Here is a 47020-nt window from a genome sequence, read left to right as displayed (position 1 = left end):
GAGACAATGTTTCGCGGGAGATGCGGTTTGTAAGTGGGTGGTGGTGGCGAGACAAGCGCTAGGGCTGCACTCTCACAGAGTAGCGAGGGATGAGGTAAAGCATCTTTAATTCGGATTCGTTGTGGGCGATAGGTTTCATATAAAGTATCTTTGAGTCCATCATTTGCAGACCACTCGACGACTTCGTATTCCAACACTACTATGTCGTCTGGAAGAGAGGAAACTGTTTCTGGTTGTGCAACTGTAGTACGTTTTGGCAATTGAACAACAATTGCCTTCGCAGCAGCTTTGATTTTTTCTGAGCGTTCCCACGGAGAACGCTCAGGTAATTGCTCAATCAACGCCAGCAGTTCGGGTAAGTCCAAGGTTTCTGAAATACAAGGGATTTCGCTGGAGTCAGCCGGAACTTTGTCGATCACTGTAATCCGAGTGTCGATAGTTGTCCCATGTTTTGAGTAAACCTTGCCGTTAACCCCGACCGACATTAAAACTCGTGCTTCCGAGTGCCACCTAACAAAAGTCTCTCGCCAGCTTGGGTTAGCCGGAGAAAACCAGTTAGCAGTAATTGTTACCAGCCGTCCACCGTCAGCCAGTCTTTGCAATGCCGAGTTGATGTGGCGAGGAGTTGCGTCGGGGTTGCGACTGTTGATTTTGGGAGATGCAGAGAAAGGTGGATTCATCAGCACAACTGAGGGCTGAGTCTTGCCAACCAGATAGTCGTTAATTTGTTCCGCGTTTACTGAGAATAATGGTGTACCAGGGAATAATCGCCGCAGAATCTTCGTTCTATCGGGTGCAAGCTCGTTGAGCATCAGACTTGCACTGTGCAATTTAGCCATTTGTGCCAATAGACCAGTTCCGGCACTTGGCTCCAAAATCAAATCATCAGCCTTTATAAATCCTGCTTTGGCTACTAGATAAGCAAGCGGCAGAGGGGTGGAGAATTGCTGAAGCTGTACTGACTCTTCACTACGCCGTGTTTGGGTTGGGCAGAGGGCTGTTAATTCTTCTAATTGTTGCACAACCACTTGAGGTTGTTGTGATAAAATCCTAATTCCCAGATTACGCAGATATAAGATTTGCGCTACTTCCACTGCTTCGTAAGCGTCTTTCCACTGCCACGCACCGGACGCAGCAGTGCCTAGAAAATAGCGATTCATCTGGGCTTGGATTGTCCTGATGGAGATAGTCCGTTGCTCAATCAGTGATTTGGTGAGTTCTTGAGCAACGTTGAGGATTGATTGCCCATAATCCAGAACTGTTTCTAGGTCAAACAGAGTTCCTTGCGTGGCTATAAGGCTGACCATATCTATTATATGAATACATCACTTTCGCTTTGGCGTAGCCGTTTGACCGAGAAGATTGGAGATTGGAGATTGAATGTTTTTGGTACAAGCCCAGCAGTCAAGTGGGTGGAATAAATCTAAAAGACGCTACGCACAGTCGCTTTCCGCGTCGCTATCGTCAATTCTCTTATCTTCTCGGCAATCTACAATTGTTTGAGCTAAGGACGGGTTAACTATAATTTTTTTGGTACTTTCCAGTTATCTTGCGTTGCTTGGTGGACTGGTGCTTAGTACTAGTTGAGGCGAATTTCTTAGACGTGGAGGATTTTGCTTTAGTCCGCTTGGGTTTGGTCGGTTGTACTTTGGCAGGTGGGAGTAGTCGGAGTCTGGGCAAAGGGATTATAGCTGCTGGCGTGGGAACAGGATGGTCAGGGGATTGTAGTTCTAAAGTCCAAGGGTCGGAAATATTCTCAAATGCGATCGCCCTTGGAGTAGGTTGTGATGCTGTTGCGGAAACTGTGGGCTGTTCAATAACTGGTGGTTGCCATCCGAATGGCGGTAAGGGTACAACCCACAAACTATCCATGAAATCGAAAACGATCAGCGCAACAAAGCTGATAACGACTGCTTGGATCGTCAGCGTGAGAGTAGCTTGGATATCCATGATTAACTCCAAATGTTTGTGATTTTTCAATGTAGTGAGGCGTTGCAGTTGGGTTTGGTCGTTGCAACTCTCACTCTGGCTTTGGCGTAGCCATATTCCCATTCACAAAACGGGTGATTATGTTTACCCAGAGCATTGAAATCTTCTTAGCAAAGGCTAAGATCCAAAAAGTTACTAATTGCAATAAGCAATGGCAAGCAAAGAAATCCAAGTCCGAGAGTACACTGTCAGAGCGCACAAGCGGGAAATTCATACTCGCGTTTTTAACTTCGTATGTAAGCAGTGTGAACAACCCACACAACGAGAAACCTTTGGAGTTAGACCTCTATATTGCGAGAAATGTCGTCCGCCTCAACCTCCCAAGCAATCGAAAGTAGTCCCTATAGGCAAGAGGAAACCCAGAGCGATGAACTACTTGAGTGGCAAAGGTATTGCTGGGTAAATTTATTTACCTAGCGTCTAAGCATAATCTGGACAGCCAAAACTACATAGTTAACTTTTTGGTTAACTCCATTGCTTTTGGATAAAAATTTGTATTTCCCTACCTTGATAAAGGTTGGCTACTTTTTGTAAATCGGCTATAGCCCTTTGTTTGCCACCTAATGTAAAGTGGGTATCTCCCCGATTGTTGTAGACAGCATCATTTGGATTAAGGCTAACTGCTTGTGTGTAATTAATGATCGCGCTTTAGCAGATCAAGGTGATACCTTTAAAACTTCTTGATTACCAATTTGGCGGATATCGACCTGTTTCCCGCTTTATTGTTAGCAACAGAATATCATCGTCGCTGGGAAATCGAAAATACTATTGATAGATTAGAAATCCACCTTTTAAGGCGTAAAACTCATGATTCCAACCAATGTGTTCTTTCAAAGTATAGACAGTTATCAGTACTGAGGTTATAACTCAAGGGAAATGGACTTTCACAGTAGGGAAGCCAAAACTAAACCTCAAAAATTGGCAACCACAATTAAATGAAGCGACTTGTTGACTTCAGCCTACCTCATAACTACTTCATCCAGCAGTTAGCTAAGTATCCCTCTCTTAAGGTAATTACCCCAACTTCACTTGCAGCACGAGCATTAAAAGTACCACACCACAGCTTAGAAACTCTGGCAAGGCCAAGTCTGATAGAAGCAGGTACTCGAGTTGCACCAATACTAATAGCATTACGCTTGTTGCGTACATCAGTAAGTACAGTTATTCAAACATCTGATATTGAAGGAACTACACGCGCTGTGTCCTCTGCTGTCAAAGCTATATTGCGTGCCGGAATTAATCTAAAATCACTGGCTGCTGCTAATAGTAACCGTACTAAACAACTAGCTCTTTTAACTCAAAAATACGTAAGTTTGCTGAGAGAAGAGGGCATGATAGATCCTGCTGAAGTTCTGTGGAAGGCTAGTGATTTTATTACCAAACGTCAACCAGTTTTAATTTATGGCTACTTTCATCCGCGCATTGACCAACTTAACTTTTTAAATGCGATCGCAGATGATGACAGTGTGATGGTATTGCCTTGTCCAGAGTCTAGCAACTTTGTAGATCCTAAAAAAGCTGTGGAATGGTTACAGCAGAAGGGCTGGGAAGTACAAGCTTTGGAAGAAACTACTCTTTCATTAGGTGAGCAATTGCAAAATTGTTTCCTTAATACAACAATAGTTCCTCCTGATGTCAAAGCCTACATTTATCCACACTTGGAATCAGAGGTACGCGGCACGTTAGCCCAGGTAAAAAATCTTCTCAGCCAAGGAACGCCAGCAAATGAAATTGTACTTATAGCTAGAGATGATACACTTTATGGCCCGTCAGTGTTAGATGTAGCATACGAGTACAAATTACCAGTACGCGCTCTTTATGGAGTACCGTTGAACGCCACTAGGCTGGGAGCTTGGGTGCAGTTACTATTGGAAGTTATCCAAGAAAAATTTTCCTTTGAGTTAACTGCCAGATTGCTTAGGCATCCCTTGTGTTCTTTTTTGTCTGCCCAAGTTTGGCAAGAAGCTCGTAAACATCATCCATCTGACCTTTTGGCATGGCAAAGTTTAGGCATTAACCTTTCCCTGCTCGATTGGCAGTACGAAGATACTCGCGCTAATTGGGTAGAACGGATGCAAGATGTATTGAAGAAGTTTAACTTGCGTCAAGGTGCAGGACGTTGGGCTAGGGAGATTGTTGCTTATTATGAATTTCAGGAAGTGCTGGTGGACTTGTCGAAACCAGAAGAGGAAGCGATCACTTTCGGAGAATTTGCTGCGGATGTTATGGGCAGTTTAGCACTGGTGACTGTGCCTGCCCAACCTGGTAGAGGAGGTGTGGAATTACATACACCCTTTTCCTTATTTGGAGCAAAATTTCAGCACGTTTTTGTCTTGGGTGCAGTAGAAGGCATTTTACCAGCGCCAGTACAAGATGACCCAATATTGGATTTTTATGAACGTAAATTACTGCGCCAACAAGGGTTTGAGTTTGAGGATGCGGCACAAGCGGCGCGAAGAGAAGTAATTTCATTCTATGCTTTACTACAAACTCCTACTCAAAGCTTGACTTTTTCTTACCCGCAGATGATTGGTAAAGAAGCCACTTTACCCAGCCCTTACTTGTCCCGATTGAGATTGGAAATTTTGCAACCTCCACCTTTACCTGTTGCCAGCTTAGAAGAGGCACGACAAATTTATCTTCGACGTGAGACTTTACCAGACGATGATGTTTTACCACAGGCAGTTCATGCTTGGAATGTGGAAAAACGAAGAGAAGGAGCAGACCCTTATGATGAGTACGATGGAGTAATTGGTCTGCCATTAGACCCGGATAGACGAGTATTTAGTGCATCTCAACTAACTGCTTTGGGTCAATGTGCCTTTAAATGGTTTGCTAATAAAGTTTTAAAATTGGCAGAGTTGGAAGAAGCTGAAGAAGAATTAAGTGCAGGATTAAGAGGTTCTCTCTATCACCGTAGCTTGGAACTAGCTTTATTAAATACTTCAGATTTAAGCAGAATTACAGAGAATTTACAATCTGCTTTTGTGCAAGCAGAACAAGACTTACAGTTACCTGTCTTGTCAGCCTGGGAAGCTCGAAGAATAGAACATTTAAAAGTTTTAGAGCGTGCCTGTGTACAACCTGATTTTCGTCAATCAGAGGCAGAGTTTTTCCATGTAGAGAAAGAGTTTAGTGGAGAATGGCATGGCTTAAATATTAAAGGTGTAATTGATAGAATAGACCGCACTCCCCAAGGCTTAGTTTTATTAGATTACAAAACTAGTTCTCAAGTGCCAAAGGGTATCAAAGATGAATCTGGTAAAGCCAATGTAGATATTCAACTACCTCTATATATTCATTTCGCTAGTACAAGCTTATTTCCTGGGGAAACAGTACATGAAGCTTATTATTATTCTGTGACTAAGGGCAAAAAGCTTCCTAAGAAACAACCAAGCCAAGAAACACTAGAAGCGATCGCTCAAAAAATCAAAACTTTCTTGCACACAGGATATTACGCAGTTGAACCGGATGTCGATCAAAATGCCTGTCAATATTGTCCTTACGACTTAGTTTGTCGTAAGGGTTCTCGCCAAAGCCGCAAAGGAATTAACCTATGAGTTTGACTGAACAACAACAAAGAGCAGCCTATGCCAATGGTAATGTTGCAGTCATAGCAGGTGCGGGAACTGGTAAAACCTATATGCTTGCGGAACGCTACTTGTATCATCTGCGGGTGCGTGAGTTTTCACCTTTAGAGATTGTTGCCGTTACATATACAGAAAAAGCAGCTGCGGAGTTGCGATCGCGCATTCGTCTTTTGGTCAGCCAGGAATTACCAGAACGTTCTGACTTATTGGCAGAACTTGAGGCGGCTCAAATTAGTACTATCCACGCTTTAGCAATGCGAATCTGTCGGGAACATCCCCAAGCTGCGGATGTGCCACCTGATTTTACAGTTTTAGATAAACTGGAGGGAATTCTTTGGGTTAGCCAGTGGTTAGATGAAGCATTGGATTCTTTACCTGTAGAGCTTTACGAAAAAATTCCTTATTCTTTGATGTCCCAAAGTTTGCAGGCATTGCTGAAAGACCCAATTGCTGCTGAGAAAGCTCTAGTACAGGGTACTGGAAAATGGCAGCAATTGGCACAGGAGTTACAAACAAAAGCTTTGAATGAGTTATTGCAGCATCTTACTTGGCAACAAGTTCGCATGACTCTACAAACTTATGTGGGACAAGCAAGCGATCGCTTGGAAGTAGAAACCCGTCAACCAGCTTTGCAAGCAATGAATGCTGTAGAGTCGGGAGAAAATATTATAGAATCGCTATTGGTGATAGCTGGACTCAAAATTAATTTTGGTAGTAAAAAGAATTGGGCAGAGGGAGCTTTAGAAATTGTTAAGAAAACTATCAATGAACTGCGAGAATTAGTCCAAAAAGCTTTTAAAGATGGTTTAGTAACTCTAGAATTTGGTGTGACTGATGAGCAGTTAAAGACTATGCTACCAGCACTGCAAGAAGCGTTTAGTTTAGTACAAAAACATATTAATCAAGAGAAACACCGTTCTCGTGTTTTGGACTTTGCAGATTTGGAAGTTGGCGCACTGCGAGCTTTACAGGATGAGCAAGTACAGTTTTATTATGCTCAACGGTGGCAAGCTTTCTTAGTCGATGAATTTCAAGATACTAACCCTGTTCAGTCGGAGATATTACAATTACTCACGCAAAATACTTTACTGACTATAGTTGGGGATGCTAAACAATCAATTTATGGGTTTCGCCGTGCTGATGTTGAAGTATTTCAGAGTTGGCGCGATCGCATTACCAGTTGTGGTGGAAATGAAGAGATTTTAACCACTAGCTTTCGCACTCACAAACTACTGGTGGATGATATTAACAATATATTTGCTCCATTGCTAGGTAATATACACCAAAATTTAGATGCTCATCGCGCAGACTGCCCTAATTCTTACCCACCAGTACAAGTTTATACAGTACAAGCCGAGTCAGACATCAATAAACCTCAGCGTTTAAGAGTAGAAGCTTGTCATATAGCGGAACTACTCAAACAAATGCTAGATGATCAAACTCCGGTTTACGATAAAAAAACTCAGATGCTGCGTCCAATGCTGCCTAGAGATATTGCAATATTGTCTCGCACATGGGAACCGTTGGAAGTTTACGGCGAAGCTTTGGAAAGTGTGGGAATTCCTGTCGCTTTGGCTGGCGGTGGTAATTTACTGGCCACAAGAGAAGCTAAAGATGGTTGGGCATTGTTGCGTTTTTTGGCTGATCCCAGTGACGATTTAGCTTTAGTGGCAGTGCTGCGTAGTCCGTTTTTTGCAGTTAGTGATAGAGTTCTGTTTACTTTCATTCAAAGCCAAGAGCAAAATAAGACCACAGAAAAAGACGAAGAATCGAAAACTAACTGGTGGCAAAAACTAAAATTATCTGATATTCCTGAATTGCAGCGACCAATACTTGTATTGGGTCAACTCTTGCGCGATCGCAATTTAGAACCCCCAACTCGCCTTCTGCAACTAGCAAATCATCTAACTGGTTACACTGCTGTTATTACTAACTTACCGGGTGCAGCACGGCGAGAAGCTGACTGGCGAGGTTTTGTAGAATTAGTACAGCAGTTAGAACATGGCAGTAGTGATGTGTTTGCCGCAGTCCGTCGTCTTAAGCGGTTAGCAGCAGCAGAAATAAAAATACCCCGTTTACCTTTATCAGCTAATGATGCAGTGGCTTTAATGAGTATCCATGCTGCTAAAGGCTTGGAGTGGTCAGTAGTAGTTATTCCTGATTTAGCTCGTTCCCAACCTTATTTCAACGAAACAGTTTACTTTGACCCTACATACGGTGTTGCTTTGAAGCTAGAGGACGAGCAAGGTGAAACTCAAAAGCCTGTGCTATACGTTTGTTTGGAGCATTTGCAAAAACAGAGGGAAGAAGCAGAGGCTTTGCGGTTACTGTATGTAGCTTTAACCCGTGCGCGAGATCAACTAATTCTGACTGCAACCCATGAATCTAGAGGTAGTTTAAATAAGCTAGAACTTGGTTTAGCTGCTGCGGGAATTTCTATAAATACTATTCCTTTTGATTTAGAATTAGCACAACCTCCAGTGCCACCAGAACCACCTTTACCACCAGAACCTCATAGTTTACTAATCAATTCTGTCGGAGCAGGTTTATGTGAATTACCTGTCACTGCTTTAAGTGAGTATGCCCTATGTCCTAAACGGTTTGCTTATCGGTTTATACAAGGTCATCCAGGGATTGGCTCAGGTGTTGGAAGGGCAAGGCGAGTCGGAACTTTGGCACACTTGGCTTTGGAACGGGATATCCGCGACTTAGAAACACTAGCAGGATTTGACATTAGTTTGCCAAAAGAATATGTTGATGAGGCTTTGCAGCTAGCACAGCGATTTGATGAGGTGGCAGATTTTGCCTTGTTTCAAAAAGGGCAGTGGGAGTTGCCTGTAAATTTGAATGTTGGACGCTTGACCTTTAACGGTATTGTTGATTTGTTGGGAGAAGACTGGGTTCTAGATTTCAAAACTGACCAAGAAATAGACCCACAACATCACCGCTTTCAGCTTTGGGCTTATGCACAAGCAACAGGAAGCACTAATGCTCACATAGCTTACCTGCGGCATGATTATTTGCATTCATTTAGCATTGAAGAATTGCAAAACACTGGTCAAGAGGCAGAAATTTTAGTTCAACAGATTTTGGATGGAAATTTCCTGGCTAATTCTTCCCACGCTAATTGCGGCTTTTGTGCATATCAGGAAATTTGCGACGAACGTTATCAAGCAACAGATGACGCAGCAGAGTCAACTGCCTTTCAAATGGCAGACACAGAAACTCAGGATCAGGAAGACAGGGAAACAAATGAAAATTCTTCTTCATCCGCAAAGTTATCGTCTGAGGTGAACACCCAGCCTGAACAACCAAATATTGCTGAATATGAATTAATATCCACAAAAATTAGCAGCTATTTTCCCCAAGCCGCAGAACTGTACTATCGGCTGATTATAGTTCCATGTGATGCCTGCGGCAGGCAAAGCGATCGCACTCAAGAAATCAACTTTGAAAAAATTGCCGAATTCGGTAATAATATATACATAAATGTCAACCTAAAATTGAGTCGAAAGTTACTAGAGTTGACACAACGGCAGCGTTCTTTAAAAGCAGAAGAGTTATTAAGAAAAATAATTGGGAATCCTGATAATAGGGTAATTTTTTTAGAACACTTGGAGATTCTGTTTGATACTTCTCTCAACCTTGACCCATTACAGTGTCTCCAGAAATTAGCCCGCAATCGTACTATTGTGGCTAGATGGCACGGTAATATTGAGAACAATAACTTAATTTATGCTGAATTAGGACATCCTGAGTACCGTCGTTATCCTGTAAAGGATTTTTTAATTGTTAACCTGGAACAGATGGAAGCCAGCTAAAGCTAATAACTAGAGTAAAAATGGTGCTATGAAATACGGTGAGTTAATTCAATTTGAGCCTATTGAGACTGTAATTCAATTACAGGATGCTAGTGAATTAGCTGAGGCAAAGCGACTGGTTTCCACTTATGTAATTTCTCAAGAAATGGCAGATCGTTTAGCATCTGTGGTTTTCCCAAATTTGCAATTTGAGCAGCCTGCTGATAATAAAGGTATTCTGGTTGTAGGAAATTACGGTACTGGTAAGTCGCATTTAATGTCAGTGATAAGTGCGATCGCAGAACATCAAGAACTGTCCAACTATCTGCAAAATCCTCAAGTTGCTGAAAGTACGCGTCCCATTGCTGGTAAGTTCAAGGTGATTCGCATAGAACTGGGTTCGACAACAATGGATTTGCGAGAAGTTGTCTGTTCCCAGCTAGAAGAAGCACTCTTAACTTGGGGGATTGGATTTCAGTTTCCCGCAAGGGATACAATCCCTAATCACAAGGGTGTACTTGAAGATATGATGGCACTTTTTCACACACAGTTTCCTGAGCAAGGTTTGCTGTTTGTGGTGGATGAACTGCTGGACTATTTACGCAGTCGCAAAGACCAAGCGTTAATTCTCGACCTCGCTTTTTTGCGAGAATTGGGCGAAGTTTGCAAAGACTTGAGGTTTCGCATTATTGCAGGTTTGCAAGAAACTTTATTTGATAATCCTCGTTTTGCATTTGTAGCTGATGCAATTCGCCGAGTTAAAGACCGTTTTGAGCAAATATTAATTGCTCGTAGAGATATTAAATATGTAGTTTCAGAACGTCTGTTAAAGAAAACCGCAGATCAACTGACAAAAGTTCGAGAACATTTAACTCCCTTCGCTAAGTTTTACGGCAGCATGAACGAGCGAATGGATGAATTTGTTAGTTTTTTTCCTATACATCCAGATTATATTGATACATTTGAGCGGATTACCGTTGCTGAGAGGCGCGAAGTACTCAAAACTTTGTCTCTAGCAATGCGGAAATTGATTAGCCAGAATGTGCCGCAAGATGCACCAGGTTTAATTGCCTATGATACCTACTGGGACACCCTTAAAGAAAACCCTTCCTTCCGCGCAGTTCCAGATATTCGCGCAGTGATTGATTGTTCTCAGATACTAGAAGGACGCATTCAGCAAGCTTTGACTCGTCCTATTTATAAGCCAATGGCATTGCGAATCATCGCAGCGCTATCAGTACATCGTTTGACAGTGGGGGATATTTACTCGCCTTTAGGTGCAACACCGGATGAACTACGAGATAGTTTATGTCTCTATGATCCAGTAATAGCAGAGTTAGGAGGTGAGCCTGCCGATGATTTACTCTCGCAGATTGAAACGGTGCTGCGAGAAATTCATAAAACGGTTAGTGGCCAGTTTATTTCCTCGAACACTGATAACCGTCAATACTATATTGATTTAAAGAAAACAGATGATTACGATGCTTTAATTGATAAGCGAGCAGAGAGCCTGGATAGTTCACAGCTGGATAAATACTACTATGAGGCTCTCAAACAAATAGTGCCAGAACATCCTGAACAAACTTACAAAACAGGTTCTCGTATTTGGGAACACAAACTGGAGTGGCTCAACAAAAAAGTAATGAGGCAAGGCTATTTATTCTTTGGTACACCTAATGAACGCCCTACAACTACTCCACCACGAGATTTTTATCTATATTTTATTCAGCCTGATGAACCGCCAGACTACACAGATAAAAAGCTTCCTGATGAGGTGTTCTTCAAACTTACTAAGCCAGATAACACCTTCCGGCAAAATTTAGAAAAATATGCTGCTGCATTGGAATTAGCTTTGACTTCATCAGGACAGGCAAAGAGAAGTTACGAGAACAAAGCAAGCGATTATCTCCGAAAAGTGGTCAATTGGCTGCAAGAATATATGAAAACAGCCTTTGAAGTTACTCACCAAGGAAAAACTAAACCTTTCTTGGAGTGGATAAAAGGTACTAGGGTAGCGAGTGGTGCGGGTGCCAATGTACGTGATATTCTTAACACAATTAGTTCTGGCTGTTTAGCTAGCCATTTTGCCGACCAAGCACCAGAGTATCCCACTTTTAGTCAGTTGATGACTAAGGAAAACAGACCTTTGGCAGCACAGGAAGCACTGCGTTATTTCAAGGGTACTAGTAAAACAAAGCAAGCGATCGCAGTTCTGGATGCTTTAGAATTACTTGATGGCGATAAACTTGATGTTCATCGCTCTAAATACGCTAACTATATTTTGTCTCTTCTACAGCAAAAGGGTGCTGGCCAAGTTCTCAACCGTGTAGAAATTATTCAGGATGTGTTGGGTGTGGAGTATATGGCTCCTGGTCAATATCGCCTAGAACCTGAGTGGGTAGTGGTTTTGTTGGCGGCATTAGTTTACAACGGGGATATAGTATTAGCAGTTCCAGGTAACAAGTTTGATGCTAATAATTTGGATATTTTGGTAACTACTTCTGTTGAGGAATTAATTGACTTTAAGCACCTTGAACAACCGAAAGATTGGAATTTACCTGCACTGAGAGCATTATTTGAGCTATTAGGATTGACACCAGGAATGGCTCAGTTGATAACTCAGGGTAAAGATGAAGCAGTTCAAGAATTGCAGAAAGCTGTTACTGAAACAGTTAATCAAATTGTATTAGCACGGCAGAAATTACAAACTGGGTTAATTTTCTGGGGACGGAATCTTTTAACTGATGTATTACAGAATGAATATCGCTCTAATTTAGACCGAACTAAAACTTTTCTGGAGTCACAGCAATCTTTTACTACTCCAGGTAAGCTGAAAAACTTCCGCTATCAAGAGCAAGAAATCACTACACACCGTAGTGGTTTGCAAACCCTGGCAGAAATTACCGCACTGCAAGATTTACTCACTAATCTGGGAGCAATTGCATCTTACCTGACAATAGCCGAGGCAGTGTTACCGAGTGAACATCCTTGGTTAGCTAAAATGCGACAGATGCAGGGAGAAATTCTGACAGATATCTTAAATCCCCAGAAGCGTTCTGCGGTTAGTTTTCGCCAGCAAACCTTACAAAAACTCACAGAACTGAAGCAGAATTACATCCAAAATTACATGGCATTGCATACCAGTGCGCGATTGGGTGTAAATGAAGACAGGCTCAAAGTACAATTGCTTCAAGATGTGCGATCGCACAGTTTACAGAAATTGACGACAATAGATTTAATGCCGGCTAGTCAGTTCCGAGATTGGCAAAATAATCTGGCAAGTTTGAAAACTTGTGCAGTATTGACTGAACAGGAATTGCAAGCCACAGCGATTTGTCCCCACTGTCAGTTTAAACCAGCAACTGAGGCAATAGACATACTTGCTAGCAGTGAGTTAGGGGATATTGAAACAGAGCTAGACCAAATTTTGGCTAACTGGACGCAGACGCTACTGGCAAATTTAGAAGACCCGACAACGCAAGAAAATTTGAATTTACTCAAAACTGAGCAAAGACAGTTAGTAGATGGGTTTTTGGCATCACGGATTCTACCTAATCCATTGACAAACGAGTTTATTCATGCAGTTAAGGAAGTCCTTTCCGGTTTGGCGAAAGTGGTAGTGAAGACGCAAGACTTACAAAAAGTTTTACTTGCAGGTGGTTCACCTTGTACTGTACAAGAAATGAAGAAGCGTTTTGATGATTATCTTGGCGACCTTGCAAGAGGTAAGGATTTAAGTAAGGTCAGGATTGTTGTTGAATAAAATAACCCCAGGCTTAACTCCCTTCTAGCTTCCTGGTAGGGGGAGTTTATTCTGAGAGAATTTTCTCTAGGAATTGGGAGTGCTTGAGAGAAGACAATATAAACCAAAGCAGAGTCATCAAATGGAAGGACAGCAATTACCACTAGATATTCAACTTAATACAAATTCTGAAGAAAAAGGTGCAGTTGAGTGCCTTGGTATGACTTTTGAAAGTGATGAGGCACGCCGAGCTTATTTTATAGAAAAGTTGCGTGAGAAATTACAAGATCCAGAATTTCGCCAGATAGAGGGATTTCCTATTGGTGAAGATGAAGATATTTTAGCGCTTTCTGATCCACCTTACTATACTGCCTGTCCTAATCCTTTTATTGAAGATTTTATTAATTATTGGAATCTAGAAAAAGATAATAACTCTTCTTCTGACACTGATGAATATCATCGGGAACCTTTCGCCGCAGATGTAAGTGAAGGGAAAAACGACCCGATTTATAATGCTCATTCCTATCATACGAAAGTGCCGCATAAGGCGATTATGCGTTATATTCTGCACTACACAGAACCGGGTAATATTATTTTTGATGGGTTTTGTGGGACTGGAATGACGGGTGTTGCAGCACAGTTGTGTGGTGATAAAGCAACAGTGGAATCTTTGGGTTATAAGGTGCAGACTGATGGCACTATTTTAGATGAAGAAGGTAAAACTTTTTCTAAATTAGGTGCTAGACGGGCAATTTTAAATGACCTTTCGCCAGCAGCTACATTTATTGCTTACAACTATAATACGCCTGTTGATGTAGTAGAGTTTGAAAAAGAAGCAAAGCTGATATTAGCTGAAGTGGAAAAAGAATGCGGCTGGATGTATTTAACGCTGCACAATCCCAACCCAGAACAGATTGGAAGAGGAGTTTCACTACTTAAAGAATCTAATAATCTACAAGTTGATATTCAAAATAGCAGATTATCTTTTGGAAAAATTAATTACACCGTTTGGTCTGATGTTTTTACCTGCCCTGAATGTGCTGATGAGGTAGTATTTTGGGAAGTAGCTATAGATAAAGCGGCTGGTAAGGTGCTTGATGATTTTCCATGTCCTCAGTGCAATGCTCAATTAAAAAAACGTAACATGGAGCGAACTTGGATTACTCGGTTTGATTCGGTTATTAATCAAAATGTTAAACAGGCAAAGCAAGTACCTGTTTTGATTATTTATAACTTAGGGAATAAACGTTTTGAAAAGATTCCTGATAAATTTGATTTAGCATTAATTCAAAAACATGAAAATACTGACATTCCTTACTGGGTTCCAACTGATATTCTTCCAAAAGGATACAATACAGAACAGCCCAGAAATTCTCATGGTGTTACTCATGCCCATCACTTTTACACTACAAGAAACTTGCATATTTTAACGTTATTTATAGAAAAATTACATAGAGCTAAACTAAACCAACGCAAGTTATTTATCTTAACAGGAGCTATTCCTGACTTGATAAAGTGTGCCAGATTAAGAATTGGTGCTTATTTTCATGGAGGTAGAGGTGTAGTATCGGCTGGAGTATCAGGCACTTTATATATACCAAGCTTATCTATTGAAAAAAGCGTTTTGTTTGGAATTAATAATCGCTTTAAAACTTTTCAATCTATTTTTAATAAAAAAAATATTGAGAGATTGCAGATAATAGGAACTGAATCTACTAGTAATTTTAATGCTCCAGATAATACAGTAGATTATATTTTTACAGATCCACCCTTTGGTGGTAACTTAATGTATTCTGAACTTAATTTTATATGGGAAGTATGGCTAAAAGTCCTGACTAATAATAAACCAGAAGCAATAGAAAATAAAACTCAAGGCAAAGGTATTGCAGAATATCAAGATTTAATGGGTAGGTGCTTTCATGAATATTATAGAGTTCTTAAGCCTGGTCGTTGGATGACAGTAGAATTTCACAACTCTCATAACAGTATATGGAATGCAATTCAAGAAGCAATGCAATATGCAGGTTTTGTCATTGCAGATGTACGAACTTTGGATAAAAAACAAAGTTCTTTTAAACAAGTTACTAGCAGTAATGCTACAAAACAAGACCTGATTCTTTCTGCTTATAAACCCATAACCACCTTTGAAGAAAAGTTTAAGCTAGAAGCAGGAACCGAAGAAGCTTGTTGGGAATTTATTCGCAACCATTTACAAAAACTTCCCAGATTCGTTCCTAAAGATGGAAAAGCAGAAACAATCGCAGAACGCCAAAATTATTTATTATTTGACCGCATGGTAGCATTCCATATCCAACGTGGTGCTACAGTTCCCCTATCTGCTTCTGAATTCTACGCCGGACTCGCACAACGTTTTACTAACCGGGACGAAATGTATTTTCTCCCTGAACAAGTAGCAGAATACGATAAAAAACGCTTGACGGTAAAAGAAATTCTCCAGTTAGAATTGGTCATCGTCAATGAAGAAACTGCTATCCAGTGGTTAAGGCAAGAACTTACTAAAAAACCGCAATCTCGTCAAGATATTTTCAATCCATTTATGCGGTCAAAAGTTGCATGGCCAAAATTAGAAAATTCTTTAGAACTGGATGAAATTTTAGATCAAAACTTCTTGTGTTATGAAGGTAAAGGTCCGATTCCTAAACAAATAGTTTCTTGGCTAAAACAGTCTTCAATTCACCGGGATAAAATTTATAAAATTGAAGGAAATTTACCACCTGATGCTATTGGGCTGGAAACAGATGATCCTACTATTATCAGAGATGCTAAAGATAAATGGTATGTACCCGATCCATACCAAGCGATAGATTTAGAAAAATTACGAGAAAAATCTTTACTGAGAGAGTTTGAAGAATATCGCCAAAGTAAGCAGAAAAAACTCACAAAATTTCGTCTTGAAGCTGTCCTGGCTGGATTTGCGAAAGCATGGAAAGATAAACATCCTCAAATAATTGTTGATGTTGCGAATAAAATACCTGAGAATATGCTGCAAGAAGACCAAAAATTACTTAGGTTTTATGATAACGCTCTTAACAGATTAGAGGAATAAGATAATTTTGGATTCTGCGTTGTAAGTTATTGCAGAGAAGTTATATCTCTTATTCGGTGGGTATTACCTGCCCTTTCATAGATAGATGCAAATAAATAGTAAAAAATACTACATTATTTGTGTCTAACCCACCCTAATTACGAGGTATATACGTATAATATGTAGCAGTATTTTCCGGGTAAAACCTTATTATCTATGCTCACCCAAGTACTGCAAACTTACCCCCAGCCTATCGCTTACGCTTATGCCAATATTTATCGTACCCTTTCTCCAGCAGGAAAATTAGACCAAATTCTGCGTTGTGCAGAAGTTACCACCCGTTATCTTTGTGCGTTAGCCATAGCATCCTTCGCTGCACGAGAAGATAAAGCAGTCTTACCACCTCAAGCTTTAGCAGAATTTCGTGGAAATTTAGCTTTTGGTCACTTTCTCAGTGTTCTCCAAGCTGTTCCTAGTCTGAAAACTCCCCATCCACTACAAGGTTTATTTTCTCAATGCCTCCAAAGCAAAAGAAGTCTAGCCAAAGGCAAATTAGAAATCTTGCTGGAACAGAGAAATAAAATAGGTCACGACTTAAGAGGCTTAAATGAAACCAGTGCCAACACAACTTTAAATACAGAAAACCCATTAGCAACTCTGGAAGAGGTATTACAAGGAATTCTCCCTCTCTGTGAGTTGCCTTTATTTTTAGTTGATGCTCATAAGCGCAAGCAAAAAACTACCCATATCATTCGCTTGTTGTTGATGGGAGAACAAGGCGAACCTATGCCAGAGGAGGTTGCAGTTTCAGACTTGTTTTCAGACGAAAAAAGGTTGTATATCGGCACAGCAGAAGGCGCACTTTTACTTTACCCGATGTTGGTGTGGGGTTTAGAACGCGATCGCGCAGCCCAAGGTATATACCTTATAGATAAAATCGCTACAGAAAAACTTAACTATAAATCCTTAGTAGCCTTCAGTCAACCCACAGAACCACCAATGCCAGATGATTTGCTGCGAGTACTAGAAGGTGAATCTGTGCCAATTGAGACTATTATGCTGCATGACGGCAGGAGTTTTTTAGAGGCTTGGAAAGAACGGCGAGAACTTATTATCACTGGTAAAGCAAATATTTCTCTAAACGTAGAATGGACTGACTTAGACAAGCAAACTTTGCAATGGTACAGCAGTATTTTAAAGACAAAGGTTGATTTAGATAGCTTAAATGCTCAAGGAATAAATATTAACTGGAACAACTCAATAGAGGTGATTCGCCAAATACTGCTTGATGGACGGGGAGAATTAACACCCGATGATTTGCACCAATTAACCCTGCTATTTGGCAATAGTAAAGAAATTCACCGCAAAATCGGACGAGAAATTCTCGACTTACGCGCAAGATTAATAACTGAAGGACGTTGGGATCAACGGGAGGAATTAACAGACAACGTACTCCAAGGACTACGGAAAGCAATTGATTTTATTACTCAACACAACCCGATTGAAGGGTTATCTACAGAAAATCTCCAACAATCAACAGGTTCTGCTGATTATATCGCTGTCCGCGAAGCTTTAATTAACTTAATTATTCACCAGGATTATACAGACCAACGCACTGTGGCACAAATCGAACTTGAACCACACCGTACAATTATGGTCAATGCAGGTGCATCACTAGTATCACAGGAAGACCTGATGAATGGTGGAACCAGCACCGCCCGTAACCCACTAATTGCTCGTGCTTTGAAATTAATAGGTTTTGCCGAACTTGGTGGTTCTGGTTTGCGGGAAGTCTCCCGTGTTTGGCGCAATGCTAAACGCCGTCCTCCAATTGTGCTAACAGATGAACAACACAACCGCTTCCGTATCGAACTTGATTCTCGTCCGTTAAAAATTATCGCCGATACTTTTTGGAAACAGCGTTTGGGAGCTACTGTTACCCCCGAAGCTGCAAAAATTCTGGGACTTTTGGGTAATGCTCCTGCGGGAATGACTCTTGCCGCTATTTGTTCAGGGACAGGTACTAACAGCGAAGATGTAATAGTAATGTGTCAATCTCTCCAAAAAGATATGCTGATTGACTTTGAAGCTGAGGTGTACCATCTCAAACCTCATTTACAAGATTTAGCGAGAGAGGCACCATGATGGATGGTGCTTGGTTGTGGAGTGAAGAACATCGCCAATTATGCAAAATTATTGAAACCCAAACCCTTTGGGGTAATACCTTCCATCGCATCTGGCTACCCAACCAAGAAACAGTAGTTCGCGTTCGCGCAGATACACTAAAACCCCTATCCGTTGCAGGAATCACCACTCCAGCAGGCATTGCCTACATTGCCACATCTGCCCGCATTGCAGATGCGCTAACTCAAGATGTACTCCTAGCACCAATTGAATCTGCTGTTATTCCCTTACCGCATCAAATCAAAGCATTATCAAAAGCAGTTTCCACTAATAGCGTTCGCTACCTTCTAGCTGATGAAGTTGGACTGGGTAAAACCATAGAAGCTGGGCTAATTATGCGGGAACTGAAACTGCGGGGAATGGTGCGACGTATCTTGATAGTTGCCCCCAAAGGTTTAGTCAGCCAGTGGGTAAGCGAAATGCGGCTGCATTTTAATGAAGAATTTCAGCTAATCCTTCCCGAAGACATCAAAACTTTGCAGCGTCTGTATAGCAACCCAGAAAACCAAAATCCGTGGAATCTTTTTAACCAAGTAGTTTGTCCAATGGACTCAGTAAAACCAATGGATAAACGCCGGGGCTGGACAAAAGAACAACTAGCAGAATATAACCGCGATCGCTTTGAAGATTTAATCGCCGCAGCTTGGGATTTAGTCATAGTAGACGAAGCCCATCGTTTAGGCGGTAGTAGCGACCAAGTTGCCCGTTATAAACTCGGTCAAGGACTATCAGAAGCTGCACCTTACTTTCTAATGCTTTCTGCCACACCGCATCAAGGCAAAACCGATGCTTTTTATCGTCTCATTTCTCTGTTAGATCCTGTTGCCTTCCCCGATATTTCCAGCGTCACGCGAGAACGGGTACAACCTTACGTTATTCGTACCGAAAAACGCCGTGCCATAAACGCCCAAGGAGAACCTTTATTTAAACCAAGACAAACTCAGCTTATACCAGTTTCGTGGTCAGTAAAACATCGCCAGCACCGCCAACTTTACGAAGCAGTTACCGACTACGTGCGTGAAGGTTACAACCAAGCACTAAAACAGAAAAAAAGTTATGTTGGCTTTTTAATGATTTTAATGCAACGGTTAGTAACATCTTCCACCCATGCCATTCGCACCACTTTAGAAAGGCGGTTAGAAGTCCTGCGCGAACCAGAAGAACAGTTAACCCTCTTCCCTATGTTTGCGGCGGAGGAATGGTCAGAAATGGACGGACAGGAACAGGTTGATTCACTCCTGACAACCCGACTCAAAGCATTTAAAAACGAAAAAGCCGAGGTGGAATTATTACTAGAAGCTGCCAAACTGACAGAAGCCGCAGGTGCAGACCCCAAGGCGGAAGAGTTACTAGACTGGATTTATCGCTTGCAACAGGAAGAAAGCGACCCTGACATCAAAGTTCTGATTTTTACTGAATTTGTTCCCACCCAAAAAATGCTGCGGGAATTTTTAACTCAGCGCGGTATTTCTGTAGTTTGTCTCAACGGTTCAATGGGGATGGAGGAACGCAAACAAGTTCAAGAAGCCTTTGCCAAAGATGTTCGCATTTTAATTTCCACTGATGCTGGTGGAGAAGGATTAAACTTACAGTTCTGCCACGTAGTCGTTAATTACGATATTCCCTGGAACCCTATGCGATTGGAACAGCGCATTGGTAGGGTAGACCGAATTGGACAAACTTTTTCCGTCCGCGCTTTGAACTTCGTGTTTGAAGATACCGTAGAATATCGCGTCCGTGAGGTACTGGAAGAAAAGCTGGCAGTTATTCTTAGCGAATTTGGTGTAGACAAAACTGGCGATGTCCTGGATTCAACACAAGCCGGACTGATATTTGACGACTTGTATATCGAAACCCTGATCAACCCAGAAAGCTTAGATACCAAAGTTCAAGAAGTTGTTAGTCGAGTACAACAACAGCTTGTAGTAGCCAAAGAAAGTACAGCAATTTACCAAACAAACGAGGAACTAGATCCTACCGCCGCACAACAACTGATAGATCATCCCATTCCCCACTGGGTTGAACGGATGACCATCAATTATTTGCGATCGCATGGTGGCATAGCTGAAAAACAAGGTGACACTTGGAATTTAACTTTACCTACAGGTGAACAGTTAAAAAACACTGTGTTTAATGCAACACAAGCAACAGTCACACCCAATGCCCAACACTTAACCTTAGAAGATTCTCAAATTCGAGGCATGGTTATGGCGAAACAAGTTTTCGCCGAAGGGCAACCCATCCCTTGTATTTCCATCCCAGGCTTACCAGAAGATGTCCAAGGATTTTGGTCACTGTGGCGAATAGCCATTTATACCGAAGATTGGAATCAGCAAAGGATGATGCCCTTATTTCTTAATGATGATGGGCGAGTTTTCTTACCTACAGCCCGTTATATTTGGGAACAATTATTAACAGAGGAAGTGGAGATTCAAAAACACCTCTGTGGAGAAGAAGCAACAAAAGCATTTGGCATAGTTTGGGAAACAGCATTAGTTCAAGGTAAGGGCATTTATGAGGAACTGCTACGGAAACATCACCAACAGCTTGAGAAAGAACGTGAAAAAAATATGTACGCTTTTGCAGCAAGACGACGTGCGATAGAACGTATTGGACTACCTCAAGTGAGAGATTACAGATTGACGCAGCTGGCCCAAGAGGAACAAACTTGGCGTAAAGCGATGCAGCAAAAATCTGAAATCACACCGGAATTAATACCCTTGTTGCTAATGCGCGTGGAGAATTATTCGTGAATTGGCGTAATCAAATTTTAAAAGAATTTACACCACAGGTAGCAAATCTGACGTTAGTTGCAGATCCAGACGGCTTGCTAACGGAAGCAGAGATGCTGCAAACAATACAAGCACGAGGTTTTGAAATAGTCCCTTTTGAGGATGCGATCGCCTTCCGCTACATCTACGAATCCCAATATCGTCCCCAGCAAGAACAAGGTGCAGCGTTAGATTTAGTAGTTGTTGTCAACAAGGATACACAAGAGTTACGCTTGCTGCCCTATGACTTAGTAGAAGCAGGACGGCAGCTTGCTTTCAGTATAGGCAGTTTATTTCCCCATCTTAGCTACAGCGTAGTTAATTCCCTAGACCGCAGCAATTTTGATGCCCTATATCAAGCACAGACACAACATAAGCCAGAACAATTAGGTGAAAATGCTACTAAGGATTTTATTCTACGCTATGTTTACAACATTGATCCCGACTTAATCCAGCAAACATCTGATTTACTGCTAATTCTTTTGCGTTGGCACTATCGGGGACAAAGATTACCAAAGATTTTATGCGATCGCTTCATTCAAACTCTACGCGATCGCCAATTATTTTCCACCTTACCCCTAGAAACGATCATTTGCGATCGCCAAGCTTTCTTTGCCTTTTTGCAGCAAGCTTGGCCAGAATTTGTTCGTCAGCACCTAGTAAAGTCAAGCCAAGTTTCTGAAGCAACTAGTACTTACGCCACTGTAACTAAATTGCCTTTCGACAATCAAGATATTCGCATTTACATCAACCATCTTTTCTTAGAAGGTTATCTCCAGCCTATAGACGCTGACAAACTAAAAATAACAACCACAAGCTTGGAGTCAAATTCTTGGATAAAAGTGGGTTTAAGTTTTGACCCAAACGTTGACCAACGCAGACGCTTACAAGGTTTATTAGAATCTCTAGACTCATCCATTCCTTCCAGTGATGCCAAGCACCCAGATTGGCTGAAATTTAGTGAAGCGTGGGCAAAATTGATAGTTTTGTGGCATCAAGACAAAATATCAGATTTTTATGCACACTTTCTTACCCTGCAAGAAAAGGTAGACAATTCCTTTTTTAGCTGGATAAATTCGCGCTATGGCACACTTTACAGTCAGCCACCAAGTTCGCCTGTGATGTTACACCAAATTCCGCGTTTTTTAAGACGAAATTTGGAAGCATCGAAAACCAATAAAGTAGCACTAATAGTATTAGATGGTCTAGCTTTAGACCAGTGGTTAGTGCTGAAAAACGTGCTGCTTGCACAACGTCCTCAGTTAAAGTTTAAGGACGAAACAGTATTTGCATGGCTACCAACCATCACTTCCATCTCTAGGCAAGCAATATTTGCAGGGAAACCTCCGATTCTTTTTCCCAATAGCCTTGAAACAACAGCTAAAGAAGAACAACTCTGGAAGCAATTCTGGACTGATCAAGGCTTCAATCCCACTGAAGTTGCCTATGCTAAGGGGCTGGGCGAAACAGATAGTCTTTCACTGGTAGAAGAAAAACTATCCTCTAAATTACGGATAATAGGTTTGGTGGTCGATAAAGTCGATAAAATCATGCACGGGATGCAACTTGGTACTGCGGGGATGCACAACCAAGTACGCCAATGGGCAGAACTGGCATGGATGGCGAATTTGATAGACTTGTTGCTGGCACAAAAATTTCAAATTTTTCTGACATCTGACCACGGTAACATTGAGGCAACTGGTATTGGACAGCCCAGAGAAGGTGCGATCGCTGATTTACGTGGAGAAAGAGTAAGAATATACTCAGATTCTATTTTGAGGGCAAAAGTTAAAAGTGAATTCCCCAATGTAATTGAGTGGCAACCTTTGGGATTACCAGAAAAATATTTACCGCTTCTAGCACCGGGTCGGCAAGCTTTTATTCAAGAAGGGAAACAAATTGTTGCTCATGGTGGTATTTCTGTTGAAGAGTTAGTAGTACCATTTATTAGCGTTTCAGTTTGATCCAAATGAGCAGGCGGGTAGAAGTTGGTTTTAGTCAGCGTATTCAATTAAATTGGTTGGAACTTACAGCCAACCTTCTTTTAGCTGGTTCTACACGCTCAGAAATTCAAACAGCACTTAATGAATTTTTACAAGATAAGGTTTCAGTTGGCAGTCAAAGTAAATCTAGTGGCCGCAGAAAAACCATTTCGATACTGCTGAAAATCTGGGTTGGAGTGCCAACAAACCTAGAGCCTCTGCGAAATGAAGCTTTGGAACTTTTAAGGATCAGCCCATCTAATCAACACATAGTTATCCATTGGGGTATGGCTATGGCTGTTTACCCATTTTTCGGGACTGTTGCAGAAAATGTTGGGCGATTAATAAGATTACAGGGTTTATTTGCAGCAGCTTCTGTGCAAAGACGCATAAAAGAACAATTAGGCGAACGAGAAACAGTATCACGCGCAACTCAACGTCTAATGCGCTGTTTTGTGGATTGGGGAGTCCTGCAAGATACTAATGAAAAAGGTATATATCAGCCAGCATCAGTGCAATTAGTCGATAACAGGAGACTGGTAGCATGGCTAATAGAAGCAGTTTTAATAGCAAGTAATTCTAATTCCCAAGCTTTAGGTGTAATTAGCCAAACACCTGCATTATTTCCATTTGTAGTCAGTCCCATCAACCTTAGAGATGTAGAGAAAAATCAAAGACTAGAATTTTTCTGTCAAGGTCTTGATGAAAATATGGTGATGTTACGGAATTAGTTAAGTATCAATCTCTTGCCACCTGAACCTTTACGTTTTTTGTAGCATCTAAGTTTGAAGAGAATTATACCGCCAAAGTATCAACCTCAACATACAGTTAGAGATGTGATCGCGGACTTGTTGCCAGCCCCCTACTCCCCAAGCAAAACACTCAAGAATCGCATCCAGATTGGATGAAGGGAGAATATGCTAAGTACTTTGAAAAAATATTCCCAAATCTTGGTATAGTAATACTGTCTTTAAGCGGGTTAAGCAAAATCAGCAAAGAGCGATCGCCTCGTTTCAGTAAGAGGTAGACGAGCGATTGGGGAAATTCGTCGCCTGAAAGCAGAGGGCGAATCTTTTAGGCTTGTTAATTTTTTAAGGCGATATCTTAAATTGCTTCCTTGGCTGGGAGAATTACGCTGATTGCTTGAATAGTTGGCACTTTGAAAGGAAGATTTAAGCTATTCAAATTATTTTCTAAAAACTGTTCTGCATTGGCTAGCAATCGACTAATTTCATTCGCGTTTAGTTGACAAGCATTAGAAGATTCAGATATTTTCTTTAATTCTGGTAAGTATTGATTTAGTGTGGCTATTAGTTCCCAATCTTTCACAATAGTTGCTTGCTTGGATAAATCTATGCTTATTCCTACAACAGCTTGCCGTACATTAGACTGAATACCAGTCACGCGGTCAATAATCAAAAAGATAAATAAAGGTTGTTTCACACAAGGTAAGACAGTTACACAAGCAGTAAAACTCGTAGCTTCTGACAAAGCTGCATTAAACAGTTTGTGACCAACGCCAAGCAAATGATGTGCAGGATTTTTATCACCTCGGTAACGATTAAAGTGTACCTCTTCGTACTCTCTTTGAATTGCTGATTCAGTACGCCAAGTATCAGGTGTTATAAATGAAAAGCCTTTATCTGTAAATTTTATTCGTCGCTTATTCAGTTGCAACATTGTCAAAAAAAATGATTGTAAATCGGGTAAATCAAGTTGTGGTAGTAAAGGAGAAACTTGTTGAAAGTCAAATTTATCACAGCTCCCAACAATTTCCTGTACAGTAGCGATCGCATCCTTTCCACCAAACTTAGCAGTTTTGCTATCGAACCATTGATTCAAATCTTCATGATGTCTGTCAGCATCGCTAAAAATTTCTCGGAATAACTTTGGTGATGTCATCCCCAGAACAAGTTGTAGCAAATCTTCTGGTTCATCCATTACTTGCTGTAGAGATTGCATAATGTTATCAATCTTGCGATTGAGTTTGTCCCAAATTAGGGTTTCTACAGTCTGGGGGTTACGTAGTGTAATTACTTCTACTGCTCGTTTTTGCCCGTAACGATTCAAGCGCCCAACTCGTTGATGCAGACGCATGGGGTTCCAAGGCAAGTCTACATGAATCAGAGAATAACAATTTTCTTGCAAGTCGATACCTTCACCACCAGCCTCAGTGGAAATAAGAAATCTGACCTCTCCCTTGTTAAATTTTTCGGCAGCATTTTCGCGTTTCTCTCGCAGGCTTATAAATTGATTAGATGCGCTAATAACTCCCTCTGCAAGTTCGTCACCATTAATAAAAGTAACGCACTGATCGCCATATCGAGCAATCAACGCAGACATTAGTAATGATTGCGTTGCTTTATACTCTGTGAAAAAAAGCACTTGGCGGTCAGTAAACTGATTGGCAACCACATCCAGAATTTTCTGAATTTTTGTTTCTTCCCTGATGGCACTGGCAGCTTGTACAAGTTCTCTCAGACGAGGTTCCTCATCTTCCATGAGTCGGATCATTTCTGTTAATTCCAGAATCCGTTCTTCCAAACGATTAATTTCGTCACTATTGAGTTTTTCCTCGTCCTCAAGGTCATTGAATTCTTGCTCTACCTCCCGTTTTCGTTGTTTCACCTTATCGAGTTGCTTCCGATTGTTATCAATTCGTCTTAAGCGACCTTCTAATGCTCTGCGAATTGCTGCTACTGAGCTAGAAGCAAGCTTTTGCATACAAATCAGAATCAACATGACTGCGCGTTGGTTAAAATCATCAAGTCCAGAAGCATAAGCTTTTCCTGTCAGGATAAACTCAGTTAGCTGTTCGTAGAACAGTGACTCTTCAGGCGAATAATCGTAAATTTCCGATCGCACCTGTAGAGGTAGAAATAATTTATTCCCCTTCATATCTGTAACAGACTGCTTGTTGTTGCGAATCATTACACTTCGCAGCGACTGCAATTGCTCCTTCAAAAGTTTTTTGGGATGGAACAGGTCTTCTCGTAAAAGCTTAAGTAGAGAGAAAAACTCATAGTTTTTGCCGCGATGCGGTGTTCCCGAAAAAAACACAACTGAACGGACTTTTTTATACCTGTTAACTAACTTATCTATAAAACTATATCCAAGGGTCGGCCCACTTTGTTCATCAGCATTAAGATGGTGTGCCTCATCAACAATTAGTAAGTCCCAAGGTTCTGCATCAAATAGACGTTTATGGCGATCGCCGCTATTCTTGCGGAGTGTAGGCAATGAAGCAATTACCTGATGATGCGTGTTCCAGAAATCGCTTTTCGATGTATCTGCTTCAGTTAGGTATCGTGTACAGCGAATATCAAACATCACCCGCAGTCGGTTTTGCCACTGCTCAACAAGAGAAGCAGGGCAAACAATTAAGATACGCTTCACTGCTCCCTTACTCAAAAGTGTCCAAAGAATAAGACCTGCCTCAATAGTTTTCCCCAGGCCAACATCATCAGCAACTAAGCAACGGACTGGTAGTTCCTGAACAACCCGACGACAGACCCATAGTTGATGGGGTAGTAGAGCAATTCGTGCTAGAGAAAATATACCCCAAACATCATTAACCGAGCGTATTGCCAATGCTTGCACACGAGCAATCACCTCAAGCGAATTATGCGACTTTAAGGAATTGATAGCTTCTTGCAGTGAAGATAGACGAGCGAGTTCTTCTCTAGGACATTCTTCCAAACCATGCTCAAAACGGACAATAACCGTAGTTCCTTCATCAGTTCTTACCTGACCATTGCCGTGTTTGGGATGAGATACATTATTGCCTTGCTTGAATTCGATATCCATATTTAAAATCCTCATTCTCTCAGCCCATATATGATCTAGGAATTACTTGATCATTTGATAGTGTTACATAATCACTATCTTCACTAGAATATTCGTACTGTGAATGTTCTTCATCGGAAATACTTTCATACCAGCTGACATCATCTCGAACCTGTATTTTCGCAAGATTCAAGCGATTAGCTCGTGAAGGTTCTTCAGGATAGAGTTCAAAGGGAATATCAAAGCAGTGGTGAAAATTAGGTTCAACTTGTAAACCTAATCTCTCAAATCCCCCCTTTAAAAATTTATATATTATTGTGGATGTTTTATAATCTGGTTTACTTACATCTTGACAACCAAGACGTATTAACAATCGTCTTACATTTGCTCTAGGCACAAAACAGTGTTGATGAACAGATGGTTCGGTAATTGGATTAATAACCTCTAGACGTACCAGTTCTCTCAATACAAAGTTTGCGCCAATACCCAGTGGTAAGGGTGGCGCATCGGCTCCACCTCCTTGGAATGCCGGATTAGTTCTTGGAGCAATAATATGATGTAAATTAAAATTGGTCTGTATGTTTTCAATACTAAGGAAAGAATCAATATAAGCATCTAAGTAGCTAGCGATTCTATAAATGCTTGGGAACTTTTCCATCCAGTAATACCAAGTCGTATCTTCAACTTGCTTATCCATATACTCATCCAATACTTCCATCCATTTTTTAGAAAGCTCATGGGGATTACGTTCTGTAAATATTTCCCACCAAGATCGTTCTAAACAAAAACGAATAAACTCTCGATGCTGTTCATGCTTTGTACGACCCATTGTATGAGTAATGCCAATGAAGAAAAGCATTATCCATGCACTGCGATCGCGTTTCTGTAATTTCTGTTTAAGTTTATCAATGGTTATAGGATAAAGACGCTCATTATATTTCTTAATTTCAGTAATGTGATTTACTTGCCACCAAGTATAAATTTCTCTTAGTGTTTCATCTATATTAAACGTTGGAATTTCTGGGATAATTTCCTGAACAATTTCGTTGCGATTTTCTTCTAGTGATGAGTTACTGACCTCAGACCAAGTAATTTCTCCTCTAATAGCTCGTTGAACTTGTCTGCATTGCTCTTCTTGCTGAGAATTTACTCGCAATATTTCTTCTATCCCTTCATAATTTTCCATCCAAGTTCCAGTAATACGATACTGTAACGCATTTGTAAATGCTTGTTTTCTCTCATCTGATACTAAGTAATTACGAACAGCTTGTTTTTTATCATTTGTGTCAGCAGCAATAGCCCAATCTACCATTTCCTTGGGATCTATAATTTCTCTTTGTTCACGACAAGTCAGAAAAAACTCAAGGCTCTTTCCAGTGTAGCTGTGATGTAGCAAGCGATTATTAGGAGCAAATGCAGCCAGTAAACTTTCTTCATCCTTGGTTGTTCCTCTCAGCAAAAGTTTTGATGCTGAGACATATTTAGCATTATCTTCACTTTGAAAGTAAACATTTTTTAATTCTGCAACAATCTTATCGTACTCCTCACGAGCAGATTGTGTTGATTGTAAGCCCTTTAAAAAATCCCTGGTAATAATTTCGCCTAATGCATTTGCTGTGTTATGTGAAACTTGTTTATTTCCTAATTCCCATACTAAAACATCAGCAAATTGCAATTTACTCACATTACCTGGAACATTATTATCAAGTAGATTTTTGACATCTTGCCAAACTTTATTAGCAATGACATTGCTAGGATGGCACTTTTGCTGAAATACTTGCCAATTTGAAACTTTCTCAAAGTATTCTCGTTGATACAAAATACCATCAACACGATAAATTATGTTTTCTAAAAGAACTAATTGACGATATTTTGTACCGTATAACCCATTTGGTAATGCTGCTTTACTCGCAATCAAGTATCCCATAGAACAATATTCACCACCAAAAGCAGTTCTAATAATTTTGTTTGTACGTTCGCTATTACTTTCTAACCAATCAACTGCTAAAACTTCCCAAAGAAATTCCCAAAAAGTATATTCGTCCACTTCTCCAATCTGAAGATTTTCGCGCAGTGCTTGCCAATTAGAACGAGACAAATTAAATAGTTGGTCAAGTTTTTCACCTAATCCTTCACCTATTTTTTTGGCAATTTCAACATTGTGGTCAGAATTAGGGTCTAAGGTCGTGCGTCCTGTTGTCACATCAAACATTGCATTGACAACAAACCTTAGATGGAATTTTTCTTTTGTCGGGGCTGTTACCCAAAATGTAGGTAAGTTTGATAATGGTGAAGGTTTATCTGCAAAGTTTTTTGGAAGCGCAATTGCAATTGTTGCATCTTCTATCCGAAAGCATAGTAAATTACAAGTAATCCATTCTCGTGCTTTTTGTTTTATTGACTGAACTTTAATTTGTCCAAACTCAATACCTGCAATTCTTAAAACTGTTTTCGGTTTCCATGTAAAAGTTGGTTTTAAACACGAGTTTTCTACATCTACAAGTTTGCAGCTTTTTATGTATTTGGAAAAAACCAGTAATAAACTAACTTTATCTTCAAAATCATTAATAACTTCGTTGAAATTACTAATTGCATCTGGGTCAATTTTCAAACTAATAAGTGTACCATCTTTAATATTGGCTGAGGGTTGCTCACTTTGTAATTGCTTACGTAGCTTTTTTTGTAATTCACAATCAGCTAATTCACTGTGGCGACGGGGTAGAGCAAATGGGAGTAATCCTGCACAAACAGAAAAACATAAGTCATCACTCATTACAATTGGTTCTTGACTAATTAAGTGAACAGTTTTGAAACCTAATCCAAATTTACCAGTCCTACCTTCTGATTTGTTAGAAATATTAAAATTTAGCATTTTAAATAAGTCTCGATGAAAACCTTGCTCTCTAAAATCTTTATCGGGAGCATCAGGATGAACAAAACGATTAATTGGTCTACCCCAATACATTACAGTAAAGTACTGACTATCCCAGGAAATAACATAATGTAATCTGTCAGGGGAAATAGTTCCGGTCATTTCCTGAAGTTCAGCCAGAGAATCATCTGCATTCTGGAACAATTCAAAGGGTATGTTACTTGAATTATAACCATAATGCCCTTGCCCTATTTTTTTGCGAACGGCATTTAAGATGCCATCAGCAATTTCGTGATTTTCTTGAATTAAATTTTCAAGATATTTTTTAGCCTCATCACGCTTTTCCTCTACTTTTTTATTTTTAGAACTTACTTTTGTATCTAAACTATTACGCCGACGAAGCTCTTCAATTCTTAATTCTGCTTCCCAGTATTGATTTAAGTAACTATCAACATCAGGATGACGAACTCCTAACATACTTAAAATAGTATGTAAATTATTAAGAATTAAATTTCTAACCAGTTGTACATCTAATTGTTTAGAACTTGCTAAGTCTTCCCAAATTTCTTTAAAAGATTCTATAAGTTCTGTTCTATAGACTTTTTCAATTAATAGTTTTGCCGATTCAGCAAGTATAAGATGCAATTTATCAGCCAAAGACTCCTGGATATTAAAATCTAAAAGAGTTAATTCTTCTGTATTTTTATCTAGTGTACCAACAAATAAACTATCAACGATTCTATTGCGTGAGATTTGTGCTTTAAAAGCATTACCTAGCAAATTGTTTATATACTGAAAATTTGCGCTTTGAGATTTTATTTGGATTGCAAAATTCCTATTTCTTAGTTCTTCTGACCATAAAAACCTTTCTTTCAAATCTTCAAAATCACGTTGTTGTAAATAAAATTTACTCAGTTCTTTTATCTCTGTATTACTTCCCGAAATTAAGCATAGAAATCCACCTATCGCTTCTGAAGAGATATAACTAAGCCAAGGACGAAAATAATCTTCAAGAAGTTGAGCATCTGTTTTTTGAGAGTTATCTGTTAATGCTAATGCACTTTTGAGGATTTTTTTGCCTTGGACACTTGATGGATTAACATTATCTAAATATGTACTGAGAATTTCTCTTTGTTGGGTATTAAGAACATATTCTTTATCAATTCCTGTATTTACGCTTCCATCACAAAGTTTATCTGATGATTTCCATTGACAATTTTGATTCAGTAAGTCAATTTTAGACAATATTGATTGCTGAAAGTTTTGTCCAGACTGATAAGATATCTTTAAATACTCATTATAAATTAAAATCTCATTATCAGAAGGATTTGTATAAGTTTCGGAAAGCCACTTAAGTATTTTAACTATTTTTTCACAGCTATATAACGGCTTTAAAACTTTTGGTAAAATAAATTCCTTGACATTCTGGCTGGAAATTTTTTCTATTATTTTTAAAACAGGTAATTCTGTAAAATTATCAGATTTTAAAACTTGTATAAATTCCTGCAAGGGAAAATTATTTATATTAAAATTGCCAATATAATAATTTGATAACTGGCTTAATGAATTACCAATGGCGTTGAGAGCATCTTTATCTGTAGTAAATAAAGTTTGTAGTTGACTATGGTCAAGACAGAAATTAATATCAATACCATCATTTAACATAGCTGGAGTAACATAATCCCAAGGTTCTAGCTGTGTAAGTATCACAGTCGATTCATTTTTGAGAGCAGGGAAGTTAATAATTTTAATGGGATTAATTGGTCTACTTTTAGAGTCAAGTAGCCAAGTTTTCTTTTTCAATGATTCAAGATTTTCGTTGCTTATAGTTTGTTTTCTATCTTGTAATATCTTTAAAATTTTAATAATAAGTTTACACCAGACATGAGGTTGCTTAGTTTCATTTAGCAAAAAGTTGAGAATATTATTTTCATACCAATATGAATCAGAAAAAACTGGATTTAACTCATTTAAATGATGCTTTTCAAGATCCAACCTAGATAAAGTAACATAACTACTATTTTCTGCACGGAAAACTTTTTCTAATTCATCTTCTATATTAAATAGTTGTTTAATACCTTTGATATGTAGATTAACTAAATTTTCCGGAGAAATGATACCTCCTAACTTTAAAGGCAACCATTTAGTTTGTTTTAAGTTTGATATTAATTTTTCATTTACATGAGGTAATAGATTAAGGATTGTTAAATAAAATTTGACTGGATGCTCCTGATTCAAAATTATATTGATGGCTGTTTTTGGTGTCCACTTAGGAATCCAGTCTTGTCGTAATGTGTTGTCAATTTTAATGAGAGTAACAATATCTTTAAATTGGGAATTAAGAGGAAATTCATTGTTTTCTAAATAAGTATTAGTAGTAATGGAAACCAGCTTTCCATCTACTGTTTCATGGAATGGTAATTTATTCCACAACAATTCATGGCTGGAATCATTTGTAGATGATATTTGTCTCAAAACTTGTTGCCGTTCTTCTTGAGTAAAATCGTTTCCTGTAATAGATATTAAATTGGTTAATAAATCATTAATAATAGTTTCAGGTTCAATATATTGAATAGATAAGCTATTATAAATTTCTGACTTAATCTTACCTGCCAGAAGGTTTGGAATTATCCGCCACGATTCTAGAATTTTATGAGCAACCTTTTCCCATACAGGCTTTCCGCGTGAAACGTACAAAGTATCGTCATTTTCATATTTGTCTCTATTACCATGTAGTAAAAAGCGTAGTTCGTAAAAATTGCTGTGTTTATGTAAATTCATGAGATTATTTTCTCCAATAATTTCGTATAAGCTTTTACATGAGAAAATCGAGTAATTTTACACGATTTTCTACATTAGATAGTTCTGGTTTTTTACTAATCAACCTTAAACAACTAGAACAATCAAAGGGCTGTATATTTTTCTCTAATAACTTGTTGACAATTGTATTATTAGACAGAAAAATTGTCTCGTCTTTTAAGGCAGTTTGTAGGGCTATAGCAAAATTTCTACTATAATTTTCAGCCGTTGAATCATTTGAAAATAATAATTCTTTTTGTTGTAAATCTATAAGTTTTGTGGGAGTAAAAACCTCACAAGTTTCACTGCGGCAATTAAATATATAAATGAATTTTAAATCTTTAGTATATCCTCGAAAAATAAAGGTTTCTTCTTGAGTTAAAGCATCAAGTATTTGTATAATAAATGACTCATTCTGGCGAACATCAAGTTTTGAATGTTTGACTAAGCAAGAAACTATTACTCCTGCATCACGTCCTGAAATCTCAGGTTTTCTATTCCGTTGTGGAGCAAAATCCACTGGCAGAATTAAGATATTAACCTGACTTTGTATACTCTGCACTATTTGTATGTCATTATACGGGAATTTAAACCAACTTGATTCATGCAAAAGTTTAATCACTTTTTTAATAGATTCTTGTATGAAGATAAGATTTTGTGGTTTTAATTTAGTAAATACCTGTTTAAGAATGTCCTTTAAGCAGTTTTGTACTTTTTTAGTTAGTGAAACTGAAGTTAGTGATTTTAAAAATAATTCCAGTAGGTTAACTAAAAATTCTATACATTTAACTTGCTCAAATACTTTTTCTGGATTTAGAGATTTTAGTATTGCTTCAATTTCTGATTCTTCCCAGCTATCCTGCTTAGAAGAGATAAACAGATTAGGGCTTTCTAACAATACCAAGCAATATTCTTTAGCATATCTGTATAGTTCTGGAAACGCTAACCATATTTCCTCTGATATGTTTGGTAATGGCAAAAACTTTTGTGCTTTTTCAACTAGCTGCCAATCAGATTGTTTTGGCTGAAGTCGGTAAACCCAAAAATAATCAGTATAAATATATTCTTGACAAACCTGTGATTGAAATATTTTGGTTTTTCCCAATGCAGTACAAAGATTTGTAATGTCCTCTTGAGGAAGTTGATTTAGTCTACAAAATTCATTTAAAGCAGGTAAGATATTATACAAAGTACCAGCAGTAGCAAGAGTAGCATTCCATTGTCTAACCATCTCGTTCTCATTTTCAGGAAGTTTACAAGAGATTTTATCCTCACAAATATCCTTTAATACCTCAACATAACGCCGTCCAGAGTCAGGAAAGAAATAACCATGCAGTAGAAGGGTGTAATTCCAATTACCATCACATTGGCAATTTTGAAATTCAGTAACATCTGACTTCTCGTCTACCAGTGGTAAAAAAACTGCCCATTGAATGTTTAAGCTTCCTTCGCCTGGTATTGGAGTGCGAGAGAAGACAACTGCACAATGAGGAACTGCTTTATCAGGTTCGTTCTCTATGTTTCCTTCTTGATTTTTTGTATATGGCTTTGGCCAGTGTGTAGATTTTTTGATGTCATTTAGTGTTGTGGGGGGAGAAGGTAACAATTGATGAAATTGATTGGCTGCTAAAATAGCCTCCCTACCTGCATAATTAGTAATAATGGTTTGGGCATTTCGATTTCTTAGAGAAATACAGCCAAATAGCGATCGCTCCATTTTCGGAATATCTTTATGATTTGGTGCCTCTGATTTTGGATAAGAACAGGATTTTGCTTCTGCATCTAAGGAAACATGAAATTCTTCTTCTAATTCTCCTACATCATTAGGTAGCCAATAGTGAACTTCTCGAAGCGATCGCAACATAGGTAATAATGTAGTAATTTTCTCACCCATATTCTTAGGAAAGTCTTTTTCGATCAGACGCTCATCATAATAATTATCTACAATGCAGCGATTGTTATCAGCTTCTTTTCGTCGTAATGGTATCCAAAGAATGAAATATTGTTTACCTAGTAAAGCTTGATTACTCAAATAATTTTCTACAATTTCTTTATCTTTTACTGTTAGTTGTTTCCAGGTAGGTTGTTTTGGATCGGTAGGATTTGCCCAAGGATTAATAAATTGGAATCGGTAAGGATCACCTCTAAGCAATTCTGAACAAGCAATATAAAAAAAAGCTTCACAAAGGTGAAATATGCTTTTTTGTCCAAGTCCAAATTTTCCAATTTTAGCGGAGTCTTTAGCATTAAAATCTATTCCAAAGTAGCGAATCGCTTGAGCATCTTCATCACGAAAACTACCATCATTAATAAAAAATAAGGCAGGACATTGCAGCAGAGAATGACTTGCAGTGTCAAAACCACTAGATACTCCAATATCTAGCCTTTTAGCACCACCATCATTCGCATTTTGAATAATTTCTTTGATGATGGGAAAACCTTGTTTGTAACGTTCTTTAAGTAAGGTTTTAATTTGTATAGCTGCTGGGGGATACAAAAAACCTGTGCTGTCTTCACCTAGCTCTCTCATCTATCGCACCTTGTACTTGATAAACTACTTAAAATTTCTGTTTAAACAATACATCTTGCCGCACAAGATTTTTTGAGCAGCTTTAGTAGCTATCATAACTGCATAATTTAAAACTTACATAGAATAATGAATGGCATCTTTAGGCTGAATTAGAATAAATAACTACTCATAAGCAGGTATCAAGGCAAGCACCAATGAAAGAGTTATAATCGTGAAAAAGTAATAGTTAGTTTTAAGTATATACACTGAGAAATTAACTATCATATTAGGAATAAGGTTTTTGATATTTTGCCACCTAAGACTAACTGCTAAGGGCTTGAGGCTGCTGATGGGGAGGTGTTTTGATTATTGTCTTGCATAGGTTATTCAACAAATTTTAATTTTGATTACTATCGCATCTGTCGAATTTGTACTTAAGATGTGAATTCTGAAGCAATCTTTCGATTCCTTTTCGGATCAGCTCTGGTGGAACTCCGTCTAATTTCAACTCGCTTTGAATAAACTCATCAATTGAACTGGCTTTCGTCTTTTCTAAAAGCGCCAACATCTGTTGAGCTTGGGTTGTTGGTGTGGTTGACTCCTTAGTTTCAGCTTGAGAGGTTTGCTTATTACTTGGTGCAGAGTCAATAAAGTTTTTGGTATCCCGGTCATAACCAGAGAAATTCTTTAACAGAGGCATTGGTATCCATTCATTGATGCCGCCGTAATAAACTGCTCGACCAACTGGTGATTGTGCGGCAATCTCCATGACTTGGGTTGAAGTAATCTTGCGATCGCTGGGGATGAGTTGAGTGGCAATCATGGCGTTGTAAGCTGGGACGTTATCAGGATGAACCAACGCCACAGACGTTAACTGCGATCGCAGTCCGCCAGAAATGCCCAAGTCATCAGTGTGAGGGTTCTGCACGACAAGCCAGAAATGCCAACCGGAACTATCACCGCAAGAACAGTAAGAGATGATTTTGTCTTTGAGCCAGCCGATTTCACCCTTGGTATTTTTAAATTTAGAACAGACAGCCGTACCTTCATCCAAAATAATCAACTTGGAGCCAGAGATATTTTGAAATTCGGTAAAGCATTCTTTGACCCATTTGACAGCTTCGACCGGGGACATTTCTAGGATTTTAGCCCGTTTAAAAGTATCAACACGACCTTTGAAATAACCGGTTTCTTTCTCGTCACCTTTGGGGTCAATATAAAAGATGTGTATGCCAGGATGCAGTCGCTTGATAGCGTCGATTGCATTGCTAATGGTGATACCCTTGCCAGAACCAGGGACACCAACCCAAAGCATATTGGTAACTTTTTTAGCAATGTGGGCGATTAGGTCATACTGCACTTGGGGTTTAGTGGTGTAGGTAGAGATTTCGGTATTGACTGAAGGGGAAGAAGCAGGAGGCATGGGAGCAGGGGGCATGGAAGAAATTTCCCCGAAGCTCCCAGCTTCTTGCCCCGTTTCCTCTTCAAATCTTGCTCCCACACCAGGAATCGGTAATTGAGCAAATCGAGCTTGTGGGATACCAAGATTTTGCGGTTGTATCGCCTCTTGAATAACTGTTACTTGTTGGTAGTTAACTCGTGGGTCAATTGTCACTTGCGCTAAATGCCCAGACAATTGCTCACGGGTGGGAAACTGCCCACGTAGCTGAATAAACCAATCAAGTAACCAACGGTAAGCGTAAAATCTTTTTCCTGGCTCAACGGCGCTCAAGTATTCACACACCACATGAGATGATTGCTTGAGCATGGCAAACTCATACTTAGACATTGGCTCCAGATGCAGCATCAAGTCAGCCAGTTCATTTTTGCAGGCAAAGTATTCGTCCCTGGCAACACTATCTCCCATTGCCGAGAGGAATTCAAAAAAGCCACCACGTATAAAGGGAATCGGTGCAAATTGATGGGTATCGTTTAAGTCCTGAACAATTGACCATAGATAACCAACACCAGCTACGACTGCACCGATAGGAGCAAGAGGAGAGGTAGCATAACAAACTGCGCCAGTCGCCGCCGTCGCCAAAGTAATGAACTTAGCAAGATTCATGCCATTACGCTCATCTTTGGCGCGGACTAATAACTGATCTTGACGTTCCTGCAACCAAGAGGCGGTATTCCCAGCTTCCAAATACTCAATGCTGGGGTAATCGTCACGTAAAAGTGCCGTTTCTTTGGTTCCTAGCATTGGTATCAGTTGCTCCATCTTCTTCCCTCTTACTTAGTTAATTTCCAAATGTTGTAACCAATCTCGCCTGCCATCATTGAGGCTACGTTGTAAGCAAAACAAGCCAGGATTAAACCTGGGTTAGTGTAACGGAAAGGATTACGACCAACGAATGTGGTGGTGATGTCTAGTACCCAGAAAAATAGTGCGATCGCTCCACCTGTATGACGTTCTTTCATGCCAGCAGCTTTATAATCACCCCATAAAGCCACTGTCAGGTCGATATTCCCATTTGGTTTACTGCCGAGTGTGTATTGTTTTGATTCCTCAAACTCGTTCTTGGCCTGTTGTGGATCTTTACCACGCAATGTCCGAGCTTCCATCACTTGAACAAGTGCAGAGATACCGAAGCTAATCCAAAACAAGGGATTCAATAGGAGTTGTAACCAACCAATCCAACCAATCCATTCAGTTTCAAACCAGGGAAAAATCGGTTTTCCCTGAAATAAAACCTGCCAAATGCTATCAGTAGAAAGCAGTGTACCAATCCAGAAACCAATTGCACCAACGAGTTTGTATCCGGGTGTGCCTGGGGTAACGAATTGGGCAATAATATGTGAGATAAAGATGACTGGCAGTGAGATTAATGCCACAATCCACCGAGCTAATAACTCTAGGTAGTCACTCCCTCCTTTTTTCGACTCTCTTTGTGGTGATGATTCTGGTTTTGGTTGTGAATTAGATTTGTTTGGAGTGAGATATTTCATAGGTCGAACAATTGTAGATTGCCGATTGTAGATTGCCGATAGCGTAGCGTTAGCGACGTAGGAGCGTCTTGTAGACAAGAGAATTGACTGTACTTACAAGAGATGCAGCTTCTCTGATTTGAGATTTATTCCGCCCACTTTCCTGCTGGGCTTGTACCAAAAACATTCAATCTCCAATCTGCGATCTTCAATCTCCAATCTTCTTGGTCAATCATGAGAATCTTGGTACAGTGGCGAATTCTTACAAGCATTTTTGAACCGATATTTCCATTTCCATTGCCTTTGTTCAATTCGCCCAATACATAAACCAGTTGAGTCATACACAAAAACTGTCTCATCTTCTAAATAACCTGTAGTGTCAGGTCGAGGGTTACGTTTTTTTGAGTCTAGATAGTTCCTGATTCGTAATTTACTGAATGAGGGCGTAACTCCGAGAGAATTAATCTTGTCGGCGGTCGCTGCCCTTTGCTCGGCTTTAATGCGTTCTAGTTCTTCAGACTCACGAATAGTAATGCCGTGAGAGTAAGTTTTGAATTGGGCTGGCAGTTGTGATAACCAAGGACTTGCGATTAACCCCATGCCCAATAATCCCAACATCGCTTGCTTCTGGTATTTCATTGTTGAAGCCCATAGATACTTTGTGTTGTCTGGGGTGGCGGTGCATTAATAACGCGAACGTAAACAGACAGCCCAATGCAAACTAGAAAAAAAATGACTGAGAATCCGAAAAGATTCTCCTTGAAGAACTTGCGCCATTTTAAGTTGGAGACTGGAGTTGTTTGCTCAACAAAGAGCGTGTCAAATTTTTCAGATCCTGAATCGTCGCAGGTTGTGTAGACTTTTTTTCTGGTGTTGGGACTCCTAATTCGTCTAAAAATGCTTTCGGGTCAAAACCAGGGGTAGCAGTATTAGTGAGTTTTTGAACCTCTTGTTTTGCCTCATCCCCAGCCTTTAACCCGTACTCTTGGGTAATTTGTTGCCTGATTTCGGGATTCTTGGCCAACTGATAAATAAACGCTATTTCATCAAAACCTTGCTCTGTGCGTCGCTGTAATGAACGAGCATCAAGTTCACTCGTGATTTCATCGAACAATCCTTGCTCAAACTCATGAACTGCCAGCGCTTGAGCAACAGTCTTGCCTGCCACGATATCCAAGAATGCTTTAAAAGTTTCCCGACTGACTCCAACAAATTGTAATTGTTCAGTGGCCATGTCTATTGCATGAGTCTGTATATTCGCCAAATTGCTGCTACCTCCCAACAGCTTCGATTTGTCGAGGGTTGCTTGCGCTAGATTAAACAACTTTTCTAAGCGATCGCTGATATCCACAGGAAATTCTTGGGCATTTGGATCAACAGCTGGATCTGACTGAGCCAGTTGTTCTAACCCAGCAATGATTTGCTCTGGCTTGTAGTTAGCACTCAATAATTCAAATAATTCTGCACGAGTAAATATGCTATCCGACATGATGTGTTTCTCCTAAACTGTGTGATGTAAATCCTAATTGCTCTTGTTCAAACTGGGCACGGGTGTACTCGACTTTATTTGCTTCAACAATTGCTTCGACAAGAGCCTTTTTGTCAATCCCTTGAGTGATATCTCCAAACAATTCACCAATCTTTGCTATCACCCACACTTGATAAGATGTGATCGGTGCAGCACGGAGATTTTTCTCTTGGGCTAATGCCTGCATCCTTAAAAGTATTAATCTATACTCTGGAATCAAAGAAGCGACTTTTGCCCATCGTTCCAATGTCCGGGGACAAATACCTAAAATCTTCGCCGCTTTCGCTTTTGACATTGGTAAAACTAAGGGATTTACCCCTGATTGGCTTTGTTTTTGATTAAAAAGTTGTTTTCTCCATCCTGATTCCATGAACTTAGTCAAATCCGTATCAATAGCCTCAAAAAGATAGTCAATATCCGTAGCATCTAAGTGTCAATATGGATATCAATATGGATGTCCATGTGGATATCAATGACCAGTGTCTATTGACTGTCTATTGACCTTGCTCTTTTATAATAAAAAACCGCGCCAAGCGGTTCAAGCTACTAAGTTGACAACTTTGTTGACAACTTTGTTGATAACTTAGAAATTTTCAGTGGGATATTTACCAAGCTCCTTCGGAGCGGAAACTCTTACCTTCTTTCAACCATTTATTATGATGTATTGCGGCTAAAGCTTTTACTCTCGAAGATGGTTGACGATGAGTTCTAGATGATTTTTTGCAGGCATAAGCTGTCATTGTTCTGGCTCTAACATTTAAATATTCTGATGCCTGTTCATAACTCAATCCCCAAATTTCACAAAAAACTAATGGGTCAAGTTCTTTGATTTCTTCAGTTTGTGCGCTCATACTTTAGCTCAAAAGTTAAGTTTTGGGGTAACTGCCATTTCTGGCAGAAGCGATCACCTTCTTTGTCCGGTGGCGATCGCTTTAATTTATGCTTGGCTCTTTTATATCAACTGGGCAAATAATTTCCCGTATGGTCATTTTGAAGCCTGACTTTGTTTAACCAACACCGAACGCAAGTACCGCCGACACTCCCACTCTCCCCTATAAATCAGAATTCGCAGCGCCTGTATTTCCTGGATTGGAGAAACACAGATTTCAGCAATCGCAGCAATCAAATTCTGTTGCTGATGCACGTAATCTTGATGCTGCTGCTCTAGCACAGCAATCTTGGAGTTTAGTTGTTGTATCTGCCGTAACGCTTGCGTCAGGGACGATTCTTTGTTTCGAGAGCGATTATTTAGGGTTAATGTCATTTTCTTGCTCCTTCTTTAGATAGTTGAAAGCCTTGCCAATCGGGGCATTCCGCGCTCTCAATGCCTTCGGGATGAACAGAACAAATTAAAGGGGAGCCGTTGTAAGAGATCCCGTGATAGTATTTGCAACCTATACAACTGGTGGGTCTATTTAAAGGTCGAGGTCGGCGCAACATAACTTGGTCAATTTCATTTTGACCAGTAATTCGGTCAACCATGAATGCTGTGATCCCAGTCCCGGCTATTGCTCCACTAATGACGTACATGATATTTCTGCCGAGATATTGAGTGCCGAAATATCCACAAATAATTATTGCTGCTGCTGCACTAATACAAGAGAGAAAAACTGGTCGTTTCATATTTATTGCTGTTTTTTGGGTGGTTCGTGCTTAGATAACAGAGCGGCAAAATCATAAATCGTTACTGTTGGTTTTGGTTCCGGTTTTGGTTCCGGCTCCGATTTTGACTCTATTACCAGTTCTGGGCTACCCAAACCGACTGCATTTTTAATTTCCTGCTCCATATTTAGGTTCTCCTTGTTGATTAATTTGCTCCACCTGATCAATTGCATCCACTATTTCTCCTAAAATATTGAACGCATCATTTAGCACCACATTTTTTGATGTAGAGAAATACTGCGAAGACTGAATGTTGCGATAATCTCGGCTACTGCCAACAAGCCGCAATGTATGTTGACAGCCTTGTAAGATAGTCCGAATCTCTGATGTAGTTAACTTGATTTCCATTAGTGTTTTAACCTTGAAAAACTGAATCGATTTCGCCGTTATCAATAGCATTTTTGGCGTGACGAACAGCCTGGGTATGATTATCAAATGTTTGAGTCGTAGGAGTAGCCCAAGTTGTTTTTAGCAGTTCTGTTTTTCCCACATGAACATCTACAGCACCATGTGATAATTCCGTAGTCTCGATTTTGTAGCCGCCATGTTTAGTTTTGTACTCTTTCATTGCCCGTTTCTTTCCCTAAAATTTGTCCCGTTGAATACTGAGGCTTGCTCCGACCAAAGAACTGCCTAAGAAGGCGGAAAAACAGACCAACATAGCCCCAAGACTTCTGTTTTTCTGGTACTCCCAACCAGAGATGATTATGTTAGGGTTATTAGTCTCGATAATCTCCAGCCCCCAACACCCTATTGCCCCTACTCCTGAAAACCCAGTCAAGAGCAGAGAGACAATTGCAGTTGTTTCTATCGTGCGATCAATGAATACTTTGGGGTTAAATCTTTTTCGAGTCCGGCGTAGAACTAATTTATTACGGGTGTTTGAAGGCAGAGATGATTGATGAGTTACTTTATGGGTTTTCATTTCGCTTCGTCTAACTCCACAAAAAAACCTGCACCTGTATTCGTAATCTTTACTCTTCTTTGATTGACCAATGTTTGAATCACTCCCAAGCTAAAATTGATACTGCATAACCGAGCGCTGCCACCGCAACGACTTAGGTACTGAAGGCATAACTGGGAATGGTCTTTTGGGACTGGGTTAGCTTTTTTAAGCATGATGTCTTTCCTATTGTGATTTGTGGGGGTCAAAGCGCTGGGTGAAAAAAAATAGCCAAGCAGTATTAATGCTTGACTAAAGTGTTTTTGAATTTAAAGGTGAATTTCAGTTATTAGAAATTATCAAGATCGTCAAATTGATTTGTTGCAGAGTGCTTGTACGCTTTGGCTTTATTCATTTGATGACTAGAAGCTTTAATTACTGGAATTGCAGCTTCCTTAACAAAATCCTTTGCTTGTTGAAATAGAAATTGTGTCGTCCCTTGTGCATCTTCTTCTATTGGGTCAATTTGTCCCCATAGTGAGCAAGTTAATTCTAAAGATTCGTAGTCACCTAAATTGAACTTACGTGTGTAAGTTACAGCAATAGTCTTGATTTCCATAATTTACCCAAACAATTTTTCAAAATGAAATGTAGCTATTTAGCATCTCTTAGAAAGTGACGCTTCTCAAATTACAAATGTCGCCAGAAGTTCTTACTGATAGTCTTGAGACTGACAGTTTCTGGTTCAGATTTCGGCAATTCTTTGGACTGAATAGCTACAGGTTCATTCACCAGTAAAGAATTGAGCAGTTCTTGTTGATAATCGACATCTGCAACAGTACGGTAAATTCCGTGATAATCTATCTGCATTCCCAAAGGCGTAGGGACAATTTTCAGATACTCGTTAAGGGCAAGTATGTAGCTATCACCAAAGTTCCTGTTTGCAACAGCCTGACGTATAGCATTTAATAGTTGTATCGCTCGTCTGATATCTGAAATACTGCGTTCGCCATCCATTTGTGGCTGACTTTCTCTGTAGCCCTTAGATTTTTTTTCGGCTACCAGATTGTGAAATTTAGCAACCGCTCTTTGATAACTTCCTAATGTGTGGATTTTGGTTTGTGCCTGATAACCAACACGTCCCCATTGGACTATTAAGTTGCTGCCTTCAGCTTTTGCGCTCCAGAACTTGTTGCTGTTGTTAACAGCGTCAACAAAAACAAGATATGTTTCCATAGTTTTCATGCTGGAATTATTGAACAGGTGAATATCTAATTTTTAGATATTCACCTGTAATTAGTTATTGAATCGTCAATAATCGGGCATTACCCCAACGCAATTGATGTTGCAAAGCTTCTAAAATTGTTTCAGCATCGTCAACAGTTAGTCCATTTAGCTCAGAACAGAGATTTATTAACACTTCTGGAATACCATCACACAGGAATCTCTCAAAGTCTCCATCTTTCAAAGCTTCTGTAACCAAATAGTTATCAGGAGTACATATTTGTTGCATAAAAACATATTGCGACAAAGTTGTACGTAGCAAGAGTTTCGTTTTTCTGTCCAGTTGTTCTAAATATGCACCATGTTTTTCAACTAACTGGTCGATTTTTTCGGTTTGACCGTAATAAGTTACCAAGTCTGTATTTGCCATTTGATTTACCTTGAAATTAGAAATATCATTGTCAAGCAATTGAAGATTGCCGATAGCGAAGCGTTAGCGAGTCCGCGAGCGTCTTGGAGATTGGAGATTGACTGCACTCACCAGGGATGCAGCTTCTCTGATAGGAGATTGTAGATTTCAGATTTATTCCGCCCACTTTCTTGCGGGCTTGTACCGAATTCAATCTGCAATCTGCCCTCTACAATCTGCAATCTTCCGGGTCAATCCAAGCCAATTCACTCTCTTTTTGGCGTAGCAATTGTCTCTTTTGAGCAATGCAATTTCTCTTGAACACAACAGGAGAAATCTCGGACTTTATCAATTCATGTTGCGAAACTTGGCAGTACGCAAAGACGCTTGTTTCGCCCCGATGACAGGACTACTTGCTGCCCTCGCAGTCTTAGACCAAGCTTGCATTCGCTCCACTGCCGCCGCATCCTGAACGGCAAGTGGGGTAATGGAATGGCTGCAATTTTCTAAATCTCCCAGCGTCACTTGCTGCGGTCGCCCTTCGTCAAACGCCAGTAGTGCCGCTTCTGCTGCTAGAGTTTCCAGTTCGGCTCCTGAAAACTTCGCGGTGTTTGCAGCGATCGCTTCCAGATATTCGCCTTCGACCACAATGCCAAAACGCTCCAGGTGAATTTTCAGGATTTGACATCGCTCCGGTTCGGTTGGTAAGTCAACAAAAAAGTTTTCATCAAATCTTCCCTTCCTCTTGAGTTCACTTGGTAGTGCTGACGGGTCGTTGCAGGTAGCTACAACAAACACGCCAGCCGTACACTCACTCATAAATGTGAGCAGATTTCCCAGGATTCGCTGGGAAACTCCACTTGTGTCACCAATCCCCGAAAGTGCTTTTTCTATCTCATCAACCCATAATACGCATGGGGCAATAGCTTCAGCCGTTTTAAGTGCGCGGCGGACATTGCCTTCAGATTCACCAACTAGAGAACCAAGGAGGGACGCAATATCAAGTTGTAGGAGTGGTAGATTCAGTATAGTTGCGATGTTTTTAGCAAGTAAACTTTTACCAACTCCGGGAGGCCCCGCCAACAATACGCCTTTGGGTTGCGGCAGATGCAGCGATCGCGCTTCAATAGTGAACAGTCGCCGCCGCCTCATCAGCCATTCGCGCAGTAAATCGAGTCCGCCAAAGGGGATAGTTGCAGGTTTGCCTAACTCAATTCCCATCTGAGCCAGCAGCCGAGTTTTGTACTCGACTATTAGAGGCGTAACTGTGGCATCAATCAAAATACCATTCCGGCTCAAACGCTCTTTAACGGTCAGTCGCAAGAAATCGCTGACTTCCTCTAACGTCAGTCCCAGCGCTGCCCGTGCAAAGGTTTCTTTTTCTTCATAACTCAGGGACACTCGAAATGTGACATCCTGCTCAGTAGCAGATTCTTCAAGAAAAACCAGATATGACTCGAAGTGGTCTTGAATTTGGCCAATGTTCGGTAGTGGCACTTCACACCAGGGGATCAGCCTAACTAGAGTTTCGTGCAGTTCGATGTTTTGACCCAGTAGCACGATCCGTTTTTCTGTAGGTTTGAGCCGATGGTAAAGGTTTTTCACTCTGGTCAAGATTTCCCAACTCATCTGTGGGGAATTCTTGCCAAGAAATGGGTGTATGTCCCCCAGAATAAACACGCCAACGCCATCAAAGTTATTGATATAGTCGAATACGAACAGCAACGGATCTGTATGAGCAGGTCTTTTGTACTCTGGCACTGACTTAAACACTAGCCCACCATCCGGTGCAATCAGGCATTGCTCCAGGCTGGATACTCCCAGGTTCCAAAAGAAAACTGGACTGTTGAGTTTTTCTTTAGCTTCGGTTGTCAACCACTGAATGATAGTTGCCTCATCGGGGGACAGGACATCAACTGCGGCGATCGGGATTTGGGAATCAAGTGTGGAGAGAAGATTTGAGAGTTTCATGTCAATTATTCAAATATTTCACTTATGAAATGGCGAAGCCTTTATGATCAGCAGTTACCAGCCGAGTTAAGACTGGTAACTGATGACTGATTACTGACGCAAACGTGTTTGATTACTGTTCGTAGTCCGAAGTTGTTGGGTTTGGGCTTGGTTGAGTCGATGGGGGATATTATTCCCCGCACCTCTCATTTAGATCCGTGCGTACCCGTTTCCGTGTACACGGCTCCCGATGTTCTTAGCTTGCGCTTTTGCTCATGTGCTTGTAATCGTGGCAACTCTCGTGAATCGCTTCAAGATTATTTTTCCTCCAGTTGGCGTGATTTCCATCAATGTGATGCAGGTGAACCCGTTCCTCATCAATGAATTTCAAACCGCAGGATGCACATTTATGGTTTTGCTTTTTAAGAGTTTTAGAGGTTTCGCCGTCATAGAGTTTACTGTTACGTTCACTCCAATAGACTGTATCTCCGTCATAGGGGGATTTGATTCCTTTGACCATGACGTGGCTACCTTCGGAGTAGGGAACCTTCGGAAATGCTTTGTCTAGTAATTTCTTGCTAGTGTAGCGGTTTTGCTTGGTTTCCTTGTTGAATACCGTATAAGCTCTTTTTTGGATGTGGTATAACGAGTTTCTAGACCCGTCCATCTTGCAGAACTTATGGTAATTTCTCCAACCTCTAACTACCGGGGCTAATTTCTCAGCCTTTGTGGTAGCACCATAATTCGAGTTGTTGACGATGTGTTTTACTTTCTTACGGAAAGCTTTAAAGTTATCTACTGAGGGAGTACTTCTAAACTTTCCATTGCTCTGAACTTTGAAGTTCCAGCCGAGGAAATCAAACCCGTCTGTCGCGGCGGTAACTTTGGTTTTCTTTTGGCTTACATTCATTCCGCGTTTGCGGAGGAACTCGCTGATTCTTTCAAGTATCTCTGTTGCATCATCTTCGGGTCGGAGTATGATAACCATGTCATCAGCGTATCGGGCTGATGGCTCGACGATTGACTTATTTGGTGTTTTGTCGTGTACCTTGCTACCTTTTTTATAGTCGTAGTGGTATCTGTGTATACTCTCAATCCCGTTAAGTGCAATGTTGGCTAATAGTGGGCTAACTACTCCCCCTTGGGGCGTTCCTTGTTCGGGGAATTCTGGGTTAACTCCTGCCTTGAGGCATCGGTATATTCCGAGTTTTAAGCTTTTAGGGGCAATGAGTTCGTCCATAATTGCTGAGTGGTTAATCCTGTCGAAAGTGGGTAGCTAGCTAGCGAGGTTTCCAAGCCTTGGCTCCTTTTCTAACTAGCCCCCTCCGAACCGTGCTTACGAGTTTCCAGGTACACGGCTCTCCAG

Annotated in this window: 30 protein-coding genes and 2 pseudogenes; 9 read left to right on the top strand and 23 right to left on the bottom strand. The window is 40.2% G+C overall.

Features of this window, described 5'->3' with window-relative positions; all coding sequences use genetic code 11:
- Positions 1 to 1307, bottom strand: a pseudogene (locus H6G86_RS30140) (methylase); the annotation flags it as partial.
- A 208-nt stretch (positions 1308 to 1515) separates the two neighbouring features.
- Entirely contained in the window at positions 1516 to 2052 is a 537-nt protein-coding gene (locus H6G86_RS30135; protein ID WP_242065038.1) for a hypothetical protein, read from the bottom strand.
- An 88-nt stretch (positions 2053 to 2140) separates the two neighbouring features.
- On the opposite strand from H6G86_RS30135, the gene H6G86_RS30130 reads away from it, so the two are divergent.
- The 9 genes from H6G86_RS30130 (at position 2141) to H6G86_RS30090 (ending at position 23835) form a co-directional block, all read left to right on the top strand.
- On the top strand, positions 2141 to 2392 hold the full coding sequence (locus tag H6G86_RS30130) for a hypothetical protein (RefSeq protein ID WP_190937391.1): 252 nt from the start codon (positions 2141 to 2143) through the stop codon (positions 2390 to 2392).
- A gap of 532 nt (positions 2393 to 2924) precedes the next feature.
- Complete coding sequence (locus H6G86_RS30125; RefSeq protein ID WP_190937390.1) at positions 2925 to 5549, top strand: PD-(D/E)XK nuclease family protein; 2625 nt, start codon at positions 2925 to 2927, stop codon at positions 5547 to 5549.
- Positions 5546 to 9400, top strand: a complete 3855-nt coding sequence (gene brxF, locus H6G86_RS30120) for a BREX-3 system P-loop-containing protein BrxF (protein ID WP_190937389.1) — start codon at positions 5546 to 5548, stop codon at positions 9398 to 9400. The genes H6G86_RS30125 and brxF overlap by 4 nt, the downstream gene beginning before the upstream one ends.
- A gap of 28 nt (positions 9401 to 9428) precedes the next feature.
- Positions 9429 to 13142 (top strand): DUF6079 family protein, encoded by a 3714-nt coding sequence (locus H6G86_RS30115; RefSeq protein ID WP_190937388.1) that lies wholly within the window; start codon positions 9429 to 9431, stop codon positions 13140 to 13142.
- A gap of 121 nt (positions 13143 to 13263) precedes the next feature.
- Complete coding sequence (locus H6G86_RS30110; protein WP_190937387.1) at positions 13264 to 16188, top strand: DNA methyltransferase; 2925 nt, start codon at positions 13264 to 13266, stop codon at positions 16186 to 16188.
- Between the two features lie 195 nt (positions 16189 to 16383).
- Positions 16384 to 18312 (top strand): ATP-binding protein, encoded by a 1929-nt coding sequence (locus tag H6G86_RS30105; RefSeq protein WP_190937386.1) that lies wholly within the window; start codon positions 16384 to 16386, stop codon positions 18310 to 18312.
- Entirely contained in the window at positions 18309 to 21104 is a 2796-nt protein-coding gene (locus H6G86_RS30100; RefSeq protein WP_190937385.1) for a DEAD/DEAH box helicase, read from the top strand. Before H6G86_RS30105 ends, H6G86_RS30100 begins: the two co-directional genes overlap by 4 nt.
- Positions 21101 to 23086, top strand: coding sequence for a BREX-3 system phosphatase PglZ (gene pglZ / locus H6G86_RS30095; RefSeq protein ID WP_190937384.1), 1986 nt, complete (start codon positions 21101 to 21103; stop codon positions 23084 to 23086). Before H6G86_RS30100 ends, pglZ begins: the two co-directional genes overlap by 4 nt.
- Positions 23087 to 23091: 5 nt before the next feature.
- A complete protein-coding gene (locus tag H6G86_RS30090) occupies positions 23092 to 23835 on the top strand; it encodes a hypothetical protein (RefSeq protein WP_190937383.1) in 744 nt (247 codons plus the stop codon).
- A gap of 373 nt (positions 23836 to 24208) precedes the next feature.
- On the opposite strand, the gene H6G86_RS30085 is transcribed toward H6G86_RS30090, so the two are convergent.
- The 21 genes and pseudogenes from H6G86_RS30085 to H6G86_RS29985 form a co-directional block, all read right to left on the bottom strand.
- The gene (locus H6G86_RS30085; protein WP_190937382.1) at positions 24209 to 26911 is read right to left on the bottom strand and encodes a DEAD/DEAH box helicase; all 2703 of its coding nucleotides are present in this window, start codon (positions 26909 to 26911) and stop codon (positions 24209 to 24211) included.
- Positions 26912 to 26930: 19 nt separating this feature from the next.
- The gene (locus H6G86_RS30080) at positions 26931 to 32543 is read right to left on the bottom strand and encodes a hypothetical protein (RefSeq protein ID WP_190937381.1); all 5613 of its coding nucleotides are present in this window, start codon (positions 32541 to 32543) and stop codon (positions 26931 to 26933) included.
- 34 nt (positions 32544 to 32577) lie between these two features.
- On the bottom strand, positions 32578 to 35091 hold the full coding sequence (locus H6G86_RS30075; RefSeq protein WP_190937380.1) for a sacsin N-terminal ATP-binding-like domain-containing protein: 2514 nt from the start codon (positions 35089 to 35091) through the stop codon (positions 32578 to 32580).
- A gap of 376 nt (positions 35092 to 35467) precedes the next feature.
- Positions 35468 to 37291 carry a hypothetical protein gene (locus H6G86_RS30070; RefSeq protein ID WP_190937379.1) on the bottom strand — a complete coding sequence of 608 codons (1824 nt, stop codon included), beginning with the start codon at positions 37289 to 37291 and terminating at the stop codon, positions 35468 to 35470.
- Between the two features lie 11 nt (positions 37292 to 37302).
- Positions 37303 to 38097 carry a hypothetical protein gene (locus tag H6G86_RS30065; RefSeq protein WP_313931493.1) on the bottom strand — a complete coding sequence of 265 codons (795 nt, stop codon included), beginning with the start codon at positions 38095 to 38097 and terminating at the stop codon, positions 37303 to 37305.
- A gap of 129 nt (positions 38098 to 38226) precedes the next feature.
- The gene (locus tag H6G86_RS30060) at positions 38227 to 38637 is read right to left on the bottom strand and encodes a hypothetical protein (RefSeq protein WP_190937378.1); all 411 of its coding nucleotides are present in this window, start codon (positions 38635 to 38637) and stop codon (positions 38227 to 38229) included.
- 139 nt (positions 38638 to 38776) lie between these two features.
- A complete protein-coding gene (locus H6G86_RS30055; RefSeq protein WP_190937377.1) occupies positions 38777 to 39487 on the bottom strand; it encodes a hypothetical protein in 711 nt (236 codons plus the stop codon).
- On the bottom strand, positions 39477 to 39821 hold the full coding sequence (locus H6G86_RS30050; RefSeq protein WP_242065037.1) for a MerR family transcriptional regulator: 345 nt from the start codon (positions 39819 to 39821) through the stop codon (positions 39477 to 39479). Before H6G86_RS30050 ends, H6G86_RS30055 begins: the two co-directional genes overlap by 11 nt.
- 310 nt (positions 39822 to 40131) lie before the next feature.
- Positions 40132 to 40377, bottom strand: coding sequence for a hypothetical protein (locus H6G86_RS30045; RefSeq protein ID WP_190937375.1), 246 nt, complete (start codon positions 40375 to 40377; stop codon positions 40132 to 40134).
- A gap of 134 nt (positions 40378 to 40511) precedes the next feature.
- Positions 40512 to 40790: a hypothetical protein gene (locus H6G86_RS30040; RefSeq protein WP_190937374.1), complete on the bottom strand. Its 279-nt coding sequence runs from the start codon at positions 40788 to 40790 to the stop codon at positions 40512 to 40514.
- The gene (locus tag H6G86_RS30035; protein ID WP_190937373.1) at positions 40787 to 41149 is read right to left on the bottom strand and encodes a hypothetical protein; all 363 of its coding nucleotides are present in this window, start codon (positions 41147 to 41149) and stop codon (positions 40787 to 40789) included. Before H6G86_RS30035 ends, H6G86_RS30040 begins: the two co-directional genes overlap by 4 nt.
- Before the next feature lie 2 nt (positions 41150 to 41151).
- Positions 41152 to 41313, bottom strand: a complete 162-nt coding sequence (locus H6G86_RS30030) for a hypothetical protein (RefSeq protein ID WP_190937372.1) — start codon at positions 41311 to 41313, stop codon at positions 41152 to 41154.
- A complete protein-coding gene (locus H6G86_RS30025; RefSeq protein ID WP_190937371.1) occupies positions 41297 to 41536 on the bottom strand; it encodes a hypothetical protein in 240 nt (79 codons plus the stop codon). The genes H6G86_RS30030 and H6G86_RS30025 overlap by 17 nt, the downstream gene beginning before the upstream one ends.
- A gap of 7 nt (positions 41537 to 41543) precedes the next feature.
- A complete protein-coding gene (locus tag H6G86_RS30020; protein WP_190937370.1) occupies positions 41544 to 41756 on the bottom strand; it encodes a hypothetical protein in 213 nt (70 codons plus the stop codon).
- A gap of 15 nt (positions 41757 to 41771) precedes the next feature.
- On the bottom strand, positions 41772 to 42113 hold the full coding sequence (locus H6G86_RS30015) for a hypothetical protein (protein ID WP_190937369.1): 342 nt from the start codon (positions 42111 to 42113) through the stop codon (positions 41772 to 41774).
- Complete coding sequence (locus tag H6G86_RS30010) at positions 42110 to 42307, bottom strand: hypothetical protein (protein ID WP_190937368.1); 198 nt, start codon at positions 42305 to 42307, stop codon at positions 42110 to 42112. Before H6G86_RS30010 ends, H6G86_RS30015 begins: the two co-directional genes overlap by 4 nt.
- A gap of 113 nt (positions 42308 to 42420) precedes the next feature.
- The gene (locus H6G86_RS30005) at positions 42421 to 42690 is read right to left on the bottom strand and encodes a hypothetical protein (RefSeq protein WP_190937367.1); all 270 of its coding nucleotides are present in this window, start codon (positions 42688 to 42690) and stop codon (positions 42421 to 42423) included.
- 71 nt (positions 42691 to 42761) lie between these two features.
- Positions 42762 to 43307, bottom strand: coding sequence for a WGR domain-containing protein (locus H6G86_RS30000; RefSeq protein WP_190937366.1), 546 nt, complete (start codon positions 43305 to 43307; stop codon positions 42762 to 42764).
- Positions 43308 to 43371: 64 nt separating this feature from the next.
- A complete protein-coding gene (locus H6G86_RS29995; protein WP_190937365.1) occupies positions 43372 to 43725 on the bottom strand; it encodes a hypothetical protein in 354 nt (117 codons plus the stop codon).
- 327 nt (positions 43726 to 44052) lie between these two features.
- Positions 44053 to 45675: an AAA family ATPase gene (locus H6G86_RS29990; protein ID WP_190937364.1), complete on the bottom strand. Its 1623-nt coding sequence runs from the start codon at positions 45673 to 45675 to the stop codon at positions 44053 to 44055.
- A 235-nt stretch (positions 45676 to 45910) separates the two neighbouring features.
- Positions 45911 to 46921 (bottom strand): annotated as a pseudogene (locus H6G86_RS29985) (reverse transcriptase domain-containing protein); the annotation flags it as partial.
- Positions 46922 to 47020 lie beyond the last annotated feature (99 nt).

Origin of the sequence: Nostoc sp. FACHB-133 (genome assembly GCF_014698055.1) — a bacterium.
Lineage (GTDB): Bacteria > Cyanobacteriota > Cyanobacteriia > Cyanobacteriales > Nostocaceae > Nostoc.
The sequence above is the reverse complement of the archived record's forward strand: the minus strand, read 5'-3'. Positions and strand labels throughout refer to the sequence as shown.

Coding starts and splice junctions, on each gene's coding strand:
- H6G86_RS30135 (WP_242065038.1), bottom strand. CDS start 2,052: ATGGGAATATGGCTACGCCAAAGCCAGAGTGAGAGTTGCAACGACCAA.
- H6G86_RS30130 (WP_190937391.1), top strand. CDS start 2,141: ATGGCAAGCAAAGAAATCCAAGTCCGAGAGTACACTGTCAGAGCGCAC.
- H6G86_RS30125 (WP_190937390.1), top strand. CDS start 2,925: ATGAAGCGACTTGTTGACTTCAGCCTACCTCATAACTACTTCATCCAG.
- brxF (WP_190937389.1), top strand. CDS start 5,546: ATGAGTTTGACTGAACAACAACAAAGAGCAGCCTATGCCAATGGTAAT.
- H6G86_RS30115 (WP_190937388.1), top strand. CDS start 9,429: ATGAAATACGGTGAGTTAATTCAATTTGAGCCTATTGAGACTGTAATT.
- H6G86_RS30110 (WP_190937387.1), top strand. CDS start 13,264: ATGGAAGGACAGCAATTACCACTAGATATTCAACTTAATACAAATTCT.
- H6G86_RS30105 (WP_190937386.1), top strand. CDS start 16,384: ATGCTCACCCAAGTACTGCAAACTTACCCCCAGCCTATCGCTTACGCT.
- H6G86_RS30100 (WP_190937385.1), top strand. CDS start 18,309: ATGATGGATGGTGCTTGGTTGTGGAGTGAAGAACATCGCCAATTATGC.
- H6G86_RS30090 (WP_190937383.1), top strand. CDS start 23,092: ATGAGCAGGCGGGTAGAAGTTGGTTTTAGTCAGCGTATTCAATTAAAT.
- H6G86_RS30085 (WP_190937382.1), bottom strand. CDS start 26,911: ATGGATATCGAATTCAAGCAAGGCAATAATGTATCTCATCCCAAACAC.
- H6G86_RS30080 (WP_190937381.1), bottom strand. CDS start 32,543: ATGAATTTACATAAACACAGCAATTTTTACGAACTACGCTTTTTACTA.
- H6G86_RS30075 (WP_190937380.1), bottom strand. CDS start 35,091: ATGAGAGAGCTAGGTGAAGACAGCACAGGTTTTTTGTATCCCCCAGCA.
- H6G86_RS30070 (WP_190937379.1), bottom strand. CDS start 37,291: ATGGAGCAACTGATACCAATGCTAGGAACCAAAGAAACGGCACTTTTA.
- H6G86_RS30060 (WP_190937378.1), bottom strand. CDS start 38,637: ATGAAATACCAGAAGCAAGCGATGTTGGGATTATTGGGCATGGGGTTA.
- H6G86_RS30055 (WP_190937377.1), bottom strand. CDS start 39,487: ATGTCGGATAGCATATTTACTCGTGCAGAATTATTTGAATTATTGAGT.
- H6G86_RS30050 (WP_242065037.1), bottom strand. CDS start 39,821: ATGTCAAAAGCGAAAGCGGCGAAGATTTTAGGTATTTGTCCCCGGACA.
- H6G86_RS30045 (WP_190937375.1), bottom strand. CDS start 40,377: ATGAGCGCACAAACTGAAGAAATCAAAGAACTTGACCCATTAGTTTTT.
- H6G86_RS30040 (WP_190937374.1), bottom strand. CDS start 40,790: ATGACATTAACCCTAAATAATCGCTCTCGAAACAAAGAATCGTCCCTG.
- H6G86_RS30035 (WP_190937373.1), bottom strand. CDS start 41,149: ATGAAACGACCAGTTTTTCTCTCTTGTATTAGTGCAGCAGCAGCAATA.
- H6G86_RS30030 (WP_190937372.1), bottom strand. CDS start 41,313: ATGGAGCAGGAAATTAAAAATGCAGTCGGTTTGGGTAGCCCAGAACTG.
- H6G86_RS30025 (WP_190937371.1), bottom strand. CDS start 41,536: ATGGAAATCAAGTTAACTACATCAGAGATTCGGACTATCTTACAAGGC.
- H6G86_RS30020 (WP_190937370.1), bottom strand. CDS start 41,756: ATGAAAGAGTACAAAACTAAACATGGCGGCTACAAAATCGAGACTACG.
- H6G86_RS30015 (WP_190937369.1), bottom strand. CDS start 42,113: ATGAAAACCCATAAAGTAACTCATCAATCATCTCTGCCTTCAAACACC.
- H6G86_RS30010 (WP_190937368.1), bottom strand. CDS start 42,307: ATGCTTAAAAAAGCTAACCCAGTCCCAAAAGACCATTCCCAGTTATGC.
- H6G86_RS30005 (WP_190937367.1), bottom strand. CDS start 42,690: ATGGAAATCAAGACTATTGCTGTAACTTACACACGTAAGTTCAATTTA.
- H6G86_RS30000 (WP_190937366.1), bottom strand. CDS start 43,307: ATGGAAACATATCTTGTTTTTGTTGACGCTGTTAACAACAGCAACAAG.
- H6G86_RS29995 (WP_190937365.1), bottom strand. CDS start 43,725: ATGGCAAATACAGACTTGGTAACTTATTACGGTCAAACCGAAAAAATC.
- H6G86_RS29990 (WP_190937364.1), bottom strand. CDS start 45,675: ATGAAACTCTCAAATCTTCTCTCCACACTTGATTCCCAAATCCCGATC.